The following is a 56,223-nucleotide window of genomic DNA, read 5'->3' as shown; positions in this document are numbered from 1 at the left end:
CGGCTTGCGGATCATCGCCACCAGCCGGGAGGCCCTCGGCATCGGCGGTGAAGCGGTGCTGCGGGTGACGCCGCTGTCGCACGGCGACGACGCGGTCACCCTGTTCGCCGAACGGGCGGCCGCGGCGGTGCCGGGTTTCGCAGTCACCGACGACAACAAGGCCACCATCGCCACAATCTGCGCCAAGCTCGAAGGGCTGCCGCTGGCCATCGAACTCGCCGCGGCGCGGCTGCGTGCCATGTCGCTCGATCAGGTGCTGGACCGGCTGGACGACCGGTACGCACTGCTGACGCGGGGTCCTCGCGGGGCGCCGACGCGGCAGCAGACTTTGGCGTGGAGCGTCGGGTGGAGCTACGACCTGTGCACGCCGGCCGAACAGAAGCTGTGGTCACGACTGTCGGTGTTCGCCGGCTCATTCGAACTCCAAGCGGCAGAAGACATTTGTACCGGCTACTTCGTACCGGACGACGTCCTCGATCTGCTGTCGGCACTGGTGGACAAATCCATCCTGATCCGCACGGAAACCGACGGTATGGTTCGGTTCCGCTTGCTCGAGACGTTGCGGGACTACGGGCGAGAACGCGTCGAGTCGACCGCCGAGTACACCGCGCTACGCCGCCGACACGCCGACTGGTATCGGCGTTTGGTCGACGAGGCCGCCGCCGACTGGTTCGGTCCCCGGCAGGTCACCTGGATGCGTCGTCTGCACCACGAAGGCCTCAATATCCGTGCCGCACTTGCCTTTTTCCTCGAAGACTCGCCGCCAACCGCATTGGAGATGGCGAGCATCGTGCACCCGTTCGCGATCGCCCGCGGGTTCCTCACCGAGGCGCGGCACTGGCTGGACCGTGCGTTGGCCGCGACCCCGCCCGAACCGAGCTTGCACCGGATCAGGGCCGAGTGCGCCGCGATCACCATCGCCGCGTTGCAGGGCGACGTGGCGGCGGCGACGGAACGGCAAGCCGCGGCGCAGGCTCTGGTCGAACAGATCGCCGACCCGCAGGCCCGAGGCATCGTGGACTTCACCGACGGGCTGATCGCGTTGGTCGCCGGCGATTTCGACCGCGCATTCGACCGGTTCGAGAAATCCTTGCCGGTCGTCGACGACGATTTCTTGCGGGTTGGGTCGATGCTGCTGATCGGGTGGGCGTTGGAGTTCGGCGGTGAGATCAGCCGCGCGCTGATCTGGCAGGAGAAGGCGCTCGCATACACAAAGTCACGCGGCGAGTTGGTATTTCGCGGTTATGCCTCCTACTCGTTGGGAATCGGATGGTGGCGCCATGGGCACGCCGAACGCGCCGAAGAGTTGCTTAGCGACGCACTGCGCATCACCCGCGTGGTGGACGACCCCCGGCAGGGCTCGTCGAATCTCGAGGGGCTGGCCTGGATCGCCTGGGACAACGGCGACGCTCGCCGCGCCGCGGTGCTGATGGGCGCAGCGCAGCGACTGGCCCGGTCGGTTGGGCGCGTACCGTGGTGCTGCCTCACCTGCAGGGATTCCACGACGACTGCGCCAGCCAGACACGGGAAGCGCTGGGCGCCAACGAGTTTGAGCAGGCATACGCTCAAGGTGCCGTGATGAGTTTCGATGAGGCCGTCGAATACGCGACGGGGGAGCGGGCTTAACTGCCCGGTGACTGCGCCTTGGCGACGAGGTCGGTCGCGACCTGATACAGGGGCACGTTGGAGTCCTGGGACAGCTTGCGCAGCACGCCGAACGCCTGCACGGCGTCCACGCCGTAGCGCTCCATGATCATGCCCTTGGCCTGGCCGATGACGTCGCGGCTGGCCAGCGCCTTCTTGAACTGCTCATCGCGGCGCGCGGCGTTCCACGCCACCGACGAGTGGGTGGCGAAGATCAGGCCGATCACTTTGGTTTCCTGGCCGAACGCGTGCGGCTTTTCCGAGTAGACGTTCAACGCGCCCATCGTCTCGCCGGCGATGAACAGCTGAAACGCCATGATCGAGCGAATCGGCGTTTCGGCCAGCGCATCCTCGCGGTACTTCGGGAACCGTTCATCGGTTTCCAAATCCTCGACGTGAATCGTCCGCTCGTCCCAGGCCGCCGTCAGGCACGGGCCTTCGCGGTGACGCTGCTGGATCTTGTCGAGCAGTATCGGCCACTGGTGGGTGGCGGCGGGGGTGTCGATCTGCTTGCCGTTGCGGGTGACCGTCACGCCGGCGTACTGGGCGCCAGGAATCTCCACCGCGGCGTGCTCGGCGAGCTCGGCGATGACGGTGTCGGAATCGGCATCGGGTCGGCTGTACAGCTCGTGCACGATTTCGGCGATTCGCAGATGGGTGCCTTCCACCCCGGCAGGATCGTTCACCAGCTCCATCCGATCATTGTGCTCCGGTTGCCTAAGATTACGCGCAGCAGGTCAACGCATGGGCACGGTCGGCGTCACAATCCGTGCGCCTCGTCGCCGGCGAGGAACTCGCGCATGTGCACAAAGCCGTCGCGCCGCCAGGCCTCGAACGCCCAGATGCCAGCGATGATCGGCAATGGACCGATCGCCGCCCACCAACGCGCGCCCGCCGGCAGCAGGTCGGCGATGACCTCGCCGCGCGCGTCCCGTCCACCATCGCCGGCAACCACTCGTGCAGCAGGATGGTCAGCATCCGGGTGATCTCAAAGGGTCCCACCGTGGTCGCAAGAACCCAACTGAGACAAGCGATCAGCAGCGACCACGGCCACGCCAGCAGCAGCGACTGGTCGTCGACGATGTCGGCGGCGCAGCGGATCGATTCCGCGATGAACGCGAATCCGAGCGCCGCGATGAGCACCCCGACCTGCGCGGCGAGCAGATCCTCCAGCACGGAGCCGGCCAGCTCGTCAGGCCGACGGGTGGGTAGGCCGATCGCCAGCGCGACCACCCCGGCGACCAGGGCCAACAGCATGAGGTGCGATGTGGCGTCGCTGATCCGCTCGAACGACTCGGTGAGCGTGCGGGCCACCAGCTGCGACGAAGCCCGCGGCGCCGTGCGGTACAGCCCCATCACCACCAGCCCGGAGATGACGACGGCGACCAGCCACGCCACCACGGCGGTGCAGATGATCGCCAGCGCCAGCGAACCGAGCAGCGGCACCAGCAGGTCGTCGGTCTCGGTGCCGCTGCGGATCACCACCAGTGGCACCACGCCGACGGCCAGCACACCGGCGAGCCGCGCCAGCAGCGGGAATGTGAAGCTGGTGAGGTCGGCGGCGTCTAGCTCCGGGTCGCGTCGCCGGATCGCGGTGACCTCGGCCGTGAGCACGGACCGCGCCCCCGACAGCGACAGCCGGCGCGCCATCACACAGCCTTCAGGTAGCGCTTGGTCATCACCCGCTGCACCAGTGAGGTGACGGGCGAGGCGAGCCGACTCCACCACGTCGCGTGCCGGGAGAACGCCGTCACCTCCGCATACACCTGGTCGGTGGCGGGGTCGTGGCGCACCGCGAACAGTTCTTCCCCGGATTCGGCGTGGCCCGGCAGGGTGCCGTAGGCGAAGCCGCGCCGGTTCGGTTCGTTGATGACGTAGACGACGCGGCATGGCGCGCGCACCGGACCGAGGCCGACGATCACCTCCGCTCCCACGTCGGCCACCTCGCTGCTGGCGTGCACGCGCGCGCCGGCGCCGCGCAGCATGCCCCACCGCATCACCGCCGCCGCGGCCTGCTCGAAGCGCGCGCGTCCCCGCCCGATCACGGCCGATTCCTGGACGTGGTGATAGCCGGCCGGCAGCGGCCCAGCCGTGCCGCCGACTTCGGTGTAGGTCAACGACAGCGCGGACAGGTCGGTCAATTTCACGCCAATCACCATGTCACCTTGGGCGTACGGTCGGTGTCGTGACGATGCAAACTTTCACTCTCGGCGGCGATCTGACGGTGAACCGGCTCGGTTTCGGCGCGATGCGCCTGACCGGGAAGGGCACCTGGGGCCCGCCCGCCGACCGCGACGAATGCCTGCGTGTGCTCCGCCGAGCCGTCGAACTCGGCGTCAACTTCATCGACACCGCCGACTCCTACGGCCCGTACATCTCCGAGGAGTTGATCCGTGAGGCGCTGCACCCCTATCCCGATGGTCTGGTCATCGCGACCAAGGCCGGGCTGCTGCGCACCGGACCTGACCAGTGGCCGGTGCTGGGCTTTCCCCCCTACCTGCGTCAGGAGTGCGAGATGAGCCTGCGCCGCCTCGGCGTGGACTGCATCGACCTGTTCCAGCTGCACCGCATCGACACCAAGTTCCCGCTCGAAGACCAGGTCGGCGAGCTGGCGGCGCTGCAGTCCGAAGGCAAGATCCGCCACATCGGCCTGTCCGAGGTGACCGTCGAGCAACTCGAGGCCGCGCAGCAGACGGCGACCATCGTGTCGGTGCAGAACATGTACAACCTCACCGCCCGAACCGCCGAGTCGCTGCTGGACAAGGCCACCGACGAGGGCATTGCGTTCATCCCGTGGTTCCCGCTGGCCGCGGGTCCGCTGGCCGCCCCCGACGGGCCGCTGCAGCGCATCGCCGCCGACCACGACGCCACCCCGTCGCAGCTGGCCCTCGCCTGGTTGTTGAAACGTTCGCCGGCGATGCTGCCCATCCCCGGTACCTCCCGCGTCGCCCATCTGGAGGAGAACGTCGCCGCCGCCGAGATCGAGCTGTCCGACGACGAATTCGAGACGCTCAGCAACGCCGGTTCGGCGGGGTGACCGGCCACGCAATACGGTGAGGACGTGGCCACCACCGATTCCCTAGCGGCGCACCCCGGCGGCGGATTCAATCCGCCGGTTCCCACCACGCGGGGCGGACCGGACTACGGTCGGTTCATCGACGCGGTCCGCACCCTGCAGGACCACGCCCGCGCGGCGGACGCCCCCGACGAGGTCATCACCCGGGCCGCCGACCTGATCGAGGCGGTGTCGGATTTGCTCGCGCCTTACGACGCCGACGAGTGGAATTCACCGTCCGGTAGGCGCATGGACCTGCCCAACCGAGGCAACATCCTGCAGGTGCCGATGCATCTCGCGCCTACCGACGACGGCCGCGTCGCCGGACACGCCCAGTTCCGCCGCTATCACCTCGGCCGCAACGGCGCCGTGCACGGTGGCGCCGTCGGGTTGCTGTTCGACACGGTGCTGGGCTACACCGCCTACAAACTCTCCGGCAGCCGGGCGCAGCGCACCGCGCGTCTGGAAGTGAACTTCCGCAAGATCGTGCCGATCGAATGCGAGCTGCAGGTGGACGCCGGTATCGAGCGCATTGACGGCCGCAAGATCTACGTCGCGAGCCGGTTGTCTGACGGCGACACGGTGCTGGCCGAGTCCGAGGCGCTGTTCGTCAAGCTTCTGCCGGGGCAGCCATGACGCAGGAAGAGGCGACCGAGAAGCGCTCGGTGATGCGACGCCGCTGGGCCCGCTGGCGCGACCGGCTCCGCGAGCGGCGGCGCGCCGAATTCGTCTACCGCATCGTCGTCGGCGTGATCGGGCTGGCGGTGCTGGGCGTCGGCATCCTCGCCATCCCGTATCCGGGGCCGGGCTGGGCGATCGTGTTCATCGGGCTCGGCATCCTGGCCACCGAGTTCGCCTGGGCCCGCAAGCTGTTGGCGTACGCCCGCGAGCGCTACGACAAAGCGATGGAGTGGTTCCACCGTCAGCACGCGTTCGTCCAGGTGCTGGGCGGGCTGTTCACGGCGCTGGTGGTGCTGGCGACCCTGTGGCTGCTCGGCGCGCTGGACTGGATGGCCGAGCTGTTCGGAATCGAATACGAGCTGCTGAACAGCCCCATCGGCTTGGGGTCGTAACCACCCGCACCGATAGCATGGTCGCGTCCGTAAAAACCCCCGACCACATGGAGTGTCACTGATGACCGCCGCCGCACGCACCGACCCAGCAGCCCCGATCCGGGTGCCTGCCGGGACCACCGCCGCGGCGGCGGTGCGCGAGGCCGGGCTGCCGGGCCGCGGGGCGCCCGACGCCGTTGTCGTTGTGCGCGACGCCGAGGGCCGCCTGCGGGACCTGTCGTGGACGCCGGACACCGACGTCGAGGTGACGCCCGTCGCCGCCAACACCGAAGAGGGCCGCAGCGTGATCCGGCATTCGGCGGCGCACGTGCTCGCTCAGGCCGTGCAGGATCTCTTCCCGGAGGCCAAGCTGGGCATCGGGCCGCCCATCACCGACGGTTTCTATTACGACTTCGACGTGCCGCGGGCGTTCACCCCCGAGGATCTCGAGGCGCTGGAAAAGCGTATGCGCCAGATCGTCAAGGAAGGTCAGCTGTTTTCGCGGCGGGTCTATGAGTCCAAAGACCAAGCGCGCGAAGAACTCGCCAACGAGCCGTACAAGCTGGAGCTCGTCGATGACAAGTCGGGTGACCCCGAGGTGATGGAGGTCGGCGGTGACGAACTCACCGCCTACGACAACCTCAATCCCCGTAGCCGCGAACGGGAATGGAGTGACCTGTGCCGCGGGCCGCACATCCCGACCACCAAGCACATCCCGGCGTTCAAGCTCACCCGCAGCTCGGCCGCCTATTGGCGCGGTGACCAGAACAACGCGAGCCTGCAGCGCATCTACGGCACCGCCTGGGAGTCGCAGGAGGCGCTCGAGCGGCACCTGGAGCTGATCGAGGAGGCTCAGCGCCGCGACCACCGCAAGCTCGGTGCGGAGCTGGATCTGTTCAGCTTCCCCGACGAAATCGGTTCGGGCTTGGCGGTTTTCCATCCCAAGGGCGGCATCATCCGGCGCGAGCTCGAGGACTACTCGCGACGCAAACACATCGAGGCCGGATACGAGTTCGTCAACAGTCCGCACATCACGAAGGCCCAGCTGTTCCAGATTTCGGGGCACCTCGACTGGTACGCCGACGGGATGTTCCCGCCGATGCACCTCGACGCCGAGTACAACGACGACGGCACGGTGCGCAAGCCGGGGCAGGATTACTACCTCAAGCCGATGAACTGCCCGATGCACTGCCTGATCTTCCGGTCTCGCGGGCGGTCATACCGGGAACTTCCGTTGCGGCTCTTCGAATTCGGCACGGTCTATCGCTACGAACTCTCCGGTGTGGTGCACGGCCTGACCCGGGTACGCGGACTGACGATGGACGACGCGCACATCTACTGCACCCGTGACCAGATGCGCGACGAGTTGACCTCGCTGCTGCGCTTCATCCTCGAATTGCTCGGCGACTACGGCCTGACCGAGTTCTACCTGGAGCTGTCCACCAAGGACCCGGACAAGTTCGTCGGCTCCGACGAACTCTGGGAGGAAGCCACCGACGTGCTGGCCGAGGTGGGCGCGGCGTCCGGTCTGGAGCTGGTGCCCGACCCGGGCGGCGCGGCCTTCTATGGACCGAAGATCTCGGTGCAGGTCAAAGACGCGCTGGGGCGCAGCTGGCAGATGTCGACCATCCAGTTGGACTTCAACTTTCCGGAGCGCTTCGAGCTGGAGTACACCGCCGCCGACGGCAGCCGCCAGCGGCCGGTGATGATCCACCGCGCGCTGTTCGGGTCGATCGAGCGGTTCTTCGGCATCCTCACCGAGCACTACGCGGGTGCGTTCCCGGCGTGGCTGGCGCCGGTGCAGGTGGTCGGCATTCCGGTGGCCGAAAGCCATATCGCATACCTGGATGAGCTTGCCGAGCAACTGAAGTCGCGTGGCATCCGCGCCGAGGTGGACACCAGCGATGACCGGATGGCCAAGAAGATCGTGCACCACACCAACCAGAAGGTGCCGTTCATGCTGCTGGCCGGGGACAAGGACATTGAAGCGGGAGCGGTTTCGTTCCGGTTCGGCGACCGCACGCAACTCAACGGGGTGCCTCGCGAGGAGGCCGTCAACGCCATCGCCGATTGGATCGCGGCCCGCGAAAACGCCGCTCCCACCGCCGAACTGCTCAAGGTGGGTACGTCGAAGTGACCGGCAACGACGAGACGATCGTCGATCGGGGAGTCGGGGAGCCCGACCATCTGCAGCGGTTGTGGACGCCGTATCGGATGAACTACCTGGCCGAGGCGCCGCTACGGCGTGACGCCGAGTCGTCGCAACCGTTCACCGACATCCCGACGCTTCCCGACGAGGACGGCCTGGTGGTCGCGCGCGGGAAGCTGGTATATGCGGTGCTCAACCTGTACCCGTACAACCCCGGCCATCTGATGGTGGTGCCGTATCGGCGGGTGTCCGAACTCGAAGACCTGACCGAGGCCGAGAGCGCGGAGCTGATGGCGTTCACGCAGAAGGCGATCCGCGTGATCAAGAACGTCTCACGGCCGCACGGGTTCAACGTCGGGCTCAATCTGGGTACCTCGGCGGGTGGCTCGTTGGCCGAACATCTGCACATGCATGTGGTGCCGCGGTGGGGCGGCGACGCCAACTTCATCACCATCATCGGCAACTCCAAGGTGATCCCGCAGTTGCTGCGCGACACCCGTGCGTTGCTCGCGACGGAGTGGGCCAGACAGCCGTGAGCAACTTCTACCTGATGACCCGGGCGGCCTACACCAAGCTGTCCCGGCCGGTCGCGAAAGCCGCACTGCGGGCGGGTTTTACGCCTGACAGCATCACGATCCTGGGCACCGCCGGCACCGTGGTCGCCGCGCTGACGCTGTTCCCGATCGGGCAGTTGTGGTGGGGCGCCGTCGCTGTCTGGATTTTCGTGCTCGCCGACATGCTCGACGGGGCGATGGCCCGCGAACGCGGGGGCGGCTCCCGCTTCGGGGCAGTCCTGGACGCCACCTGCGACCGGATCGCCGACGGGGCGGTGTTCGCTGGGCTGGCCTGGTGGGCGGCCTTCGGGTTGGACAACGCGCCGCTGGTGGTCGCCACGCTGATCTGTCTGGTTACCTCGCAAGTGATTTCGTACATCAAGGCCCGCGCCGAGGCCAGCGGGCTGCGCGGCGACGGCGGCTTCATCGAGCGACCGGAACGGCTGATCATCGTGCTGGTCGGGGCGGGGTTGGCCGACCTGCCGTTCTTCCCGTTGCCGTGGACGCTGCACGTGGCGATGTGGGTGCTCGCGGTGGCCAGCGTGATCACCTGCGCGCAACGATTGCACACGGTGCGCACATCACCCGGTGCGATGGAACCGCTGGAGCCCGCTCCCTCGCAGGACGTCGCCGGCCAGGCGGCTCCGGACAGCGACAAACCCGAGGCGGACGGATCATGACCGCCATCCCGTCGGTAGCAGGCCATTTCACCGACCTCGGCTACGCGGCGGGGTGGCGACTGGTCCGGGCGATGCCGGAGTTCTTGGCGCGCAACGCATTCGATGCCGGCGCACTTTACGCGTCACGCAACGGCGGGCCGGAACAACTGCGCAAGAATCTGGCCCGAGTCGTCGGCGTCGAACCAAAACAGGTGCCCGGCGCGCTCATTCGCGCGTCGCTGGCCTCCTACGCCCGGTATTGGCGCGAGGCGTTCCGGCTGCCGACCATGGACCACCAAGCGCTGGGCCGCGAACTGTCGGTGCTCGACATCGAACGCGTCTGGGCGGCGCTGGACGCCGGCCGCGGGGCGGTGCTGGCGTTGCCGCACAGCGGCAATTGGGACATGGCGGGCGTGTGGCTGGTGCAGAACCACGGCAGGTTCACCACCGTCGCCGAACGCCTCAAACCCGAGTCGCTGTACAACCGCTTCATCGCCTACCGGGAAAGCCTGGGCTTCGAGGTGATACCGCATTCCGGTGGCGAGCGGCCGCCGTTCGAGATCCTGTGTGACCGCCTGCGGGACAACGGCATCGTCTGCCTGATGGCCGAGCGTGACCTGACCCGCACCGGCGTGCAGGTCGACTTCTTCGGCGAGCCCACCCGGATGCCCGCCGGCCCGGCGAAGCTGGCACTGGAAACGGGCGCGGCGCTGTTTCCCGTGCACTGCTGGTACGAACCGCAGGGCTGGGGCATGCGGGTGTACCCGGAGCTGGACACCAGCTCCGGCGACGTCGGCGTCATCACCCAGGCTCTTGCGGACCGGTTCGCCGTCAACATCGCCGCCCACCCCGAGGATTGGCACATGCTGCAGCCGCAGTGGCTGGCCGATCTCACCGAGGAGCGCCGCGCGTCGTTGGAGGCCGGCTGATGCGCATCGGCATGGTCTGCCCGTATTCATTCGACGTGCCCGGCGGTGTGCAGTCGCACGTGTTGCAACTCGCTGAGGTGATGCGGGCCCGTGGCCACTACGTCAGCGTGCTGGCGCCGGCGTCACCGCATGTCAAGCTGCCCGACTATGTGGTGTCCGGCGGTAAGGCGGTGCCGATTCCGTACAACGGGTCGGTGGCGCGACTGCGGTTCGGCCCGGCCACCCACCGCAAGGTCAAGAAGTGGTTGTCCGACGGCGGTTTCGACGTGCTGCATTTGCACGAGCCCAATGCGCCCAGCTTGTCGATGCTGGCGTTGATGGTCGCCGAGGGGCCGATTGTGGCGACCTTTCACACGTCGACCACAAAATCGTTGACGCTCAGTGTGTTTCAGGGAATCCTGCGGCCGTGGCACGAGAAGATCGTCGGCCGGATCGCCGTGTCCGACCTGGCGCGGCGCTGGCAGATGGAAGCGCTCGGCTCCGATGCCGTCGAGATTCCCAACGGCGTTGACGTGGCGTCGTTTTCGTCGGCGCCGCGGTTGGAGGGTTATCCGCGCCCGGGTAAGTCGGTGCTGTTTTTGGGCCGCTTCGACGAACCCCGCAAGGGCATGGCCGTGTTACTCGGTGCGCTGCCGCGATTGGTGAAGCGTTTCCCGGACGTCGAGATCCTCGTGGTCGGCCGCGGCGACGAGGAGGAACTGCGCGAGGAAGCGGGCAAGCTCGCCAAGCACTTGCGCTTCCTGGGCCAGGTCGACGACGCAGTCAAGGCGTCGGCCATGCGCAGCGCCGACGTGTACTGCGCGCCCAACACCGGCGGCGAGAGCTTCGGCATCGTGCTGGTCGAGGCGATGGCGGCCGGCACGCCCGTAGTGGCCAGCAACCTGGATGCATTCCGACGGGTACTGCGTGACGGCAAGGCGGGGCGGCTGGTCCCGGTCGACGATGCGGATGCACTGGCTGCGGGTCTGATCGAGGTGCTCGAGGACGACGCCCTGCGCAAGGGATACATCGAGGCCGCCGCCGAAGCCGTGCGCCGCTACGACTGGTCGGTCGTCGCGGGCCAGATCATGCGGGTCTACGAGACGGTCGCCGGGTCGGGTACCAAGGTGCAGGTCGCGGGGACCGGCAAGGCCGTGGCGGGCAGGGGAATCAGTTGATCACGTGGGTCGTGGTCGTCGCGCTGATCGTGCTGGTCGCGGTGATCGTGCTCGTCGGTGCCTGGGCGTTTCAGACCGCGAACCGGCTGGACCGCCTGCACGTGCGCTACGACCTGTCCTGGCAGGCGCTCGACGGCGCGCTGGCCCGCCGGGCGGTGGTGGCGCGCGCGGTGGCCGTCGAAGCCTATGGCGGCGGCCCGCAGGGCAAGCGACTGGCGGCGTTGGCCGATGCCGCCGAGCGAGCGCCGCGGCAGGCACGCGAAGCCGCCGAAAACGAGCTGTCGGCGGCGCTGGCGCTGGTCGATCCGGCGTCGCTGCCGCTGGCGCTAGTCGCCGAGTTGGCCGACGCCGAGGCGCGGGTGCTGCTGGCCCGTCGCTTCCACAACGACGCCGTCCGCGACACACTTGCGCTGCGTGAGCGCCCCGCGGTGCGCCTGCTCCGTCTGGGTGGAACTGCTGCGCTGCCAAGCTATTTCGAGATCGCAGAGCGTGCGGAGACGTCGTCGAGTGTAGTCAGCAGACGGGTGTCCGCGCGCATCGTGCTGCTCGACGAGGACGGCGCGGTGCTATTGCTGTGTGGCTCCGACCCAGCGGCCGAGGACGGCAGCGGCAGCCCGGCGCCGCGGTGGTGGTTCACCGTCGGCGGCGCCGTCCAAGAGGGTGAGACGCTGGCCCAGGCCGCCGCTCGCGAGTTGGAGGAGGAAACGGGTCTGCGCGTCGAGCCGGCCGAGCTGATCGGGCCGGTGTGGCGCCGCGACGCCGTCATCGACTTCAACGCGTCGGTGATCCGCAGCGAAGAGATGTTCTTCATCCACCGCACGCGTCGGTTCGAGCCGTCGCCGTCGGGCCGCACCGGGCTGGAGCGGGCCTACATCCATGGCCACCGCTGGTGCGATGCGACAATGATCGGCGAGCTGGTCGCGGCCGGCGAAACCGTCTACCCCCTGCAGCTGAGCGAGCTGCTGGTCGAGGCCAACGCGCTGGCCGATGCGCGAGGCGGATCGCCGCAGCGGCAGCTGCAATCGATCCGGTGAAGCTGCGGATTTAACACATTTGCGGCCGCTACTAAACTGGATCAGTAGCAATGTGGAGGAGATAGCAGTGGAAACCGCGGCGGAGAACGGCGTCCCAGGGGGCAGGGGCGATGTGACTCGGGGGACGGTTGCGGCCCAGACCGGGACCGCCCGGGTCAAGCGCGGCATGGCCGAGATGCTCAAGGGCGGCGTGATCATGGACGTCGTCACCCCCGAGCAGGCCCGCATCGCCGAGGGCGCCGGTGCCGTCGCGGTGATGGCGCTAGAACGTGTCCCGGCCGACATCCGCTCGCAGGGCGGGGTCGCGCGGATGAGTGATCCTGATCTCATCGAGGGCATAATCAACGCGGTCACCATCCCGGTGATGGCCAAGGTACGCATCGGGCACTTCGTCGAGGCGCAGATCCTGCAGAGCCTCGGCGTCGACTACATCGACGAGTCCGAGGTGCTCACCCCTGCCGACTACACCCACCACATCGACAAGTGGAAGTTCACCGTGCCGTTCGTCTGCGGTGCGACCAACCTCGGCGAGGCGCTGCGCCGCATCACCGAAGGTGCCGCGATGATTCGCTCCAAGGGCGAGGCGGGCACCGGCGACGTCTCCAATGCGACCACACACATGCGCGAGATCGGCGGCGCGATCCGCCGGCTCACCTCGATGTCCGAGGACGAGTTGTATGTTGCGGCAAAGGAATTGCAGGCGCCGTACGAACTGGTCGCCGAGGTGGCGCGGGCCGGCAAGCTGCCGGTGACGCTGTTCACCGCCGGTGGCATCGCCACCCCGGCCGACGCTGCGATGATGATGCAGCTCGGCGCCGAGGGCGTGTTCGTCGGCTCCGGGATCTTCAAGTCCGGCGACCCCGCGCAGCGGGCGGCGGCGATCGTCAAGGCCACCACGTTCTACGACGACCCCGATGTACTGGCCAAGGTCTCGCGCGGGCTGGGCGAACCGATGGTCGGCATCAACGTGGAGGACATCGCGGCCCCGCACCGGCTCGCCGAACGCGGCTGGTAGACCTTCTGCATGGCGATCGAGCAGATCCTTGATCTCGAACAACTCGAGGTCAACATCTACCGCGGCGGGGTGTTCAGCCCGGAATCCGGTTTCCTGCAGCGCACGTTCGGCGGGCATGTGGCCGGCCAATCGCTGGTGTCGGCGGTGCGCACCGTCGACCCGAAGTATCAGGTGCACTCACTGCACGGCTACTTCCTGCGACCCGGCGATGCCCGCGCGCCCTCGGTCTATCTCGTCGAGCGGATCCGCGACGGCGGGTCGTTCTGCACCCGCCGCGTCAGCGCCATCCAGCACGGCGAAACGATCTTCTCCATGTCGGCGTCGTTTCAGACCGACCAGAGTGGCATCGAACACCAGGACGCGATGCCCGTCGCCCCGCCGCCCGACGACCTGCCGGGCTTCCGCTCCGGCGGAGCGTTCGACGACGCCGGATTCGCCCAGTTCGCGGAATGGGACGTACGCATCGTCCCGCGCGACATGCTGGAACGCTCGCCGGGGAAGGCGTCGCAGCAGCAAGTGTGGTTCCGCCACCACGACCCGCTGCCCGACGACCACGTGCTGCACATCTGCGCGCTGGCCTACATGAGCGACCTGACACTGCTCGGTTCCGCGCAGGTCAACTACCCCAAAGAGCGCAAGCACCTGCAGGTGGCGTCGCTGGACCACGCGATGTGGTTCATGCGGCCGTTCCGCGCCGACGAGTGGCTGCTCTATGACCAGTCGTCGCCGTCGGCGTGCGGCGGGCGGGCGTTGACGCAGGGCAAGATCTTCAACCGCTACGGCGAGATGGTGGCCGCGGTCATGCAGGAGGGCCTGACCCGCTACCCGCGCAACTTCACACCATGAGCGCGCCCCGCATCGGCGTGCTGGCGCTGCAGGGCGACACCCGCGAACACCTGGCAGCGCTGCGTGAGGCCGGCGCCTCGGCGGCGACGGTGCGCCGGCTCGACGAGCTGCAGGCCGTCGACGCGCTGGTGATTCCCGGCGGGGAGTCCACCACCATGAGTCATCTGCTGCGGGAGTTCGAGCTGCTCGAGCCGTTGCGGGCCAGGCTGGCCGAGGGCATGCCGGCCTACGGGTCATGTGCGGGAATGATTCTGCTGGCGAGTGAGATCCTGGACGCGGGTGCAGACGGACGTCAGGCGGTGCCGTTGAAGGGCATCGATATGACGGTGCGGCGCAACGCCTTTGGCCGGCAAGTGGATTCGTTCGAGGGCGACATCGCGTTCGAAGGTCTGGACTCGCCCGTGCATGCGGTGTTCATCCGGGCGCCGTGGGTGGAGCGCGTCGGCCCCGATGTGGAGGTGCTCGCGGAGGCGGCCGGTCACATCGTGGCGGTGCGGCAGGCGAAGATGCTGGCGACGGCGTTTCACCCGGAGATGACGGGCGATCGCCGCATCCACAAGCTCTTCGTCGACATGCTGTAGCGATTTCGGCGTGATTACCATCGCTGAGCGAAGGTTTTCACGCCCAAATCGCCCGCTAGCGGATGGGCAGACCCGTGATCGCGCGGCCCATCACCAGCCGCTGAATCTCGCTGGTGCCCTCGAAGATCGTGAAGATCTTGGCGTCGCGGTGCATCCGCTCGACCGGGTAGTCGCGGGTGTAGCCGTTGCCGCCGAGGATCTGGATCGCCTCGTCGGTGACGTAGACGGCGGTCTCGCTGGCCACGAGCTTGGCCATCGAACCTTCGGCGTTGTCGAACGTCCTGCCGTTGCGGGCCATCCACCCGGCGCGCCACACCAGCAGCCGCGCGGCGTCGATGCGAGCTTTCATGTCGGCCAATTTGAATGCGATGGCTTGGAATTCGGCGATCTTGCGGCCGAACTGCTCACGCTGCAGGGCGTAGTCCAACGCGTATTCGTAGGCCGCGCGGGCCACACCGACGGCCATCGCGCCGACGGTCGGCCGGGTGCGTTCGAAGGTGGTCATCGCGGCGTGGCTCTTTGACGACTTGCCCTCGCGGGCCCGCGCAACGCGCTCCTCGAACTTCTCTTTGCCGCCGATGATCAGCCGGCTCGGGATGCGCACGTCGTCCAACACCACCTCGGCGGTGTGTGACGCCCGGATGCCGTGCTTGAGGAACTTCTGCCCCTGACTGAAACCGGGCGTGTTCGGCGGGATGATGAACGACGCCTGACCGCGACTACCGAGTTCGGGATACACCGACGCGACGACGACGTGCACCTCGGCGATGCCACCGTTGGTCGCCCAGGTCTTCGTGCCGTTGAGCACCCACTCGTCGGTGGCCTCGTCGTAGCGCGCGCGGGTGCGGATCGCGCCGACGTCGGAACCTGCGCCGGGCTCCGAGGAGCAGAACGCCGCGACCTTCGGGTCGTCGACGGTGCCGAACATCTGCGGCAGCCATTCGCCCATCTGCTCGGGGGTGCCGTTGGAGGCCAGCGATGCGGCTGCCAGGCCGGTGCCGAGGATCGACAGGGCGATGCCGGCATCGCCCCAGAACATTTCCTCGAACACGACGAGCATGCCCAGACCCGACGGTTCAGCGCTTTGCTCGGCGAAGAACTCCATCGAGTAGATGCCGGCCTTCGAAGCCTCCTGGATGATCGGCCACGGCGTTTCCTCACGTTCGTCCCACTCGGAGGCGGCGGGCCGGATCACGTCTGCGGCGAACTCGTGCACCCAGTCACGGATATGGACCAGGTCAGGGGAGAGCTCCAGTGAAAAGGTCATAAGTCGCGGTCCTTTCCTATGGTGATCCGCGCTTCTTTATTGCTCGAATCCCACCTTACTTCAGAGTAAGTTCGATGCGGAAGTCGTGTGGCTTAGCTAACAACTTGGGCCTGCCACGCATGTGCGCGCGTAGTGGGTACCGCATCGGTAGCACGCAAACGTCCACGTAAACTCGGTGGTCGGACTTCTAGCAGGACTTCTAGAGAGCGAGTTCTAACGGCATGAGCGGCCATTCCAAGTGGGCCACGACCAAGCACAAGAAGGCGATCATCGATGCGCGCCGCGGCAAGAACTTTGCCAGGCTGATCAAGAACATCGAGGTCGCCGCCCGCGTCGGCGGTGGTGATCCAGCAGGTAACCCGACGCTGTATGACGCCATCCAGAAGGCCAAGAAGAACTCGGTGCCCAACGACAACATCGAGCGGGCCCGCAAGCGTGGCGCGGGCGAGGAGGCCGGCGGCGCGGACTACCAGAGCATCACCTACGAGGGTTACGGGCCCAACGGTGTCGCGGTGCTGATCGAGTGCCTGACCGACAACCGCAACCGTGCCGCCGGTGAGGTGCGCGTGGCGATGACCCGTAACGGCGGCAGCATGGCCGACCCGGGTTCGGTGGCGTACCTGTTCTCCCGCAAAGGCGTGGTGACGCTGGAGAAGAACGGGCTGACCGAGGACGACGTGTTGACGGCGGTGCTCGAAGCGGGTGCCGAGGAGATCAACGATCTCGATGACAGCTTCGAAATCATTTGTGAGCCGGGCGATTTGGTCGCAGTCCGGACGGCATTGCAGGACGCCGGCATCGATTATGAGTCGGCCGAGGCCAGCTTCCAGCCGTCGGTGACGGTGCCCGTCGATCTCGAAGGCGCCCGTAAGGTGCTCAAGCTGGTGGACGCGCTCGAGGACAGCGACGACGTGCAGGATGTCTACACCAACATGGACATCCCCGACGACGTCGCAGCCGCACTCGACGAGGAGTGATTTCGGCATATCCGATCGGGGCGGCGCCGTACGGCATCACGGCCGGCCCGGACAATGCGCTGTGGTGCACCGAAATTCATGCAGGCCGGATAGGCCGGCTGACGGTGAGCGGCGACTACAGTACCTACCCGCTTGATACGCCGTCGGGCCGTCCGTCCTTGATTACCACGGGACCGGACGGTGCGCTGTGGTTCACCGAATCACAGGCAAACCGCATCGGCCGCATCACAATTGCCGGCGAGATCACCATGTTCGATGTCCCCACGCCAGATGCATCGCCCTTCGGCATCGCGTGCGGACCGGACCGCGCGCTGTGGTTCACGGAGATGAATGCCGGCCGCATCGGCCGCCTCGATGGCGACGGCGTGGTCACCGAATTCGAGCTGCCGACGCACGGAGCCTTCCCGTCGATGATCACCGCCGGCCCCGACGACGCCCTGTGGTTCACGATGAACACAGCCAACGCCGTCGGCCGGATCACGACCGACGGAGCCGTCACAACGTACGCGGTGCCCGCCGAGGACGCCGGCCCAGTCGGCATCGCCTGCTGTGAAGGTGCTTTGTGGTTCGCCGAGATCGGCGCGGGCCAGATCGGCCGCATCACGGTCGACGGGGAGATCACCGAATTCGCGCTGCCCGACCGCACGGCTCGCCCGCACGCCGTCACCGCGGGTTCAGATGGTTGCTGCTGGTACACCGAATGGGCCAGCGGCCGCATCGGTCGCATCAGCCCGGCCGGCGCTATCGACACCTACGCGTTGCCCGATCCGTCATGCGAACCGCACGGCCTGACCGTGGGCCCGGACGGCGCTATCTGGATTGCTTTGGAGACCGGGGCGATCGCCCGCCTGGCAGTGGGTTAGCGCCCGCGTGTCCTACCACGAGCTGTCGGCCGGCCGCGCTAGGCTCTCGAACAGCTGTTCTACGAAGGGGCTGGCGTGCGGGTGATGGGAGTCGATCCCGGGTTGACGCGCTGCGGCCTGTCCGTCATCGAAAGCGGGCGCGGCCGGCAGGTGATCGCCCTGGATGTCGACGTTGTCCGCACGCCCGCCGACGAGGCCCTGCAAATCCGGCTGCTCACCATCAGCGACACTGTCGAACACTGGATGGACACCCACAAGCCCGACGTGCTGGCCATCGAGCGGGTGTTCTCGCAGCAGAATGTCTCGACGGTGATGGGCACCGCGCAGGCCGGCGGGGTCATCGCGGTCGCCGCGGCCCGGCGTGGCATCGATGTGCACTTCCACACTCCCAGCGAAGTGAAGGCCGCCGTCACCGGCAACGGAAACGCGAACAAAGCCCAAGTCACCGCCATGGTCACCAAAATCCTTGCGCTGCAAACCAAACCGACACCCGCCGACGCTGCCGATGCACTCGCGCTGGCGATCTGCCACTGCTGGCGGGCCCCGATGCTTGCGCGGATGGCCGCCGCGGAGGCGCAGGCGGCCGAGGCGCGCCGCAAGTACGCGGCCAAGGTGAAGGCGGCCCGATGATCGCGTCGGTACGCGGGGAAGTGCTCGACATCGCGTTGGATCACGTGGTGATCGAGGCGTCCGGCGTCGGCTACAAGGTGATGGCCACCCCGTCGACGCTGGCCACGCTGCGGCGGGGGAGCGAAGCGCGGCTGATCACCGCGATGATCGTGCGCGAAGACTCGATGACGCTGTACGGCTTCGCCGACGCCGATGCCCGCGATCTGTTCCTGACGCTGTTGGGTGTCTCGGGCGTGGGCCCAAAGATCGCGCTGGCCACGCTGGCGGTGTACGACGCGTCCGCGCTGCGGCAGGCCCTGGCCGACGGCGACGTCGCCGCCCTGACGCGGGTACCAGGCATCGGCAAGCGCGGGGCCGAGCGGATCGTGCTCGAACTGCGCGACAAGATCGGACCTGTGACGGCCGCCGCGGGCGCGGTGGCGTTGAACGGCCACGGCGTGCGCGGCCCGGTGGTGGAAGCGCTTGTCGGGCTTGGATTTGCGGCCAAACAAGCCGAAGAGGCCACCGACAAGGTGCTGGCCAACGAACCCGAAGCCACCACGTCGAGCGCACTGCGGGCCGCATTGTCGATGCTGGGTAAGAACTGATGGGCCGTTTCGAAGACCCGGATTTCGCGGACGTCGAGGAACGCGACGTCTCGCCGGCGCTGACCGTCGGCGAGGGCGACATCGACGCCAGCCTGCGGCCGCGTTCGCTGCGCGAGTTCATCGGCCAACCGCGAGTGCGTGAACAACTACAGCTCGTCATCGAGGGCGCGAAAAACCGTGGCGGCACACCGGATCACATTCTGTTGTCAGGCCCGCCCGGGCTGGGCAAGACCTCGCTGGCGATGATCATCGCCGCCGAGCTCGGCTCGTCGCTGCGGGTCACGTCGGGTCCGGCGCTGGAACGTGCGGGTGATCTGGCCGCGATGCTGTCCAACCTCGTCGAGCACGATGTGTTGTTCATCGATGAGATCCACCGCATCGCGCGGCCCGCCGAGGAGATGCTCTACCTGGCGATGGAGGACTTCCGCGTCGACGTTGTCGTGGGCAAAGGCCCTGGCGCGACGTCGATTCCGCTGGAGGTCGCTCCCTTCACGTTGGTTGGCGCGACCACCCGGTCCGGTGCGCTGACCGGCCCGCTGCGCGATCGATTCGGGTTCACTGCGCACATGGATTTCTATGAGCCCGCCGAGCTGGAGCGGGTGTTGGCGCGGTCGGCCGGCATCCTGGGCATCGAGGTGGGCGCCGACGCGGGCGCGGAGATCGCCCGTCGGTCCCGCGGCACCCCACGCATCGCCAACCGGCTGCTGCGCCGGGTCCGTGACTACGCCGAAGTCCGCGCCGACGGGATCATCACGCGGGATATCGCAAAGTCCGCTTTGGAGGTCTACGACGTCGACGAGCTCGGTCTCGATCGGTTGGACCGCGCGGTGTTGTCCGCGCTCACCCGCAGCTTCGGTGGCGGCCCAGTGGGCGTGTCGACACTGGCAGTGGCAGTGGGCGAGGAAGCCGCCACCGTCGAAGAGGTCTGCGAACCGTTCCTGGTGCGTGCGGGCATGATCGCCCGCACGCCGCGCGGCCGCGTCGCGACGGCGCAGGCGTGGACGCATCTGGGCCTGAGCCCGCCTCCCGGCATCGGCGGCCTGGGGCAGCCGGTCCTGTTCGACTGATCGCGCTCAGCGGACGCGTGTAGCGTCGCTGTGTGAGGCGATCACTCGCCGTCCTGCTGCTGCCGCTCGCCATGTTTTTTCGGGGGGTGCGGACAGGCTGCGGCCGCACCTGCCGGGCTGGTCGACATCGGCAATGGCCGGAAGCTGTATCTGGAATGCCAGGGCGCAGGCGCGCCGACGGTGTTCATCATTCCGGGCAAAGGAAGCTACGCTGAAGCGTGGAATGTCATTGTGCCGCAGGATGATCCGATCAGGTCGTCACCGTATGACATCATCACGCAGGCCACGTTCGTTGCCAGCCCAGACGCCGTGCAACCCACCGTGGCGCGAACCACGCAAGTGTGTGCATACGATCGGCCCAACACCCGGCCGGACGGTGACGACCGATCCACCGAGGTGCCGCAACCACATGGCATCCAACAAGACGTCGACGATGTCGTCGCGCTGATCGACGCCGCGCAATTGCCCGGACCGTTCGTGTTCGTCGGACACTCTTACGGCGGTCTCGTGCTCGACCTCTTGGCGCGCAGCCATCCGGAGCTGGTCGCCGGCATCGTCATGGTCGATGGGGTTTCGGAATTTCTGCCGGCCGTCGGGACTCCCGAGCAGAACGCCGCATTTCAGCGTGACAGTGCCACCCCGCCTGAGCCCGGAGATGAAGCCGTCCTCGTGGACGACGCATTTGCGCGTATCGGTGCGGCGCCGCCGCTGCCCGTGGTGCCGGCCATTGTGCTCAGCTCTGACAAATTCGCGCCGCCGGAGGCGCTGAGGCCGGACAACTACACACAGGCACAGATTCACCAAGCGAACAGCATGCTGGCCGCCGCTCTTGGCACCGTGAACATCGTCTCGACCGGCAGCGGCCACAACATGATGCTGTACGAGCCAAAGTTTGTCGCAGACAACATCATTGACATCGTCGAGCGGGTGCGGCGGGGCTAACGAATTGCGGGCACGGCCTTCTCGGGTGCGGCGCGGCCGGCGAGCACTTCGACGGCGGCCGTCGCGTCGGGCCACGCGATCAGGAGATCCCTTGTGGCAGTGAGCGCCTCGGCGGATGGCTCAATGCCGCCGACGGCAGCGGCGAGATCCAGCAGGTGCACCGTAGCCTCCATCAGCGCCACTTCGGCGATCACGGCCAAGGTGGTGCTGCCGACGACCGGATAGCTGACGACCGTCTCATCCGACATGGCCGTAGCCCGCAGCCGGTCCGCGCTCGCAGTGAACCGCTCGGCAGCGGCGTCGGGCGTCAGGGCCGGGGCCTCCGACACCGCGCGGTCGGCGATGTCGTCGGCCATGGTGTGTGCGGGACCGTCAGGGGCGTTGAAGCGCCGCAACATCTCGGCGGCGTCGGTGACGATGGCGTGACCGTCGATTGTCGCGTTGTCGAGCGTGTCGAACAGCTCTGGGGACGGACAAGCGTGCGCGATCAGCGCGCCGACATCCCACGGCTTGCAGCGGGTCGTTGTCGACCATTCATCGGGCGTCAGTTCGGTGCATCTGCGCGTCCACCGTTCCCAGGCATCGGCCAGCACATCGCGCGTCGTAATCGGATCGATACGCATACCGCCACCGTAAGCGCGTTACACGTCTGCCCGGGCTGGGTACCCGATCAGTTGCAAAGGAGGCATCATGAGTGACTTTGATACCCGCGGCGGCCGGTTGCACATGCCGCGCAGTCGCGGAGCGGCCAGCGGATTCTTGCTGATCCTGCTGGGCGTCTGGGGTGCGCTGATCCCGTTCGTCGGGCCGTACTTCGACTTCGCGTTCACACCCGACCAGGAGTGGACGTGGACGAGCGCTCGCGGCTGGCTCGAGGTGCTGCCCGGCGCGGTGACCGTGCTGGGTGGTTTTCTGCTGATGACATCGGCCAATCGCGCGACCGCGATGTTCGGCGGGTGGCTGACGGTGCTGGCCGGCGCATGGTTCGTCATCGGGCGGGCTCTGGCGGGGCCGCTCGGTCTCGGCAATCCGGGCACTCCGGTGGCCGCGGGTGAAACCAAGCGGGTGTGGTTGGAGCTGACGTACTTCTACGGCCTGGGCGCGCTGATCGTGTTCCTTGGTGCGTTGGCGCTGGGTCGCTTGTCGGTGCGCAGTGTGCGTGACGTCGAGTTCGCGCAGCGCCCGGTCGCAGCGGCCGCACAGCCGCAGCCTGTGGCGGAGACGGCGACGACGACTGAGGAGGCGCCGACGACCGCGACAGCTCAACCCGAGCCGCGGCATCGCAGCTGGCGCGACATGTTCGGCCGTCGCCACACGCCGGCGCACTAGACCCTGGCGAGCAGACGCAGACTCGCACGTTCGTGTAGCGAATCGTGCGAGTCTGCGTCTGCTCGTGCTCAGTGGTGGGCCACGCAGAATGACAGCAAAGCATCATCTCAATTGATGCTATGCTGTCAAGCATGCGGACGACCGTGACGCTGGACGACGACACCCTTGCTCTGGTCCAGCGACTCATGAAGGAGCGCGGCGTGTCGTTCAAGAAGGCCCTCAACGATGCGATCCGCGAAGGCGCGCGACATCGGCCGGCGCCGCCCCCGTTCGAGACCAAAAGCGCCGACCTCGGTGTCCCGACGGTGAATCTCGACCGGGCGCTGCAGGTTGCGGCTGAGTTGGAGGACGAGGAATTGATTCGCCGTCAGCGTCGCGGCGCATGAGGATCGTCGACGCGAACGTCCTGCTCTACGCCGTCAATACCGCCAGCGAACATCACAGCGCGTCCAAGCGTTGGCTCGACGGCGCACTGTCGGGTGCCGACACCGTTGGCCTTGCCTGGGTCCCGTTGCTGGCATTCATACGACTCGTCACCAAGCAGGGATTGTTCCCGGCGCCGCTCGGGGTCGGCGAGGCGATGCGCCAAGTCACTGACTGGTGTGATGCGCCGGGCTCGGTGGTCGTTGGTCCCACGCCGCGCCACGCCGACGTCCTTTCGGGACTCCTGGACCGGGTGGGTACCGGCGGCAACCTCGTCAACGACGGCCATCTGGCCGCGCTGGCGATCGAACACCGTGCGGGAATCGTCAGCTATGACAGCGATTTCAGCCGCTTTGACGGTGTTGGGTGGGACACGCCCGACGCATTGCTTGGCTGAGCCGCGCGACCCCGGCCAAGACTCCACAAATCGCGAAAAGCTAGCCCGTGTACGCCATTACGTGCTTGATGCGGGTGTAGTCCTCCAGCCCGTACATCGACAGATCCTTGCCGTGGCCGGACTGCTTGAACCCGCCGTGCGGCATCTCGGCGACCAACGGGATATGCGTGTTGATCCACACGCAGCCGAAATCGAGTGCCGCCGATACCCGTAGCGCGCGCGACACGTCGCGCGTCCACACCGAGGACGCCAGGCCGAACGGCACCCCGTTCGCCCACGCGATCGCCTCGTCCTCGTCGGAGAACGACTGCACGGTGATCACCGGACCGAAGATCTCCTCCTGGATCAGCCGATCCTCCTGCTTCACCCCGCCGATGACCGTCGGCTCGACATAGAATCCTTTGTCGCCCTGTCGTGTTCCGCCCACCGCCACCTTGGCGTGCGACGGCACGTCCTCGAAGAAGCTCAGCACGCGCTGCATCTGGTTCACGTTGTTCACCGGCGGCACCCAGGCGTCCTCATCGTCGGCCGGCCTGCCGTAGGTGGTCGCCGCCCCGCGGGCCTGCTCGGCCAGCGCGTCGGTCAGATCCGAGGCAATCCGCGACGGGGCCAGCACCCGTGTTGCCGCCGTACAGTCCTGGCCGGCGTTGAAATAGCCCGCGGTCGCAATGCCTTCCGCGGCTGACGCGATATCGCAGTCGTCGAACACGATCACCGGTGCCTTACCGCCGAGCTCCAGATGCGTGCGCTTCAAATTGCCGCCCGCGCTCACCGCGACGGCCCGGCCCGCCGCCACCGAACCCGTGATCGACACCATCTCCGGCGTGGGATGCGCCACCACCGCTGCGCCGGTAACCCGATCGCCGGTCACGACATTGAGCACACCCGGCGGGAAATGCTTGGCCGCGATCTCGGCCAGCATCACCGTGGTGACCGGCGTGGTGTCACTGGGCTTGATCACGACCGTGTTACCCGCCGCAATCGCCGGACAGAACTTCCAGATCGCCATCATCATCGGGTAGTTCCACGGCGCCACCTGCCCGATGACGCCGACGGGCTCACGGCGGATCCACGAGGTGTGGTTCTCCATGTACTCGCCGGCCGACTTGCCTTCCAAAACCCTTGCCGCACCAGCGAAGAACCGGATCTGGTCGACCATCGGCGGAATCTCTTCGGCCATGGTCACGTGGTTGGGTTTGCCGGTGTTGCGGCCCTCGGCCTCCACCAACGCCTGGGCGTTGCGCTCGACGTCGTCGGCGAAACCGAGCAATGCCTTCTGCCGGTGCGACGGCGTCGTGCGCTTCCACTCCGAAAACGCTTTGGCCGCAGCGGCATACGCGTTGTCGATGTCCTGCTCGTTGGAAACCGGCGCGGTGCCGTACTCCTCACCGGTGCTGGGATCGACCAGCGGCATCGTCGCACCGCTGACGGAGTCGACGAGCTCGCCGTTGATGAAATTGCGAACCTTCACTGCGTCAGCCATTTTCGTGCTCCTTCTTCTACAGGTCGGCGAGTAACTGGGCAAGAACGTCGAGCCCCTCCAACAGCAGTTCGTCGCTGATCGTCAGGGGCGGCAGGAATCGCAGCACGTTGCCGAAGGTGCCACAGGTCAGCACGATCACGCCCGCGGCGTGCGCGGCGGCCGCCAGTTGAGATGTCAACGCGGGGTCGGGGTCGGCGCTGCCGGAGCGCACCAGCTCGACGGCGATCATCGCGCCGCGTCCGCGCACGTCGCCGATCCGGTCGTCTTCGGCCTGCAGCCGCCCGAGCCGGTCCTTCATCACCTTCTCGATGTGCCGTGCGCGATCGATCAACCCGTCCAGCTCGATGGTCTCGATGGTGGCCAGCGCCGCCGCGCATGCCACCGGATTGCCGCCGTAGGTGCCGCCCAGCCCGCTGACATGCGGCGCGTCCATGATCTCGGCGCGGCCGGTGACCGCCGACAACGGCAACCCGTCGGCGATGCCCTTGGCGGTGACGATCAGGTCGGGCTCGATGCCCTCGTGTTCACACGCGAACCACGCCCCGGTGCGGGCGAAGCCGGTCTGCACCTCGTCGGCGATGAACACCACGTCGTTGTCGCGGCACCAGGCGACCAGCGCGGGAAGGAACCCGTCGGCGGGCACCACGAAACCGCCCTCGCCCTGCACCGGTTCGATGATCACCGCCGCGAGGTTCGCTGCGCCGACGGTCTTCTCGATCACTGTCAGGGCGCGTTCGGCGGCCAATTCGCCATCGGTGCCCAGCTCCTTGGAGATCAGCCCATCGCGGTAGGGATACGACAGCGGCGCGCGGTACACCTCTGGGGCGAACGGCCCGAAGCCGCTCTTGTAGGGCATCGATTTGGCGGTCAGCGCCATGGTCAGGTTGGTGCGGCCGTGGTAGGCGTGGTCGAACGCGACGACGGCCGTCTTGTGGGTGTAGGACCGCGCGACCTTGACCGCATTCTCGACGGCTTCGGCGCCGGAGTTGAACAGCGCGGACCGCTTCTCGCCCGAACCCGGCGTGAGCCGGTTGAGGTGCTCGGCGACTTCCACGTATCCCTCGTAGGGCGTGATCATGAAGCAGGTATGGGTGAAGTCGGCCACTTGAGCGCGCACCGCCTCGACCACGCGGGGAGCGGCGTTGCCGATGGTGGTCACCGCGATGCCTGAACCCAGGTCGATGAAGCGGTTGCCGTCGACGTCCTCGACGATGCCGCCGGCCGCGCGCGCCGCGTACACCGGCATGGTGTTGCCGACGGCGCGCGACACCGCCGCGGCCTTGCGGTCGGTGAGTGCCGCCGAGCGCGGCCCGGGAATGGCGGTGGCGATATGGCGGCTCTGCTCGAGGGCGGTCACGTCCGGCTCCTCACGACCTGGGTTCGACGGGTGATTCGAGCCTAGTCGCTACGCACCGATTCGGTCGAAAACTTCGACACCCGTGGTCGAATCGTCGCCCGTTTCCGGTTACTGCAACGGATTTCGTATACCTCGGCCGGCTGAGTGTGCCATCGGCGCGCCTGTCACCAGGTCCGCAAAGGACGGCGGGGTGGCGGGATTTCACCGCCATCACGTCGATGTCGGCGACAGCAGCCGCGCAGGCGCCGACGGGCGCGGTCGGCGCTCGGCGGCCGCAATGGCAGACTGGTCAATTACGAGGCGACTGTGACCGGCCGGTCCGGGCGCCGTGAAGACCAACACGAAAGACATCTGCTGCCATGGACCTGGTCGTCTTCCTGCCCCTACTCATCATCATGGGCGCATTTCTGTTCTTCGCGTCTCGGCGACAGAAGAAGGCGATGCAAGCCACCATCGACCTGCACAACTCGCTGACCGTCGGCGATCGGGTGCACACCACCTCCGGTCTGGAGGGCACGATCACCCGCATCGACGACGACAACGTCGACCTCGAGATCGCCCCCGGCGTCGTCACCACCTGGATGAAGCTGGCCGTGCGCGACCGCATCGGACCCGATGTCGACGACGAGAGCGACGACATCTCGGACGCCGAGTCGACCGCGACCGAGGTGACCGAGAGCCCCAATACAAAGACTGACAGCTGAGCACACAGGGTAAGCACGTACCCTTTGCGGTGCTGACGAACTGATCTCGAGGAGACCCAAGCAACGTGGCATCGTCTTCGGCGCCGGTGCAGCCTGCCCGCTACCTGTCGCTCTTTCTGGTGCTGCTTGTCGGCGTCTACCTACTGGTGTTTCTCACCGGCGACAAAAAGGCCGAGCCCAAGCTCGGCATCGATCTGCAGGGCGGCACCCGCGTCACCTTGACCGCGCGCACCCCGGACGGGTCCGCGCCAACTCGTGACGCGTTGAACCAGGCCCAGCAGATCATCAGCGCCCGCGTCGACGGTCTCGGCGTGTCGGGTTCAGAGGTGATCATCGACGGCGACAACCTGGTGATCACCGTCCCCGGTGAAGAAGGCAGCGCGGCCCGCAACCTCGGTCAGACCGCGCGGCTGTACATCCGTCCCGTCATTCACCAGATGCCGGCCCAACCCGCCGGCCAGCAGAACGGCCTGCCGCAGGGCGAAGCGCCGCCCGCTGAAGCGCCTCCAGGAACCCCACCGGGAGCACCGCCCGCCGAAGCGCCCCCGGGCGCTCCGCCTGCACCACCGCTGCCCGCTGAGGCCCCGCCCGGCGAGGCCCCGCCCGCACAGGCCCCGCAAGCCCCCGAACCGGCGCCCCAGCCGCGGCCTTACCCGCAGGAGCCGCCGCCCACGCCGGCACCGCCCCCGCCGACCCCGGCGCCCGGTCCGAGCCCCGCGCCGGCACCGCCCAGGGAAAAGGCCGACCTCGCCAAGCGCATCGCCGATGAGAAGCAGATCCGCCAGAGCACCGATCCGTCGATCCAGCTGCTCGGTCTGCAGTTCCAGGCCACCCGCTGCGGCGAGGACGACGTGCTGGCCGGCAACGACGACCCGAATCTGCCGCTGATCACCTGCTCCACCGACGGGCAGACGGTGTATCTGCTGAACAAGTCGATCATCAGCGGTGAGCAGATCAAGAACGCCACGTCAGGGCTGGATCAGCAGCGCGGCGTGTACGTCGTCGACCTGGAATTCAAGGACGACGCCGCCAAGACTTGGGCCGACTTCACCGCGGCCAATGTCGGCACCCAGACCGCGTTCACGTTGGACTCGCAGGTGGTCAGCGCGCCGGAGATCCAGGAGGCCATCCCCGGCGGCCGCACCCAGATCACCGGCCAGTTCACCGCGGACTCCGCGAAGGAACTCGCCAACGTGCTGAAGTACGGCTCGCTGCCGCTGTCGTTCGAATCGTCGGAGGCCGAAACCGTTTCGGCCACACTAGGTTTGACGTCGCTGCGGGCCGGCCTGATCGCCGGTGCGATCGGCCTGGCGCTGGTGCTGCTGTACTCGCTGATCTACTACCGGGTGCTCGGCCTGCTGGTCACCTTGTCGCTGATCGCCTCTGGCGCAATTGTTTACGCGCTCCTGGTGCTGCTGGGCAGGTACATCGGGTACACGCTCGACCTGGCCGGCATCGCCGGTCTGATCATCGGCATCGGCACCACCGCCGACTCGTTCGTGGTGTTCTTCGAACGCATCAAAGACGAGATACGCGAAGGCCGTTCGTTCCGCTCAGCCGTACCGCGAGGCTGGGCCAGGGCCCGTAAGACGATCATTTCGGGCAACGCGGTCACCCTGTTGGCCTCGGTGGTGCTCTACGTGCTGGCGGTCGGCCAGGTGAAGGGTTTCGCGTTCACGTTGGGTCTGACCACAGTGCTGGACCTTGTCGTGGTGTTCCTGGTGACGTGGCCGCTGGTGTACCTGGCGTCCAAGTCGCCGACACTGGCCAAGCCGGCGTTCAACGGGCTCGGCGCGGTGCAGCAGATCGCGCGGGAACGTCGGGCGGCTTCGTACGCGACGACGGGACGGGGATAGGCAGATGGCCGCTAAACACTCCAACGACGTCGAATCGTCGGCCGTCGAGGCGCCGAGTCTCGAATCGACGCCGACGCCGCCGCAGCACGGCTTTTTCGTCCGGCTCTACACCGGCACCGGGGCATTCGACATCATCGGGCGCCGCAAGCTGTGGTTCGCGATCAGCGGCGCGCTGCTCGCGATCGCGATCGCCAGCATCGCCATCCGCGGCTTCACCTTCGGCATCGACTTCGAAGGCGGCACCAAGGTGTCGATGCCGGTCGCGGGCGCGAACGGCACGGCGACGGTGCAGCAGGTCGAAGACGTCTTCGCCAAGACGATCGGCGAGGAGCCGCAGTCGGTGGTGACCGTCGGCAGTGGCGATTCGGCGACCGTGCAGATCCGCTCGGAGACGTTGACCAACGAGCAGACCGAGCAACTGCGCACCGCCCTGTTCGACGCCTTCCAGCCCAAGGGCATCGACGGCCAACCCAGCAAACAGGCGATCAGCGATTCGGCGGTCTCGGAGACCTGGGGCGACCAGATCACCCAGAAGGCGCTGATCGCGCTGGTGGTGTTCGTGGTGCTCGTCGCGATCTACATCGCGGTCTGGTACGAGCGGTACATGGCCATCGCAGCGCTGACGGCCATGTTCTACACCATCATCACCACCGCGGGCGTCTACTCGCTGGTCGGCTGGGAGGTCACCCCCGCCACGGTGATCGGCCTGCTGACGATTCTCGGCTTCTCGCTCTACGACACGGTCGTCGTGTTCGACAAGGTCGAAGAGAACACCCGCGGATTCGAACACACCACCCGGCGAACATATGCCGAGCAGGCCAACCTGGCGGTCAACCAGACGTTCATGCGGTCGATCAACACCAGCTTGATCTCCGTGCTGCCGATTCTGGCGCTGATGGTGATCGCGGTGTGGCTGCTGGGCGTCGGCATGCTCAAGGACCTGGCGCTGGTACAGCTGGTCGGCGTCTTCACCGGTGCGTACGCGTCGATCTTCTTCGCCACCCCGCTGCTGGTCACGCTGCGCGAGCGCACCGAACTGGTGCGCACCCACACCGCGCGGGTGATGCGACGCCGCAAACCGGCCGCCGCCAAGGCCGATACCGCCAAGGCCGATACCGGCGAGGACGACGCTGCCGAAGCCGAACCCGAGCCCCTCGCGGCCGCCTCGGTGTCCAGCACACCGCCGCCCGACAAACCGGCGCCCGGCGCGCGGCCCGTGCGGCCTACCACCAGCAAGACGGGACGGCCGTCGGGTAAGCGAAAGACCCGTTAGGCGCATGGCTGCCTCGCCTCGGCGGACCGCCGTGCTGGCTGCGACGCTGTCGTTGGCCGGATCGCTGGGGTTGTCGTCGTGCGCGGGCGGCGCGGCCGACGAAATCGATTACGCCGTCGACGGCGCGTTGGTCACCTACAACTCCAACACCGTGGCCGGCGCCGCGTCGGGCGGGCCGCAGGCCTTCGCCCGGGTGCTCACCGGCTTCAACCTGCATGGCCCCGACGGCCAGATCGTCGGAGACCACGACTTCGGCAGCATCTCGGTGGTGGGGCGCGCGCCGCTGGTTCTCGACTACCAGATCAGCGACAAGGCGGTGTACTCCGACGGTAAACCGGTGACCTGCGATGACCTGGTGTTGGCGTGGGCGTCGCAATCCGGGCGCTATCCGGTGTTCGATGCCGCCAACCGGGCGGGCTACAGCGACATCGTGGGCGTCGACTGCACGCCGGGGCAGAAGAAGGCGCGGGTTTCGTTTGCGCCGGAGCGCGCGTTCGTCGACTTCGGCCAGCTGTTCGCGGCGACGTCGATGATGCCCTCGCACGTGATCGCCGACCAGCTGGGGCTCGGCGACGGCGGCGTCACCACCGCGCTGCAGCAGGGCGACGCCGAGACCGTCGACCGCATCGCCAAGGTGTGGAACAACACCTGGAACCTGAGCCCGGATCTGGACCTGAAGAAATTCCCGTCGTCGGGGCCGTACAAGCTCGAGTCGGTGACCGACGACGGCGCGGTGGTGCTGGTCGCCAACGACAAATGGTGGGGCACCAAGCCGATCACCGACAAGGTCACGGTGTGGCCGCGCGGCGCCGACATTCAGGACCGGGTCAACGAGGGCTCGTTCGACGTCGTCGACATCGCCGCGGGGTCGTCGGGTCTGCTCAACCTGCCCGACGACTACGTCAGCACCAACACCCCGTCGGCCGGCATCGAGCAGCTGATCTTCGCGCCGCGCGGCCCGCTGGCCGCCGTCCCGGCCCGACGGGCGCTGGCGCACTGCACACCGCGGGACGTCATCGCTCGCAACGCCGAGGTGCCGATCGCCAACGTGCGGCTCAACCCGGCGACCGAGGACGCGTTCAGCGCCGCCGAGAGTGCGGTGGAGGGCGGCCAGTTCGTCGCGGCCAATCCCGGGGCGGCTCGCGCCGCGCTCAACAACCAGCCGCTGACCGTGCGCATCGGATATCAGAGCCCGAACGCCCGGGCGGCCGCGACCGTCGGGGCGATCGCCAAGGCCTGCGCGCCTGCCGGGATCACCGTGCAAGACGCCGGCTCGGAAACCACCGGCCCACTGTCGTTGCGCAACAACGAGATCGACGTCCTGCTGGCCAGCACGGGCGGGGCCGCCGGCAGCGGTTCGACGGGCTCGTCGGCCATGGACGCCTACGCGCTGCACAGCGGCAACGGCAACAATCTGTCGGGGTACGCCAACCCGCGCGTCGACGGCGTCATCGGTGCGCTGGCCGTCGTCTCCGACCCCAAAGAACAGGCCCGGCTGCTGGGGGAGGGCGCGCCGATGCTGTGGGCGGACATGCCGACGCTGCCGCTGTACCGCCAGCAGCGGACCGTGCTGACGTCGAACAAGATGTACGCGGTGAGCAGCAACCCGACCCGTTGGGGCGCGGGCTGGAACATGGACCGCTGGAGACTCGACGGATGAGTTCGTCGGAGGTCTCCGAGCTCATCGCGTCGATGATGCGCGAAGTGCCCGACTTCCCCGAGCCGGGCATCCAGTTCAAAGACCTGACGCCGCTGCTGGCCGACGCGCACGGCCTGGCGGCGGTGACCGAGGCGCTGGCGGCGACCGCCGGTGATGCCGACCTTGTCGCCGGGATCGACGCGCGAGGCTTCCTGCTGGGCGCCGCCGTCGCCACCAAGCTCGGCACCGGGGTGCTGGCCGTCCGCAAAGGCGGCAAGCTGCCGCCGCCGGTGCACTCCGAGACCTACGACCTGGAGTACGGCACCGCGACGCTGGAGATCCCCGCCGAGGGCATCGACATCGCTGGGCGCACGGTCGTCATCATCGACGACGTGCTCGCCACCGGCGGCACGGTGGGCGCGACGGTGCGGCTTCTACGCCGTTGCGGTGCGACGGTGACGGGCGCCGCGGTGGTGCTCGAATTGACCGCCCTCGGCGGCCGCGACGTGCTCAAACCGCTACCGGTCACCAGCTTGCACATCATCTGAGCGATATCCTCGAAGTCGACGACTTTGGGAGGTGACCATGGCTGACGATCCCGTGACGGGCCAGGCCGTGCAGTCGCCTCCCACTGCGCCGGACGTGACGCCACTGGACGTCGCGAAAACCAGCGCGTCGCGGCGGGTCCGCGCCCGGCTGGCGCGCCGGATGACCGCCCAGCGCAGCGCCGTCAACCCGGTGCTGGAGCCGCTGGTCGCGGTGCACCGCGAGTTCTACCCGAAGGCCGACCTGGCGTTGCTGCAGCGGGCCTACGAGGTCGCCGAACGACGCCACGCCGACCAGCTGCGCCGCTCCGGCGATCCGTACATCACCCATCCGCTCGCGGTGGCCAACATCCTGGCCGAGCTGGGCATGGACACCACCACGTTGGTGGCGGCGCTGCTGCACGACACGGTCGAGGACACCGGCTACACGATGGAGGCGCTGACCGCCGACTTCGGCACCGAGGTCGCCCATCTGGTCGACGGCGTCACCAAGCTGGACAAGGTGGCGCTGGGCACCGCCGCCGAGGGCGAAACCATCCGCAAGATGATCATCGCGATGGCCCGCGATCCGCGGGTGTTGGTGATCAAGGTCGCCGACCGGCTGCACAACATGCGCACCATGCGCTTCCTGCCGCCGGAGAAACAGGCCCGCAAAGCCCGCGAGACACTGGAAGTCATTGCGCCGCTTGCCCATCGGCTGGGCATGGCGACGGTCAAGTGGGAGCTCGAGGACCTGGCGTTCGCGATCCTGCACCCCAAGAAGTACGAGGAGATCGTGCGGCTGGTCGCCGACCGGGCGCCGTCGCGCGACACCTACCTGGCCAAGGTGCGCGCCGAAATCGTCGCGGCACTGAATGCGATGAAGATCAACGCGGTGGTGGAGGGCCGGCCCAAGCATTACTGGTCGATCTATCAGAAGATGATCGTCAAGGGCCGCGACTTCGACGACATCCACGACCTGGTCGGGGTGCGGATCCTGTGCGACGAGATCCGGGACTGCTATGCCGCTGTGGGCGTGGTGCATTCGCTGTGGCAGCCGATGGCCGGGCGGTTCAAGGACTACATCGCCCAGCCGCGCTACGGCGTCTACCAGTCGCTGCACACCACCGTCGTCGGCCCCGAAGGCAAACCGCTCGAGATCCAGATCCGTACCCGCGACATGCACCGCACCGCCGAGTACGGCATCGCCGCGCACTGGCGATATAAGGAATCCAAGGGCCGCAATGGAGTTCCGCAGCATCCGCACGCCGCCGCCGAGATCGACGACATGGCATGGATGCGCCAGCTGCTCGACTGGCAACGGGAGGCCGCCGATCCGGGCGAATTCCTGGAGTCGCTGCGCTATGACCTTGCGGTACAAGAAATTTTCGTGTTCACCCCGAAGGGTGACGTGATCACATTGCCGGCGGGCTCGACGCCCGTCGACTTCGCGTACGCGGTACACACCGAGGTCGGTCACCGATGCATCGGTGCGCGGGTCAACGGCCGGCTGGTGGCGCTGGAGCGCAAGCTCGAAAACGGCGAAGTGGTCGAGATTTTCACGTCCAAGGCGCCCAACGCCGGGCCGTCGCGGGACTGGCAGAGCTTTGTGGTGTCGCCGCGGGCCAAGGCCAAGATCCGGCAGTGGTTCGCCAAGGAGCGCCGCGAAGAGGCGCTGGAAGCGGGTAAGGACGCGATCGCCCGTGAAGTGCGACGCGTTGGACTTCCATTGCAGCGCTTGGTGAATGCCGAGTCGATGGCGACGCTGGCCCGTGAGCTGCGCTACGCCGACGTGTCTGCGCTCTACACCGCTGTCGGCGAGGGTCATGTGTCGGCGCGGCACGTCGTGCAGCGGCTGGTGGCGCAGTTCGGTGACGAAGAAGCCACCGACGAGCTCGCGGAACGGTCCACGCCGGCGACCATGCCGGTGCGCCAGCGCAGCACCGAAGACACCGGCGTCGCGGTGCCCGGTGCGCCCGGAACGCTGACCAAGCTGGCCAAGTGCTGCACACCGGTGCCGGGCGACCAGATCATGGGCTTCGTCACCCGCGGCGGGGGAGTCAGCGTGCACCGCACCGACTGCACCAACGCGGCGTCACTGCAGCAGCAGTCCGAGCGGATCATCGACGTCGAGTGGGCGCCGTCGCCGTCGTCGGTGTTCCTGGTCGCCATTCAGGTCGAGGCGCTGGACCGGCACCGGCTGCTGTCCGATGTGACGCGAGTGCTGGCCGACGAAAAGGTCAATATCCTCTCCGCGTCGGTCACCACGTCCAACGACCGGGTGGCGATCAGCCGGTTCACCTTCGAGATGGGCGACCCGAAGCACCTGGGCCACCTGCTGTCGGTGGTGCGCAACGTCGAAGGCGTCTACGACGTCTACCGCGTCACCTCCGCGGCGTAGCGTCTGCTGGCCTTAATCCAGTGCGACCGAGGTGATCTTCACCTCGGTGGCCGGCTTGCCGTCGGGGGCGCCGCCCTCGATGCCGCCCGCGGCGATCTTGTCCAGCGTGGCCAGCCCGGTCTCGTCGATGGTGCCGAACTTCGTGTAGTTCGGCGGCAGCATCGAATCCTTGTAGACCAGGAAGAACTGGCTGCCGTTGGTGTCGGGCCCCGCGTTGGCCATCGCGAGCGTGCCGCGCGGGTAGGGAATCGGCTCGCCGCGCTTTGGATCGTCCGGCGCGTACTCGGTCGCGGGGAATTCGTCGGCGAACTGGTATCCCGGGCCGCCGGATCCGGTGCCCGTCGGATCGCCGCACTGCAGCACGTTCAAGCCCTCGGTGGCCGTCAGCCGGTGACACGGGGTGTCGTTGAAGTAGCCCTGCGACGCCAGGCTGGCGAAGCTGTTGACGGTGCACGGCGCCTTGGCGTTGTCGAGCATCAGGCCGATGTTGCCCTGGTTGGTGGCCATGCTGACGCTGACCTGCGCGGGATCGGTCGGCACCTTGCCGGCGCGCGGCGGGTTGACCTTCTTGGCCGCCGGCTGCGGCGACGGCGGGTACTGGCAATCGGCCGCCGGCCCCGGCGCGGCCGAGGCGGTGGTTTCGGAGTCCTTGTTGGTGATGACGTAGGCGGTCACCCCGCCGGCGATCAGCGCGACCACGGCAATCGACAAGCCGACGATGGTGAACAGCCGCCGTCTGCGTGCTTTCGCCTCCCTGCGCTCCAGCTGTCGCTCGAGTTTGCGCTTCGCCGCTGCACGCCGTTGTTCGTTGGTCGGCACCGCCGGTGTCCTCCTCGTGGTCTCGGTCGATCGGCACCGAGTGTGCCAGGCGTTGCTGAGGGATGGGAAACTGTATCCCGTGTTGATCACCGGATTTCCGGCCGGGATGTTGGCGTGCAATTGCTACGTCCTGGCCCCGCGAGCCGGGTCGGACGCCATCATCGTCGACCCCGGCCAGCGGGCGTTCGGCCCGCTACGCCGGATCCTCGACGAGCACCGCCTCACGCCGGCGGCGGTGCTGCTCACGCACGGGCACATCGACCACATCTGGTCGGCGCAGAAAGTGGCCGACACCTACGGGTGCCCGGCCTACATCCATCCCGAGGACCGATTCATGCTGACCGATCCGATCAAGGATTTCGGGCCACGCCTGGGTCAGCTGCTGTTCGGCGCGATGTTCCGCGAACCCAAACAAGTGGTGGAGCTCGACCGCGACGGCGACAAGATCGAGCTGGGCGGCGTGAGCGTCGCCGTCGACCACACGCCGGGCCACACCCGCGGCTCGGTTGTGTTCCGGGTGAGCGACGGCCCGTCGGACATCGTGTTCACCGGTGACACGCTGTTCCGCGAGTCGGTGGGCCGCACCGACCTGCCGGGCGGCAGCGGCCGCGATCTGCTCAACTCGATCGTGACAAAGCTGTTGGTGCTCGACGACGACGCCGTGGTACTACCGGGCCACGGCGAAAAGTCCACGATCGGACACGAGCGCCGCACCAACCCATTCCTCGAAGGTCTGACGCCGTGAGCGAATTCCAGGCGCCCAAAGGGGTGCCCGATTACCTGCCGCCGGAGTCCGCGCAGTTCGTCTGCGTGCGCGACGGCCTGCTGACTGCCGCGCGGCGCGCCGGCTACGCCGACATCGAGCTGCCCATCTTCGAGGACACCGCGCTGTTCGCGCGCGGCGTGGGTGAATCCACCGACGTCGTCACCAAGGAGATGTACACGTTCTCCGACCGCGGCGACCGCTCGGTGACGCTGCGACCGGAAGGCACTGCGGGGGTGATCCGCGCGGTCATCGAGCATGGCCTCGACCGCGGCCCGCTGCCGGTGAAGCTGTGTTATTCCGGGCCGTTCTTCCGCTACGAGCGCCCGCAGGCGGGCCGCTACCGCCAGTTGCAGCAGGTCGGGGTGGAGGCGATAGGCGTCGACGATCCCGCGCTGGACGCCGAGGTGATCGCGGTGGCCGATGCCGGCTTCCGCTCGCTGGGATTAGAGGGTTTCCGATTGGAGATCACCTCGCTGGGCGACGACAGCTGCCGCCCGCAGTATCGAGAATTGTTGCAGGAGTTCCTGTTTGGGCTGGATCTCGATGACGAAACACGACGACGCGCGGAGATCAACCCGCTGCGGGTGCTCGACGACAAGCGCCCGCAGGTGCGGGAGATGACGGCTGATGCACCGGTGATGTTGGACCATCTGTCCGACGTCGCCAAGCAGCACTTCGAGACGGTGCTCGCTCACCTGGACGCGTTGGGCGTGCCGTATGTGGTCAACCCGCGGATGGTCCGCGGGCTGGACTACTACACCAAGACGACGTTCGAGTTCGTGCACGACGGGCTCGGCGCGCAGTCGGGCATCGGCGGCGGCGGCCGCTACGACGGGCTGATGCGCGAGCTCGGTGGAAAAGATTTGTCCGGCATCGGCTTCGGCCTCGGTGTCGACCGCACGCTGTTGGCGCTGAAGGCCGAGGGCAAGACGGTCGGTGAGGCCGCGCGCGTCGACGTCTTCTGCGTCCCGCTGGGCGATCAGGCCAAGGCGCAGCTGGCAGTGCTGGCGGCGGGGCTTCGGGCGGCCGGTGTGCGCGTCGACATGGCCTACGGCGACCGCGGACTCAAGGGCGCGATGCGGGCCGCTGACCGCTCGGGCGCGTCGATTGCGTTGGTGGCCGGCGACCGTGACATCGAGGCGGGCACCATCGGTGTGAAGAACTTGTCGACGGGTGAGCAGGTCGACATCGCCGCCGACGCGGTTGTCGCAGAAGTGCTTTCGCGGCTAACGGGTTGATCACTCAGGTCAGGTGAGAGCGATCAACCCGTTAGCTGCTCGCCCTGAGTGATGGCGGTCAGCACCTCGTCGATGTTGCCGACGCCACCGTCGAATGGATTGCCGCGCTTGAGAACGTGCTTACCGCCCGGGGTCAGCGCGACTAATTTCGGTGAACTCGAACCGATTTGGAGTTTGCGCGCGAAGCGCACCTGATCCAGTTGCACCAAGGCGCCGCCGCAGTAGCTGAACAAGCCGAGCTTGCGGTCGATGACGGCGACGGGGCGGCATTCGTGTAGAGGCCGGCTGCGGCGGCGGCGAAACTTGCGCACCACCAGAAATGTCAACGCCGCCAATACGAGACCCGCCGCGACGAAGATGGCGCCGAGTGCTCGTGACGGGACGCCGGCGATGAGCGCGACGAGGCCGAAGCCGCCGCCGACGACGGTCAGCACGCCGAGCACGAACGCCAGCACTGCCAGCGGGCCCGTGCCGCGGTCGAAGACAAGGACGCGACGGCCGTCATCAGTGACGACGAGGCCGCCCGTATCGGCAAGTGTTCGGGTTTCGGCGGGTGCGCTCATGCCCGCCAGCATGCCGAACCGCTGAGGCGGGCGTGCATCAAACGCTCTAGATCGCCATGGCGGCGCGGACTTCGGATTCCGACGCCGAACCACCCCTGCCGGACGACGTGACGCGGCCGGACTCGAGAATGTAATACCGCTGCGACGACTCCAGCGCGAAACCGATGTGCTGCTCGACCAGCAGCACGCCCAGGTCGCCGCGCTGAGTCAAAGAGGTGATGGCGGCTTCGATCTCGGCGACCACCGACGGCTGGATGCCCTCGGTGGGCTCGTCGAGGATCAGACACTTCGGCGAGGTGATCAGCGCACGCGCGATCGCCAGTTGCTGGCGCTGACCGCCCGACAGCAGGCCCGCCCGGCGACCCAACAACTCCTTCAACGCCGGGAACAGGTCGAGCTGCTCGTCGATCAGCGCCTTGCCGTTGCGGCACCCGTCGGCGACCACCTGCAGATTCTCCGCGGTTGTCAGCTGGCCGAACGACTGCTGGCCCTGCGGCACATAGGCCAGCCCGCGCGCCACCCTTGCGCTGGGCCGCAGCTTCGAGATGTCCTCGCCGTCGAAAAGCACTTTTCCCGACGTGCATTTCAGCAATCCGACCGCGGCGCGCAGCAGCGTCGTCTTACCTGCGCCGTTGTGGCCCATCACCGCCGCCACCCCATCGGAAGGCACCGAAAGGCTGACGCCGTGGATTACCTCGGAACGGCCGTAGCCGGTGTGCACGTCGACAAGCTCAAGCATCATGACATCCCTTCGGCGCCAGCGGCGGCAGTGCCCAGATAAACCTCTTGCACCTTCGGGTTGGCCTGCACCTCGGCGACTGTGCCCTCGGCGATCACCTGGCCGCGCGCCAGCACGGTCACTGACGTGGCGAATGCGCGCATGAAATCCATGTCGTGTTCGACGACGACGACCGTGCGCTCACCGCCGATGCGGCGCAACAGGTTTCCGGTCTCTTCGCGTTCCTCGTGGCTCATCCCGGCGACGGGTTCGTCGAGCAGGAGCACGTCGGCGTTCTGCACCAGCAGCATGCCGATCTCCAGCCACTGCTTCTGGCCGTGCGGGAGCACGCCCGCCGGCTTATCGGCCAACGCGGTCAGTCCGGTGATCTCCAGGGCTTCCTCGATCGCGGGCAGCACGCCGGAGCGGCGACGCAGCAGCGTCCACACCGAACGACCTGCGCCGGCTGCGATGTCCAGGTTCTGCAGCACCGTCAACTGCTCGAAGACGCTGGCGGTCTGGAAGGTTCGGCCCACGCCGAGCCGTGCGATCTGGTGCACCTTCTTGCCGAGCAGCTCGACACCGGACTTGTTGACCGATCCGGTCGCGGGCACCAGACCGGTGATGGCGTCGATCACCGTCTTCTTGCCTGCGCCGTTGGGCCCGATCAGAAACCGCAGATCGCCCTGAAACAGCGTGAGGTCGACGTCGCTGACCGCCTTGAAGCCGTCGAAATCGACGGTGAGGCCGCGGACTTCGAGGTATTCGCTGGCACCCATGCCGACGTTGCCGCCGGCGACGGGTTCGCGTTCGGTCACGTCGCTGCCCCCACTTTCTCGGCCTCCGCTTCCGGTTCGGGGTCGGGCCGCGGTTCCGGTGCGGGTTTGCGGCGTCGACGCAGAAGGGCACCCAGTCCCGCCAGCCCGGCGGGGAAGAACCCGACGACGACGATGAACAGCAGGCCCTGGGCGTAGGTCCACTCCGACGGAAACCGTTCGGAGAACAGCGTTTGCGCCCACGCCACGCCGATGGCGCCCAGCACGGGACCCAGCAGCGTGGTGCGCCCGCCGATCGCCACACCGATCAGGAATGCGATCGACGGCAGGATGCCGACCTGTGACGGCGCGATGAACCCGACGATCGGAGCGAACAACGCACCGGCGATGCTGGCGAACAGTGCTGCGACGGTGTAGGCGACGACCTTGATATTGGCGGGGTCGTAGCCGAGGAACCGCACGCGTTCCTCGCCGTCGCGCACCGCCACCAACAGCTCCCCGTAGCGGCTCTGCATCAGCTGACGCACCACCGCGACTACGAGCAGCAGCACGCCCGCAGCGATGAAGTAGAGCATTCGCCGGTTCGCCGGATCGTTCAGCGTGAACCCGAAGAACGTGCGAAACCTATTGAGCCCGTTGGAACCGCCGAGACTGGTCTGGCCGACCAACAGGATCGCCAGTGCCGCCGCCAACGCCTGCGACAGAATCGCAAAGTAGGCGCCCTTGACCCGGCGCTTGAAGACGCCGAATCCAAGTGCTGCGGCAATGGCCGTCGGTAGCAACACAATGGCCGCCACCGTGAAGGCGGGGGAGGCGAAAGGCTCCCAGTAGGCGGGCAATTCGCGCGCACCCGCGATTTGCATGAAGTCCGGTACGTCGTTGCCGAAAATCTGCGCGTCGGCGATCTTCAGGTGCATGCCCATCATGTAGCCGCCGAGCCCGAAGAACACACCCTGACCCAACACCAGCATGCCGCCGCGGCCCCAGGCCAATCCGATGCCGACGGCCACGATCGCGAAGCACAGGAACTTCGCCAGCAGAGACAGGCGGAAGTCGGAGAGCACCAACGGCGCCAACCCGAACAGCAGCACCGCCGCCACCCCGAAACCCGCCCAGGTTTGCCACCTGCCAAGGATTTTCATGCGAGACTCCTGGTTCGCACGGTGAACAGCCCCTGCGGGCGGACCTGCAGGAAGATCACGATGATCACGAACACGATGACCTTGGCCAGCGACGCGGTGGTGTTGTATTCGATGAACGAGTTCAGGAAGCCCAGCGCGAACGCGGCGATCACCGTGCCCTTGATCTGACCCAGCCCACCGACGACCACCACCAGGAACGCGTCGATCAGGTAGCTCTGCCCGATCGTCGGACTCGTCGACCCGATCAATGTCAGCGCCACACCGGCCACCGCGGCCAGGCCGGACCCGATGAAAAACGTTGTGATGTCTGTGGTTCGGCTGGATATGCCACTGGTTTCAGCCAGATCGCGGTTGGCCACCACCGCACGGATGCGCCTGCCCATCGGGCTCGCCTTCAGCACGGCGGCCAGTACGGCCACGCATACCACCGCCAGCACCAGGATGAAGATGCGGGTCTTGGGCACCACCGCGCCGAGGATCTCCACACCGCCCGACAGCCACGACGGGGCAACGACGTTGACCGCGGGCGCGCCGAAGATGTCACGCGCCACCTGCTGCAGGATCAGCCCCACACCGAAGGTCACCAGGAGCGTGTCCAGTGGCCGGTCGTACATCCGCTGGATCAGCGTCACCTCCAGCAGCGCACCCATCGCACCGCCCACCACAAAGCCGATGACCAGCGAAAGCAACAGGGACACACCGGCGCTGGAGACGATCTGCTGCACCACGTACGCGGTGTAGCAGCCGGCCATGATGAATTCACCGTGCGCCATGTTGATGACGCCCATCTGACCGAACGTCAGCGACAGCCCGAGCGCAGCCAACAACAGGATGGAGCCGAGGCTCAATCCCGTTGTCAGCTGCCCGATCAGAACATCCATCTCAGCTGGAGAGGCCAGCCGCCCACGGATAGGACTTCAGGTATGGGTCCGGTTCGATCGGTCCGGGCGACTCCCAGATGGTGTAGATCAGTCCGTCCTGGCGGATCTCGCCGATGCGGGCGGTCTTGGTGATGTGGTGGTTCTCGCCGTCGATGGTGACTTTGCCCTCGGGCGCATCAAATGTCACGCCGTCGGCCGCGTTCTGAATGTCGTTGACCGCGAATGAGTTCGCCTTCTCTGCTGTCAGCTTCCACAGGTAAACCGACACGTAGGCGGCCTCCATCGGATCCGAGGTCGGCTTGTTGGCCCCGTACTTGTCCTTGTATGCCTTGACGAACGCCTTGTTCACCGGGTTGTCCACAGTCTGGTAGTAGTTCCACGCGGTGAGCTGACCGGTGATGTTCTGCACGCCGATGCCGCCGACTTCTTCCTCGGCGATAGACACCGACACCACCGGCATCTGTTGCGGCGTCAGGCCCACATTGCGGTACTCGCGGAAGAAGGCCACGTTGGAATCGCCGTTGAGAGTGTTGAACACGGCGTCGGCGTCGGCGGTGCGCACCTTGTTGACGATGGTGGAGAAGTCCGTCGACCCCAGCGGCGTGTAGTCCTCACCCTTGATCTCGATGCCGTTGGCTGCGGCGTAGGCCTTGATGATGCGGTTCGCGGTCTGCGGGGAACACGTAGTCACTGCCGACCAGATACAGCGACTTCACGCCGCGGCCCTTGAGGTAGTCCAGCGCGGGCACGATCTGCTGGTTGGTGGTGGCGCCGGTGTAGAAGATGTTCTTCGACGACTCGAGGCCCTCGTACTGCACCGGGTAGTACAGCAGCGAGTTGGCGCTCTCGAACACCGGGAGCATTGCTTTGCGGCTCGAGGATGTCCAGCCACCGAAAACCGCTGCCACACAGTCACTGCTGATCAGTTTCTCCGCCTTCTCGGCGAATACGGTGGGCTCGGATGCACCGTCCTCGCCGATCAGTTCGATCTGCTTGCCCAGCACACCGCCGGACGCGTTGATCTCATCGACGGCGAGCTTGATCGCGTCGCGGACCGTCACCTCGGAGATCGCCATGGTGCCCGACAGCGAGTTCAGCGAACCCACCTTGATGGTCGGGCCCGAGGTGTCCACACAGGACTCGGCGCTGGCCGCATCGGTCTGGCTGGCCTTGCTGCCGCAGCCGGCCAACAACATGGCGGTGGTCACCACCACGCTCCCCGCAGCTAGTACCGATCTGTTCAACGAGGAGCGTCGTGGATGTCGCATCAACAGCCTTTCCCTATGTCAGAGCACAAGTTCGACACACCCTGCGGGTGTCGACTCGGGACGTTAGAGCGCGCGTGTTTCTGCGAAATGTCTGTATGTGACGAACAAATTAACCTGTAGCTCGGGCCCTGTAACGATCCGCCGTTGTGCGCCGATGTGACGGAAGTGAGAGCAGTGGCGTGCAGGCCGCGCGGCGGCCGTGATAGAGGTAGAAGGCTATGAACACAGCGAATCTGCGAATCGGTGCGGCGCTGACCGTCGTCGCCGGGTTGATGTCCACGCATGCGACGGCGAATGCGGAGCCGGCCGGTCATCAGGTCCGGTACACGCTGACTTCCCAAACCGCCGTGGGATTCGACCTCTACTATCTGACGACTCAGCCGCCGAGCAAGGAGGCCTATGACGCCGACCCGTATGCGTTCATGAAGAACGAGCGGGTGAATGTGGCGCCGGGCGCGCCGTGGGTGTTCGAAACCACCCTCGACGACCCGCAATGGGCCATCCTCACCGCGAGCACCGCCGTGCACGCCATGCAGGCCCCACCGAACCCGCACTGCGAGATCGCGATCGACGGTCAGGTATCGGTGCAGCAGGACGGCCCGTACACGGTGCAGTGCCAGCTGAAGGCCTGGTAACTCTCGCGAGATTGCGTTGCGGCAGGGCCGCACTCGAACTTCTCCTGCCGGAATGCAATTTCGCGACTTGACTTTGCATCGAACAAATGTTCGAATAAGTGTATGCGGTGGGATGGCCAGGGCGTCCGCGTCGACGACGGCGCCTTGCCCGGCCTGCAGCGCATCGGCTTTGTCCGCAGCGTCCGCACGCCGCAGTTCGACGGCATCACGTTCCACGAGGTGCTGTGTAAATCGGCCCTGAACAAAGTGGCTGCCGCGTCCATGCTGCCGTTTCGCTACACCGTCAACGGCTACCGCGGCTGCTCGCATGCCTGCCGGTACTGCTTCGCGCGGCCCACACATGAGTACCTGGATCTGGACTGCGGCAACGACTTCGACACTCAAGTGGTGGTGAAGACCAATGTCGCCGACGTGCTCTGGCGCGAGGTGCACCGTCCGTCGTGGATGCGGGAGACCGTCGCACTGGGCACCAACACCGACCCGTACCAGCGGGCGGAAGGACGCTACGCGTTGATGCCGGGGATCCTGCGCGCACTCGCCGATTCGGGCACACCGTTTTCGATCCTCACCAAGGGCACGCTGTTGCGCAGGGACCTTCCACTGATTGCCGAGGCTGCCGGCCACGTCGACGTCAGCGTGGCGGTGTCGCTGGCGGTCGGTGACCCCGAATTGCATCGCGACGTCGAGCCGGGGACGCCGTCGCCGCAGGCCCGGCTCGCGTTGATCACGGCAATCCGCGACGCCGGCCTGGATTGCCACGTCATGGTCGCGCCGGTGCTGCCGCACCTGACGGACTCGGTGGAGCACCTCGACGCGCTGCTGGCGCAGATCGCCGCGGCCGGCGCCACCGGTGTGACGGTGTTCGGGCTGCACCTGCGCGGCTCGACACGTGGCTGGTTCATGGCGTGGTTGGCGCGGTCGCATCCAGAGCTGGTGGGACAGTATCGCGAGTTGTACCGCCGTGGCGCCTATTTGCCGTCGGAGTATCGACAGACGTTGCACGACAGGGTGACACCGTTGGTGGCCAAGTTCGGCCTCGCGCCGGACCGCCGGTCGTTCAGAGCGCCCCCGCCGGTTGCCGCTGGTCCCGTTCAGCCGACGCTGTTTTGACGGCTCAGGTCTTGCCGCGCTTGACGTCCTTGAACGGGACGCCGCGGTCGGCGGCGTACTCGCGGGGGAAGCCCAGCACCCGCTCGCCGATGATGTTGCGGGCGATCTCGGTGGTGCCGCCGCCCAGCGACGCCGTCTGCCGCGACAGGTACCGTTCGCCGTAGCGGATCAGATCGTCGTCGCCCTCGACCACACCGGTGCTGCCGGTGAGGGCCAACGCGGTGTCCATCTCCATCTGATGGGTTTCGGCGTGTGTGATGCGGATGATCGATCCCGCGGCGGGGGGCAGCGAGCCGTCGAGGACGCCGTGATAGACGTGGTCGATCAGCTGCTTCTGTACCTCCCGGTGCACGATCGCGCGGCCAGCCATCTCGCGGGCACGCTCGTTGTCGGATTGTCCTGTCGAAGCCAATAATTCGACGAAGTCGACGGGTACGTCCGTCTTGCCTTCGGCGCCGATGCCGCTGGCGAACTCCGAGCCGCCGCCGACCGCGCGTCGCTCGTGGTACAGCTGCCGCGACGCCACCTGCCAGCCGTCGTTGACCTCGCCGACCACGGCCTCGTCGCCGAGTTCGACGTTGTCGAAGAACTCCTCGCAGAACTCCACCGAGCCGTTGACCTGTTTGATGCGCCGCAGCGTGATGCCGGGGCTGTTGATCGGCACCAAGAACATCGTCAGGCCTTCGTGCTTGGGCACAGTCCAGTCGGTGCGTGCCAGCAGTAGGCCGTAGTCGGCGGCGAATGCGCTGGTGCTCCATGTCTTTGCGCCGTTGATCACCCACTTGTCGCCCTTGCGGTCGGCGCGGGTGATGACGCCGGCCAGATCCGATCCGCCGCTGGGTTCACTCAGCAGCTGCACCAGCACCTCCTCGCCGCGCAGCGCGGCCGAGATGTGCTGACGTTTCTGCTCCTCGCTGCCGGTGTCCAGGATGGTCGCTGCGCAGATCGTGAAGGTCGGCGTGTTGAGAATGATCGGCATTTCATATCCGCGGGACTCGATGTCGAACGCCCGCTGATACTCGATAGGCAGACCCAGCCCGCCGTACTCTCGCGGGAAGCAGATACCGGCGAAACCGCCCTCATAGAGCTTCTTTTGGAGTTCCCGCGCCCGCAGCCATGGCCCCTGCTCGCCACGGTCCACTTCGGGCGGGTTGGCCGGATCGATGCGAGGCATATTCTCGGCCAGCCATGCCCGGGCCCGCGCCGCGAAGTCCTCGACGGATTCGGTGGTTTCGGTCGACAAGGCCGTCGTCTCGGTCATCAGGCTGACTTCCGTTGTTCGGTCAGCGCATACACGCGCAGGTTGTGGTCCTCGGGTGTGCCGAACATCGAGCGGTACAGCGTGACTCGGCGCAAATACAGATGCAGATCGTGTTCCCAAGTGACGCCGATACCGCCGTGCAGTTGAATGCAGTCCTGCAACATGCCCGGAGCACGTTCTCCCACATACGATTTGGCCACGCTGACCGCCATGTCGGCACTAGGGGAGCGCTTGGAAACCTCGGTCACCGCAGCGCGGGTGGTAGCGCGGCACGCCTCGAACCAGATCTTCAGGTCCGCGTAGCGGTGTTTGAGTGCCTGGTACGACGCCAGCGGACGCCCGAACGAGTGCCGGTCGAAGGCCCACTGAATGGTGAAGCCCAGCACCGTGTCGAGGATGCCGACGACCTCGGCACACTGGAGCATCACCGCGATCTGGCTCTGCCGATCGACCAGCGCTGCGGTCTGCGCCGCGGTTCCTACGGCGGCAGATTCGTCGACCTCCACATCGTCCAAACGCACGGTGGCATAACGCTTCACCAGGTCGATCGACCGGCGCGCCTGGACCTCGACGCCGTGCGCATCGGCCGGCACCAGGAACTGTCGCACCGCACCGTCGCATCGCGCGACGACGAGGAACACGGAACACTGATCGCCGGCCTCGACCCGGTCCTTCACCCCGTCGAGGCGGTAGCCCGTCGCGGTTGGGGTTGCGGTCACACCCGGATCGAGCGGCGACCACGGCTTGCCCGGCTCGTAGACCGCCCACGACGCCACCGATTCGCCGGACACCAGCGATTCGATTGTCGCCTCGTGGTTTTCGGGCGCCTCGACCAGTCCGGCGAGAACGGTGCTCACCGGATGCAATGGGCCCGGTGCGACCGTCTTGCCGGCCTGCTCGGCGACCAGCGCGAGATCGGCCACGCCGTCACCGGACACGCTGCCGCCGCCGAGCGCTTCGGGCACCAGCAGGCTGGCCCAGCCCAATTCGGCGGCGCGCCGCCACCAGTCGGGCTCGAACGAGATGCCTTGCTCGTGCAGTTCACGTACCCGGCTCAGCGGCGCTTCCTTCTCCAGAAACGCCTGCGCCGTGGAGGCGAACAACATTTGTTCGGGATTGGCGGCGTCGGTCATGAGATCAGTTCAGCCTCTTGTTGTTTGGGCTCCACCCGCCGCGAGCACACCCGACTGCCCGGCGCACTCGCAGCGGCGGAATTGGTCAGGCCGGGATGACGAGCGGTGGCACGTCCGGCTTGTGGACGATCTTGTCCTCCACATTGAACAAGTCAATCATGTTCTTGCCCATCACCTTCCGCACGCCCTCGTCGTCCAGGCCATGGGCTTGTAGATCGTCGGCCAGCTTGATCGGATCTGCCAGACCCTCCGGATGCGGCCAGTCGGAGCCGAAGATGACGCGGTCGATGCCGACCAGATCTGCCATCTCCTTGAAGTTGTCCTCCCAGAACGGCGCGACGTACACGTTGCGCTTGAACGCCTGGATCGGGTCCTCGGGAAACTCATTCGGCATCTTCGCGTAGGTGCTCTTGAACTGCTTGAACAGGTAGGGCACCCAGTCGGCGCCGTTCTCGACGGACAGGATGCGCAGATCAGGATTGCGCGTCAGCGCGCCGTGGCAGACCAGTGCGGCCATGGTGTCCTCGATCGGGCGCTTACCCATCGCGACCATCCGGAATGCGGTGGGCTTGAACGGCAGGAACTCGTCGGCGGGCTCCCAGTCGTTGAGGTACTGGGCGTATCCACTGTCCGACGCATGCATCGCCACCGGGATGCCGGCCTTGACGCAGGCCTCCCAGAACGGGTCGAACTCGGGCAACCCGAACGAGCGGGTGCCGCGGTAGCCGGGCACCGGCGCGGGCCGGACCAAAACAGTCTTGGCGCCGCGTTCCAGACACCACTGAAGCTCTTCGAGCGCCCGATCGACGATGGGCAGCGTGATGACCGGGGTGGAGAAGATGCGGTCCTCGTAGTTGAACTGCCACGTCTCGTACATCCACTGGTTGAGCGCGTGGATGATGTCGTGGATCAGTTCCGGATCGTCTTTCAACCGCTCCTCGACCAGCGAGGCCAGGGTTGGGAACATCAAGGTGTAGTCCAGGCCGAGCCCGTCCATCACCTCGAGGCGCGCCGCCGGATCGCGGAACGCGGGGATGGCCTTCATGGGCTTGCCCAGCACCTCGCGGTAGCTCTTTCCGCCGCTGCCGTGCCGGAAGTACTCCTCCTGCGCGCCAGGGCGAGCGACCACCTCGAAGGTCGGGTTGGGGATGTAGTCGCTGATGTGGTTGCGAACCATGATCTTGGTCCGCCCGTGCACGTCGATGTAGTCGATGACGCCCTTGCGGTTGTCGGGCAAGAACTTCGTCAGGGCTTCTTTGGGCTCATAGAAGTGGTTGTCGGCGTCGAACACGGGATACGACAGCTGTCGAGATGGCATGTTCGCCTCCTTGGAGAGTCTCGTTGTCGAAAGTGGTAATGACGTTACCACGCCGCGAGCAGGGTAAACAACGGGGTCACCCGGCGCTGGTCAGGCCGTGTACGCAGAAGTCGTAGATGTGGTCGGCGTCGACAGGGACGCCGTTCAACTCGGCGCCCAGGACGTGCAGGCGCATGGCCCCGAGCGCCGACTGCATGATCAGTGCGGCGGTGGCGTCGACGTCGAGGCCGGCCCGGAAGGTGCCGTCGGCGATCCCCCGGTTGATGATGTCTTTGATCAGTCCATGCAGCGGGGACAGCACGCGGGCGTACTCGCGGGGCAGCGTCTCGGCGAGGCGGTCGTTGTAGGACGTCAGGCCGCGGTTGACCCTGTCCTGGGTGCTGGTTTCCGCGGGTGTGCAGATCCGGTCGATCAACAGGCGCAGCGCGGCGAGGCTGTCCAGGTCCTCGGTTTCCTCCCGCCACCGGCGGGTCGACTCGGCCATGATCTTGTCGATGAGCGCGAGCAGCAACTCGTCCTTGGTCGAGAAGTGCTGGTAAAAGGACCGCAGTGACGTCTTCGACCGCTCCACCACTTCCAGCACGGTGAAGTCTGTGCGGCCCGTTTCGCCCAGGATCGCCAGCGCGGACCGCATGAAGCGAGTCGCGCGCGATTCGGTGTCGATCGCCCCGGGCTCTGGTTGTCGTCCGCTGGGCTTAGCCATGAGAACGACGTTACCGCTTTCGTAGAAGCTCGGTTACTGTGTTGCACCGATGGCCGAATGGTTCCTCTTCCTGCCACAGGTGCGGTTGGAAATCGCCGAGATCGTCGAGCGTGCGCGCGTCGCCGAAGCCAGCGGCTTCGACGGCATCGCGTTCATCGACCATCTCGAGTCGCCTGGCGCCGCGCACCAAAGCATTTGGGAGGCAATGACCGTCGCCGATTGGGTGGCCGCCCGCACCGAAAAGCTGCGCATCGGGCATCTGGTGCTGTGCAGCGCGTTTCGGCATCCAGCGGTGCTCGCGAAGCAGGCGGTGACCCTGTCCGCGGCATCCGGCGGCAGATTCGACCTCGGCCTCGGCTCAGGTTCGTGGCCGGCCGAGTTCACCAGATTCGACATCGAAGGCGCCGACGACGTCGGGTCGCGCGTGCGGCGCCTCGAGCGCGACCTCGAGCTGATCCGCCAGTATTGGGGCGATTCCGACGTGGCGCAGCAACCCCGGCCGCCGCACCGAATTCCGTTGGTGCTCGGGGGAACGGGCAAGAAGACGATGGCACTGGTCCGCCGGTACGCCGACTGGTGGAACATTCCCGCGCCCGAAATCGGCAAGCTGGCGCAGCTGCGGCCTGATGCCGGCGCTGCGCGGGTGTCGATTCAGCAGATGGTGGGATTCGTCGGCGCCGGCGCCGACCGGGATTCGGTCATCGAGGTGAGCAACCGGCGATTCGGCCATCTCGGCGACGGTCTGGTGTGCGGCGACGCGGCAGAACTCGGCAACCATTTCGCCGGCCTGGCGGCCCAAGGTGTCGAACGCTTCTACGTGTGGTTCGCCGATTTCGCCCAGCCCGAAACGCTTTCCGAGTTTGCCGACACGGTGATGAGAGAGGACGCGACATGACAACGGAATCCGACCAGGCGCAATGGACGGTCGAGGGCCTGCTCGAACTCTTCGATGCGCAACCGTCAGGCGAGGGCCGGTTCACGGCCCCGACCGGTCCGGCGGGCGAGGATGACCGGCAGGTCGTGGAGGGCACCCAGGTGCTGGCCCAGGCGATTGTCGCGGTGGCCAAACGGTTTCCGGAGAAGTCGGTGCGCTCGGCGCACGCGGTGTTCGCGCGCGCCGTGATGGTCGGGCCGCCAGTGGAATTCGATATCGACGTCATCAGTGAAGGGCGCTCCACCGCGACCGCGGTCGTGTCGGCGTCGCAGAACGGCAAGCGCTGCATCACCGCGACGGTGTTCACCGATGTGCCGTCGGACGACGTCATCCGCCACCACCTGCCGCGGCCCGACGTCGCCGGCCCCGCCGACGCGAACGTGGCGCAGATGCCGATGGCCGGGCGCCAGGTGCGACTGGTCGACGTCGTCGACGTCAACAGTCCCGACGAGGTCGGACCGCCGGAGCTGTACGCCTGGCTGCACTACGACCCGATCCCGACCCGTGACGATCTGGCCAAGGCGCTGCTCGCGTATTTCACCGGCCATTTGGGGATTTCGACGACGATGCGGGCGCATGAAGGCATCGGTACCGCCCAGGCACATCTGACGGTATCGACCGCCCCAATGACGGTGACGGTGAGCTTCCACGAGCCGGTGCGCTGGGACGGCTGGCTGCTGTACAGCCACGAGAGCACTCAGGTGGGGTCGGGTATGTCGTACGTCCGCGGCACGGTGCACACCGAATCCGGCGAGATGCTCGCCTCGTTCAGCCAGGACGCGCTGATCCGCCCGCTGCGTACCACCGACACGGCGATCAAGGAACAGTCGCGCCTGTAGCCCGTACTTCGACGGACGTCAGATCTTCAGATAACCCTTGTCCGCGGGGATTTGGGCGGCGGTCACCAACGACGACGCGTCGCTGGCCAGCCAGACGACGATGTCGGAAATCAAGTCCGGCGCGGCCAGCGAGTCGGTGGGCAGCGCGCCGGGCGAGAAGCTGTGGATGTAATTCGGGTGGTCCTGGAAGATCTTGTACATCGACACGTCGTTGCCCATCGGCGTGTCGGTGCCGTACGGGTGCACTGAATTCACCCGGATTCCGAACTCGCCCAGTTCAACTGCCAGTGAGTTGGTCAGCCCGACGACGCCGAACTTGCTGGCGCAGTAATGGCCGCAGCCCGGCACGGCCTTGATGCCGGCGGCTGAGCTGATGGTGATGATCGAACCGCCGTTGCCGGCGCCGATCATGGGCGGCACCACGGCTTTGATGGTGTTCCACACACCGGTCAGGTTGACGTCGAGGACGTCCTGCCACTGCTCGGCCGAAATCTCCCACAGCCGACCCCAATTCATCACTCCTGCGTTGGCGACGACGATGTCGAGACGGCCGAACTGCTCGACCGCGTCGGCGACGACACGCTGCTGTCCGGCGGCGTCGCGCACGTCGACCTCGGCCGCCAGGATCTTGCGGCCCTCACCCTCTACGAGGCTGACCGTTTCGGCGAGGTCCTCGGGGCGGGCGGGCTCGTAGCCGTTGTGCTGGGCCACCGGACCACAGGCGTCGATGGCGACGATGTCGGCGCCGGCCCGCGCCAGCCGCACGCAGTGCGAGCGACCCTGTCCGCGTGCCGCCCCCGTCACATAGGCGACCTTGCCCGCCAGCGGTGTGTCCGTCATGCCGTTTTCTCCTTGACTGGTGTGTAGGCCGGCCGTTGGGAGAACTGGTAGTCCGACAGCGGTGAGCGCCGACTGAAACGCCTTGCCCCGGTGATGGTTTGCGGCCGGTAGTACACAACCTCGCCGTGTGAGTTGACGAAGTAGCTGTTCAGGCCGCGATTGCAGTCGACGATGTAGACCTGCACCGCCTTACCCTGCCGGCGCATCCGCTCATTCCAGCGGTTGAACGCGTCCTGGCTGACCTCGACGACGTGGGCGCCGCGCCGGCGGGTCTCCTCGATCATGCGGACCGCGTGCTCGGCCATCGTCTCGTCGTAGTCCATCCACGCGAAGCCGACGAAGCCGGTGGGGCCGACGATCTCCCATCGGTTGGGCAGCCGTGGATGCGCAGTACCCGCATAGCTGCGCAACCCGTGCGCCCGGTAGTACTCGGCAAGATCAAATCCGTTGGCGCCCAGGATAGTACCCGGTCGATACGTCTCCGGATCGGTCCACAGCTCGTAGCCGGTGGCCGCCACGATCAGATCGGCGGCGCGTTCGGTGCCGTCGGTGGTGCGCACGCCGGTGTGGGTGATTCTCTGGATGGGAGTGGTGATCAACGACGTGTTGGGTCTGTTGAGCGCCTTGAAGAACGTGCTGGAGATGACCGGGCGTTTGGCGAGGATGCCGATGCGGGGCAGCAGGGCTTTGCGGTAGGCGGGGTCGTCGACCGTCGCGCGCAGCAGTATGCGGTACAGCAGTCGGCACCACTTGTCGTAGAGCGGAAGGACGCGGACGAGCACTTTGTCGGGCAGCCGCGACAGCAGGTGCACGATGGGCGCCACCATGAATGCGTCCATCACGACTCGGCCCGCCAGATTGACGGCGGCGATCAAACCGGGCAGGCTCAAAGCTTTTCGCATCCATGGCGTGAACTCGAAGTCGATCTTGGGCAGTATCCAGCCGGGTGTGCGCTGGTAGACGTCCAGACTGCGGGCTTGTGCGGCCAGCGCCGACGCGATCTGCACGCCACTGGATCCAGTGCCGATCACGGCGATGCGCTTTCCGCGAGTGTCATAGCCATCATCCCAGGCGTTGGGCCGCAGAATCGTGCCCTCGAAATCGTCTACGCCGTCGATGTCGATGGTGTTCTTGGCGTTGACGTAGCCGCCGACCGAGCTGATCACGAATCGGGCGGTGACGGTCGGCCGGTTCTTGATGCGCAGACGCCACATGCCCGCATGGTCGTCCCACTGCTGCTGTGTCACTTCAGAATTGGCCTGCAGATACTGATACAACCCCAGCGTGCGGGCGGTGTCCTGAAGGTACCGCTGGATCTCGGGGCCTGGTGCGAACAACCGGGACCAGTTGGGGTTGGGCGCAAACGGCAGCTGGTACCACAGCGACGGAATGTCGACGGCCAGCCCGGGGTAGTGGTTGTCGCGCCAGGTGCCGCCGAAATCGCTTGCCCGTTCCAGGATCACGAAGTTTGTGATGCCCTTCTTGAGCAGCATGTGGCCGGCCGTTATGCCGCCGGGGCCCGCGCCGATGATGGCGGCCTCGTACGTCGGCGCAGTCACCGGAGCCCTGCCACGATGTGCTCGGACACGAACCCGCGGACTGCGCGCGGGCTGTCCAGGTTCACGCCGATGGGCGGTAACAGCTCGAAACTCAACAGCATTCGCACAATCCATTCACTCGCTCGTGCCGGATCAACGCCGGCCCTGACCTCTCCACGGTCTTGCGCCGCGCGCACCAGCGGCTTCCACAGTTCGACCGATCGCTTCATCAGGTCGTCGCCGATGTTGCGCAGCAGCAGCACCAGGATGCTCTCGTTGATGCCGCGTGGCGCTATCGAATCCGAGCGCTGCCGATGCGCGCAGATCACCACCGCCGCGGCGGCCACCTGGTCGGCCAGCATGGTCTGCTTGTCGACCTCGGCCGCCATCGATTCGACAAAGACCGACGCCAGATGGTCCAGCGCGGCCTTGATCGCACGATCGCGACTGCCCAGGGCGTTGTGGACGGTGCCGCGGGAAACGCCGGCGGCGTCGGCGACCGCGGTCAAACTGAACTGGCGCGGACCGAGTCGACGCAGCGTCTCCGCCGTCGCGGCCAGCAGCGCGGGGGATACTCGCTTGTCCGGCGCGGCCCGCATTTGAACACATTAGCGGGATGTGTTCAATGTGGTCAATGGACCACGGGCGCCCGCCCTCAACCCAGCAGCGCGGACTTCAGCACATCCAGCGGCAGTCCGCCCAGATCCAGCGCACGCCTGTGAAACTCCCGTAGTGACAGGCCACGGCCCAGCATCTCGTCGCGCAGCTGCTGCCAGATTCGTTGTCCGATCGCATACGACGGCGCCTGCCCGGGCCAGCCCAGGTACCGGTCCAACTCGAAGCGCAGATTTGCTTCGGCCATCGCGCTGTGCGTGGTCAGAAACACCCACGCTTTCTCGGCGTCCCACACGCCACCGTCGGGTGCCGTCATCCCGCAGTGCACACCGATGTCGATAACCACCCGTGCGGCGCGGAAACGCTGGGCGTCCAGCATGCCCATGCGATTGCCTGCGTCGTCGAGCCAGCCCAGCTCGGCCATCAACCGCTCGGCGTACAACGCCCAGCCCTCACCGTGACCGGATACCCAGCAGCCCAGTCTGCGCCAGCGGTTGAGTTGGTCGGCCAGAATCACCGACCGGCCGATCTGCAGATGATGACCGGGCACGCCCTCATGGAAGACGGTCGTCGTCTCCTGCCACGTGTGAAACGTGTCGACGCCACGCGGTACGGACCACCACATGCGGCCCGGCCGGGACAGGTCTTCCGACGGGCCGGTGTAGTAGATGCCGCCGGTGTGTGTCGGCGCTATGCAGCATTCCAGCCGGCGCAGCGGCCCGGCGATCTCGAAGTGGGTGTCGGCCAAGGATTCCACCGCACGGTCGGACAGGTCCTGCATCCAGGCCTGCAGCGCGTCGGTGCCGCGCACGATGTAGCGCGGTTCCTCGTCGAGCCGGCTCAGTGCTTCGCTGACCGACGCGCCCGGGTAGAGCCGGTCGGCGATCGATTCCTGTTCGGCGACAATGCTTTGCAGCAACCGCAAGCCCCAGTCGTAAGTCTCGTCGAGGTCGACTTCGGCGCCCAGAAACGCCCGCGACAGCAGCCGGTAGGTATCACGGCCGCATGCGTCGTCGGAGCGGGCGTGCGGGGCGATGTCCTGACGCAGAATGGTCGCCAGCCCCGCGTACGCGTTTGCGGCGGCGGCGGCGTGCTGCTGCAATTCGTTGTTTAGCAACGGGTTTTCCGGCGCGGCAGACGCCACCATGTCGACGAACAACTGCTGGATCTGCCCGGCCTGCTCGACGCCGCGGCTGACCTGTCGTGCGGCGGGCGCGTGGCCTTGAGCCACCGCGGAGCGCAACGCGGCGGCGTAACCCGCGACGCGGTCGGGAATCTTCGACAGCCTCGTCCCGATCAACCGCCAATCATCCTCGGTGTCGGTGGCCATCAGGTCGAATACGTCGCGCATATTCTGCAGCGGCGAGGCGATCACGTTGAGCTCGCCGAGATCCAGCCCCGCCTCGTGCAATTCCACGAGGACACCGAGCCGTTCGCGCATCGCGGCGACCGTCACCACGTCGACGTCGTCCACAGGCGCCACGCCGTCCAACTCGCGCAGCGCCGAACGAGCCAACTCGGCCCGCGCCGCTACGCCGTCGGGGGAGTAGTCGGTGATGTCGTCATCGTGGCCCGTGATGCCCAGTTCGGTTGCCGCACAGGGGTCGAGCGCGGCAAACGCCTCGAGATAACGCTCGGCTACGGCATCAACCTGAGTAGGCCGCCTACCCAAGGTCGTTCGTCGCGAAGGTATCGCACTTGTTGGGATCGCCGGTCTGGTACCCGATGGTGAACCACTTCTGACGTTGCTCGGCGGAGCCGTGCGTCCAGGCCTCGGGATTGACCCGCCCGGTGGCGGCCGCTTGGATGCGGTCGTCGCCGACGGCCGACGCCGCCGAGAGCGCATCGGCAATATCCTTGTCGCTCAACGGCTGTAGGTACGGCACACCGGTGCTTTCCTGCTTGGTGATGGCCGCGTAATGAGCCCACACACCGGCGTAGCAGTCGGCCATCAATTCGGTGCGCACACCACCGCCGGTCGCGCCGGTCGGATCCTGCTGGGCACGGCCGAGGATGCCCTGCAGATTTTGCAGGTGATGCCCGAACTCGTGGGCGACGACGTACTCCTGCGCCAACGGCCCGCCGCTGGAACCGAACTGGTCGACGAGCACCTGGAAGAAGTCGGTGTCGAAATACGCGGTCTGGTCCACCGGACAGTAGAACGGGCCGACGTCACTGGTGGCCATGCCGCAGCCGGTGTTGACCTGGCCCTTGAAGAGCCGCACGTGCGGACGCTTATAGCCGGGCGCCAGCTGTTGCCACACACCGTCAACCGAGTTACCTGTCGCCACCACGCGGCATTCGGTGATTTCGTTCGCGTCGGCGCCGGTCTTGCACTGGCTCAGGTCGAAACCTTCCGCGGAGACATCCTCGGTGCTGATCTGCTGTTGCGTCGGCATAACCGTGCCGGGGTCGATGCCGAGCAGCAGCGCTGCGATCAAAACCACCAGGCCGCCAAGGCCCCCGCCGATCGCCATACCCCGCCCAGGGCCACGGCCGCCACCGCTCGTCGAGGTGGTGGACGTGTCGATCTGCATGCCCTCGCTGAAGGTCATCGCACTGCTCCATCGCTCGCCGTTGGTCTGGATACCAGCCGCGTTCAGCTTGCCACACTACGATTCAGCCGTGTCCGTCGTCGCAGAAGTTTCGACCATCGCGCACACCTCGCTGGGGCGTTTGCGGGGCACCACCGAAGGCGGCGTTGCGGTCTGGCGAGGCGTCGCATATGCCCA

At 66.8% G+C, this 56,223-nt stretch carries 57 protein-coding genes and 1 pseudogene (2 of these 58 cut by a window edge); 35 read left to right on the top strand and 23 right to left on the bottom strand.

Annotation, left to right across the window (positions count from 1 at the left end):
• Positions 1-1,579, top strand: partial view of a protein kinase domain-containing protein gene (locus CWS39_RS01620; RefSeq protein WP_233213315.1) — the 3' portion only. It extends 1,289 nt beyond the left edge of the window; 1,579 of the gene's 2,868 nt are visible here — the last part of the coding sequence; its start codon lies off the left edge, out of view; the stop codon is at positions 1,577-1,579.
• Between the two features lie 43 nt (positions 1,580-1,622).
• On the opposite strand, the gene CWS39_RS01615 is transcribed toward CWS39_RS01620, so the two are convergent.
• From CWS39_RS01615 to CWS39_RS01605, 3 genes are read right to left on the bottom strand one after another with little or no spacing between them, the layout of a single operon-like run.
• On the bottom strand, positions 1,623-2,339 hold the full coding sequence (locus tag CWS39_RS01615; protein ID WP_102141136.1) for a GAF and ANTAR domain-containing protein: 717 nt from the start codon (positions 2,337-2,339) through the stop codon (positions 1,623-1,625).
• A gap of 28 nt (positions 2,340-2,367) precedes the next feature.
• Positions 2,368-3,294 (bottom strand): hypothetical protein, encoded by a 927-nt coding sequence (locus tag CWS39_RS01610; RefSeq protein ID WP_233213314.1) that lies wholly within the window; start codon positions 3,292-3,294, stop codon positions 2,368-2,370.
• Positions 3,294-3,791 carry a DUF1990 domain-containing protein gene (locus tag CWS39_RS01605; RefSeq protein ID WP_102141182.1) on the bottom strand — a complete coding sequence of 166 codons (498 nt, stop codon included), beginning with the start codon at positions 3,789-3,791 and terminating at the stop codon, positions 3,294-3,296. Before CWS39_RS01605 ends, CWS39_RS01610 begins: the two co-directional genes overlap by 1 nt.
• 44 nt (positions 3,792-3,835) lie before the next feature.
• On the opposite strand from CWS39_RS01605, the gene CWS39_RS01600 reads away from it, so the two are divergent.
• The 12 genes from CWS39_RS01600 (at position 3,836) to pdxT (ending at position 14,675) form a co-directional block, all read left to right on the top strand.
• Positions 3,836-4,681: an aldo/keto reductase gene (locus tag CWS39_RS01600; RefSeq protein WP_102141181.1), complete on the top strand. Its 846-nt coding sequence runs from the start codon at positions 3,836-3,838 to the stop codon at positions 4,679-4,681.
• Positions 4,682-4,705: 24 nt separating this feature from the next.
• A complete protein-coding gene (locus tag CWS39_RS01595) occupies positions 4,706-5,335 on the top strand; it encodes a PaaI family thioesterase (protein WP_102141135.1) in 630 nt (209 codons plus the stop codon).
• Positions 5,332-5,772, top strand: a complete 441-nt coding sequence (locus CWS39_RS01590; protein WP_102141134.1) for a TIGR02611 family protein — start codon at positions 5,332-5,334, stop codon at positions 5,770-5,772. Before CWS39_RS01595 ends, CWS39_RS01590 begins: the two co-directional genes overlap by 4 nt.
• A 61-nt stretch (positions 5,773-5,833) precedes the next feature.
• Positions 5,834-7,888, top strand: a complete 2,055-nt coding sequence (gene thrS / locus CWS39_RS01585) for a threonine--tRNA ligase (protein WP_102141133.1) — start codon at positions 5,834-5,836, stop codon at positions 7,886-7,888.
• The gene (locus CWS39_RS01580) at positions 7,885-8,436 is read left to right on the top strand and encodes an ATP adenylyltransferase (RefSeq protein WP_102141132.1); all 552 of its coding nucleotides are present in this window, start codon (positions 7,885-7,887) and stop codon (positions 8,434-8,436) included. Before thrS ends, CWS39_RS01580 begins: the two co-directional genes overlap by 4 nt.
• Before the next feature lie 14 nt (positions 8,437-8,450).
• Positions 8,451-9,134 carry a phosphatidylinositol phosphate synthase gene (gene pgsA, locus CWS39_RS01575; RefSeq protein ID WP_199177915.1) on the top strand — a complete coding sequence of 228 codons (684 nt, stop codon included), beginning with the start codon at positions 8,451-8,453 and terminating at the stop codon, positions 9,132-9,134.
• Positions 9,131-10,042 (top strand): phosphatidylinositol mannoside acyltransferase, encoded by a 912-nt coding sequence (locus CWS39_RS01570; RefSeq protein ID WP_102141131.1) that lies wholly within the window; start codon positions 9,131-9,133, stop codon positions 10,040-10,042. The genes pgsA and CWS39_RS01570 overlap by 4 nt, the downstream gene beginning before the upstream one ends.
• Positions 10,042-11,199, top strand: a complete 1,158-nt coding sequence (locus tag CWS39_RS01565) for a glycosyltransferase family 4 protein (protein ID WP_102141130.1) — start codon at positions 10,042-10,044, stop codon at positions 11,197-11,199. Before CWS39_RS01570 ends, CWS39_RS01565 begins: the two co-directional genes overlap by 1 nt.
• The gene (locus CWS39_RS01560; protein WP_102141129.1) at positions 11,196-12,233 is read left to right on the top strand and encodes an NUDIX hydrolase; all 1,038 of its coding nucleotides are present in this window, start codon (positions 11,196-11,198) and stop codon (positions 12,231-12,233) included. The genes CWS39_RS01565 and CWS39_RS01560 overlap by 4 nt, the downstream gene beginning before the upstream one ends.
• Before the next feature lie 112 nt (positions 12,234-12,345).
• Positions 12,346-13,248: a pyridoxal 5'-phosphate synthase lyase subunit PdxS gene (gene pdxS, locus CWS39_RS01555; protein ID WP_102141128.1), complete on the top strand. Its 903-nt coding sequence runs from the start codon at positions 12,346-12,348 to the stop codon at positions 13,246-13,248.
• 9 nt (positions 13,249-13,257) lie between these two features.
• On the top strand, positions 13,258-14,094 hold the full coding sequence (tesB, locus tag CWS39_RS01550; protein WP_102141127.1) for an acyl-CoA thioesterase II: 837 nt from the start codon (positions 13,258-13,260) through the stop codon (positions 14,092-14,094).
• On the top strand, positions 14,091-14,675 hold the full coding sequence (gene pdxT / locus CWS39_RS01545; protein ID WP_102141126.1) for a pyridoxal 5'-phosphate synthase glutaminase subunit PdxT: 585 nt from the start codon (positions 14,091-14,093) through the stop codon (positions 14,673-14,675). The genes tesB and pdxT overlap by 4 nt, the downstream gene beginning before the upstream one ends.
• A 55-nt stretch (positions 14,676-14,730) precedes the next feature.
• On the opposite strand, the gene CWS39_RS01540 is transcribed toward pdxT, so the two are convergent.
• Positions 14,731-15,942: an acyl-CoA dehydrogenase family protein gene (locus CWS39_RS01540; protein WP_102141125.1), complete on the bottom strand. Its 1,212-nt coding sequence runs from the start codon at positions 15,940-15,942 to the stop codon at positions 14,731-14,733.
• 221 nt (positions 15,943-16,163) lie between these two features.
• Between CWS39_RS01540 and CWS39_RS01535 the strand changes: the two genes are divergently transcribed.
• The 6 genes from CWS39_RS01535 (at position 16,164) to CWS39_RS01510 (ending at position 21,008) form a co-directional block, all read left to right on the top strand.
• Complete coding sequence (locus tag CWS39_RS01535; protein WP_102141124.1) at positions 16,164-16,919, top strand: YebC/PmpR family DNA-binding transcriptional regulator; 756 nt, start codon at positions 16,164-16,166, stop codon at positions 16,917-16,919.
• On the top strand, positions 16,916-17,782 hold the full coding sequence (locus tag CWS39_RS01530; RefSeq protein WP_102141123.1) for a Vgb family protein: 867 nt from the start codon (positions 16,916-16,918) through the stop codon (positions 17,780-17,782). Before CWS39_RS01535 ends, CWS39_RS01530 begins: the two co-directional genes overlap by 4 nt.
• Before the next feature lie 75 nt (positions 17,783-17,857).
• Complete coding sequence (ruvC, locus tag CWS39_RS01525; RefSeq protein WP_102141122.1) at positions 17,858-18,412, top strand: crossover junction endodeoxyribonuclease RuvC; 555 nt, start codon at positions 17,858-17,860, stop codon at positions 18,410-18,412.
• Positions 18,409-18,999, top strand: a complete 591-nt coding sequence (ruvA, locus tag CWS39_RS01520; RefSeq protein WP_102141121.1) for a Holliday junction branch migration protein RuvA — start codon at positions 18,409-18,411, stop codon at positions 18,997-18,999. Before ruvC ends, ruvA begins: the two co-directional genes overlap by 4 nt.
• Positions 18,999-20,066, top strand: a complete 1,068-nt coding sequence (gene ruvB / locus CWS39_RS01515; RefSeq protein ID WP_102141120.1) for a Holliday junction branch migration DNA helicase RuvB — start codon at positions 18,999-19,001, stop codon at positions 20,064-20,066. Before ruvA ends, ruvB begins: the two co-directional genes overlap by 1 nt.
• 180 nt (positions 20,067-20,246) lie before the next feature.
• A complete protein-coding gene (locus CWS39_RS01510) occupies positions 20,247-21,008 on the top strand; it encodes an alpha/beta fold hydrolase (protein WP_431306066.1) in 762 nt (253 codons plus the stop codon).
• On the opposite strand, the gene CWS39_RS01505 is transcribed toward CWS39_RS01510, so the two are convergent.
• Complete coding sequence (locus tag CWS39_RS01505; protein ID WP_102141118.1) at positions 21,005-21,631, bottom strand: maleylpyruvate isomerase N-terminal domain-containing protein; 627 nt, start codon at positions 21,629-21,631, stop codon at positions 21,005-21,007. The genes CWS39_RS01510 and CWS39_RS01505 overlap by 4 nt on opposite strands.
• A gap of 67 nt (positions 21,632-21,698) precedes the next feature.
• Here CWS39_RS01505 and CWS39_RS01500 point away from each other — a divergent pair, with 67 nt between their 5' ends.
• The 3 genes from CWS39_RS01500 (at position 21,699) to CWS39_RS01490 (ending at position 23,157) form a co-directional block, all read left to right on the top strand.
• A complete protein-coding gene (locus CWS39_RS01500) occupies positions 21,699-22,337 on the top strand; it encodes a hypothetical protein (protein ID WP_102141117.1) in 639 nt (212 codons plus the stop codon).
• A 131-nt stretch (positions 22,338-22,468) separates the two neighbouring features.
• Positions 22,469-22,723: a ribbon-helix-helix protein, CopG family gene (locus CWS39_RS01495; RefSeq protein WP_102141179.1), complete on the top strand. Its 255-nt coding sequence runs from the start codon at positions 22,469-22,471 to the stop codon at positions 22,721-22,723.
• Positions 22,720-23,157, top strand: coding sequence for a type II toxin-antitoxin system VapC family toxin (locus tag CWS39_RS01490; protein ID WP_102141116.1), 438 nt, complete (start codon positions 22,720-22,722; stop codon positions 23,155-23,157). The genes CWS39_RS01495 and CWS39_RS01490 overlap by 4 nt, the downstream gene beginning before the upstream one ends.
• 40 nt (positions 23,158-23,197) lie before the next feature.
• Here CWS39_RS01490 and CWS39_RS01485 read toward each other — a convergent pair whose 3' ends face one another.
• The gene (locus tag CWS39_RS01485; protein ID WP_102141115.1) at positions 23,198-24,640 is read right to left on the bottom strand and encodes a gamma-aminobutyraldehyde dehydrogenase; all 1,443 of its coding nucleotides are present in this window, start codon (positions 24,638-24,640) and stop codon (positions 23,198-23,200) included.
• A 16-nt stretch (positions 24,641-24,656) separates the two neighbouring features.
• Positions 24,657-25,997, bottom strand: coding sequence for a 4-aminobutyrate--2-oxoglutarate transaminase (gene gabT / locus CWS39_RS01480; RefSeq protein WP_102141114.1), 1,341 nt, complete (start codon positions 25,995-25,997; stop codon positions 24,657-24,659).
• Positions 25,998-26,356: 359 nt separating this feature from the next.
• On the opposite strand from gabT, the gene yajC reads away from it, so the two are divergent.
• From yajC to CWS39_RS01450, 6 genes are all read left to right on the top strand, one after another.
• On the top strand, positions 26,357-26,701 hold the full coding sequence (gene yajC / locus CWS39_RS01475; protein WP_102141113.1) for a preprotein translocase subunit YajC: 345 nt from the start codon (positions 26,357-26,359) through the stop codon (positions 26,699-26,701).
• Between the two features lie 65 nt (positions 26,702-26,766).
• Positions 26,767-28,557 carry a protein translocase subunit SecD gene (secD, locus tag CWS39_RS01470; RefSeq protein ID WP_102141112.1) on the top strand — a complete coding sequence of 597 codons (1,791 nt, stop codon included), beginning with the start codon at positions 26,767-26,769 and terminating at the stop codon, positions 28,555-28,557.
• Between the two features lie 4 nt (positions 28,558-28,561).
• Positions 28,562-29,830, top strand: a complete 1,269-nt coding sequence (secF, locus tag CWS39_RS01465) for a protein translocase subunit SecF (RefSeq protein ID WP_102141111.1) — start codon at positions 28,562-28,564, stop codon at positions 29,828-29,830.
• A gap of 4 nt (positions 29,831-29,834) precedes the next feature.
• Entirely contained in the window at positions 29,835-31,490 is a 1,656-nt protein-coding gene (locus tag CWS39_RS01460) for an ABC transporter substrate-binding protein (RefSeq protein ID WP_102141110.1), read from the top strand.
• Entirely contained in the window at positions 31,487-32,017 is a 531-nt protein-coding gene (locus tag CWS39_RS01455; protein WP_102141109.1) for an adenine phosphoribosyltransferase, read from the top strand. The genes CWS39_RS01460 and CWS39_RS01455 overlap by 4 nt, the downstream gene beginning before the upstream one ends.
• A gap of 37 nt (positions 32,018-32,054) precedes the next feature.
• A complete protein-coding gene (locus CWS39_RS01450; RefSeq protein WP_102141108.1) occupies positions 32,055-34,394 on the top strand; it encodes a RelA/SpoT family protein in 2,340 nt (779 codons plus the stop codon).
• Between the two features lie 12 nt (positions 34,395-34,406).
• Here CWS39_RS01450 and CWS39_RS01445 read toward each other — a convergent pair whose 3' ends face one another.
• Positions 34,407-35,213, bottom strand: coding sequence for a peptidylprolyl isomerase (locus CWS39_RS01445; RefSeq protein ID WP_102141107.1), 807 nt, complete (start codon positions 35,211-35,213; stop codon positions 34,407-34,409).
• 79 nt (positions 35,214-35,292) lie between these two features.
• On the opposite strand from CWS39_RS01445, the gene CWS39_RS01440 reads away from it, so the two are divergent.
• Positions 35,293-35,958, top strand: a complete 666-nt coding sequence (locus tag CWS39_RS01440; RefSeq protein ID WP_102141178.1) for an MBL fold metallo-hydrolase — start codon at positions 35,293-35,295, stop codon at positions 35,956-35,958.
• Positions 35,955-37,217, top strand: coding sequence for a histidine--tRNA ligase (gene hisS / locus CWS39_RS01435; protein WP_102141106.1), 1,263 nt, complete (start codon positions 35,955-35,957; stop codon positions 37,215-37,217). Before CWS39_RS01440 ends, hisS begins: the two co-directional genes overlap by 4 nt.
• Before the next feature lie 23 nt (positions 37,218-37,240).
• Here the strand turns inward: hisS and CWS39_RS29105 are convergent, their stop codons facing one another.
• From CWS39_RS29105 to urtA, 6 genes and pseudogenes are all read right to left on the bottom strand, one after another.
• Positions 37,241-37,780: a hypothetical protein gene (locus CWS39_RS29105; RefSeq protein WP_199177903.1), complete on the bottom strand. Its 540-nt coding sequence runs from the start codon at positions 37,778-37,780 to the stop codon at positions 37,241-37,243.
• Between the two features lie 46 nt (positions 37,781-37,826).
• Positions 37,827-38,519, bottom strand: a complete 693-nt coding sequence (urtE, locus tag CWS39_RS01425) for an urea ABC transporter ATP-binding subunit UrtE (protein ID WP_102141176.1) — start codon at positions 38,517-38,519, stop codon at positions 37,827-37,829.
• Positions 38,519-39,277 carry an urea ABC transporter ATP-binding protein UrtD gene (urtD, locus tag CWS39_RS01420; RefSeq protein WP_102141175.1) on the bottom strand — a complete coding sequence of 253 codons (759 nt, stop codon included), beginning with the start codon at positions 39,275-39,277 and terminating at the stop codon, positions 38,519-38,521. Before urtD ends, urtE begins: the two co-directional genes overlap by 1 nt.
• A gap of 35 nt (positions 39,278-39,312) precedes the next feature.
• Positions 39,313-40,416, bottom strand: coding sequence for an urea ABC transporter permease subunit UrtC (urtC, locus tag CWS39_RS01415; protein ID WP_102141105.1), 1,104 nt, complete (start codon positions 40,414-40,416; stop codon positions 39,313-39,315).
• Complete coding sequence (gene urtB, locus CWS39_RS01410; protein WP_102141104.1) at positions 40,413-41,297, bottom strand: urea ABC transporter permease subunit UrtB; 885 nt, start codon at positions 41,295-41,297, stop codon at positions 40,413-40,415. The genes urtC and urtB overlap by 4 nt, the downstream gene beginning before the upstream one ends.
• Position 41,298: 1 nt before the next feature.
• Positions 41,299-42,565: pseudogene (urtA, locus tag CWS39_RS01405) on the bottom strand (urea ABC transporter substrate-binding protein).
• Between the two features lie 218 nt (positions 42,566-42,783).
• On the opposite strand from urtA, the gene CWS39_RS01400 reads away from it, so the two are divergent.
• Both CWS39_RS01400 and CWS39_RS01395 read left to right on the top strand, forming a co-directional pair.
• The gene (locus tag CWS39_RS01400) at positions 42,784-43,200 is read left to right on the top strand and encodes a hypothetical protein (protein ID WP_102141103.1); all 417 of its coding nucleotides are present in this window, start codon (positions 42,784-42,786) and stop codon (positions 43,198-43,200) included.
• Between the two features lie 102 nt (positions 43,201-43,302).
• Entirely contained in the window at positions 43,303-44,310 is a 1,008-nt protein-coding gene (locus CWS39_RS01395) for an Rv2578c family radical SAM protein (protein WP_102141102.1), read from the top strand.
• A gap of 4 nt (positions 44,311-44,314) precedes the next feature.
• Here the strand turns inward: CWS39_RS01395 and CWS39_RS01390 are convergent, their stop codons facing one another.
• The 4 genes from CWS39_RS01390 to CWS39_RS01375 all read right to left on the bottom strand — a co-directional run bounded on the left by CWS39_RS01390 (position 44,315) and on the right by CWS39_RS01375 (position 48,725).
• Positions 44,315-45,571 (bottom strand): acyl-CoA dehydrogenase family protein, encoded by a 1,257-nt coding sequence (locus CWS39_RS01390; protein ID WP_102141101.1) that lies wholly within the window; start codon positions 45,569-45,571, stop codon positions 44,315-44,317.
• On the bottom strand, positions 45,571-46,704 hold the full coding sequence (locus CWS39_RS01385) for an acyl-CoA dehydrogenase family protein (protein ID WP_102141100.1): 1,134 nt from the start codon (positions 46,702-46,704) through the stop codon (positions 45,571-45,573). The genes CWS39_RS01390 and CWS39_RS01385 overlap by 1 nt, the downstream gene beginning before the upstream one ends.
• An 85-nt stretch (positions 46,705-46,789) precedes the next feature.
• Positions 46,790-48,022 (bottom strand): amidohydrolase family protein, encoded by a 1,233-nt coding sequence (locus CWS39_RS01380; protein ID WP_102141099.1) that lies wholly within the window; start codon positions 48,020-48,022, stop codon positions 46,790-46,792.
• Between the two features lie 76 nt (positions 48,023-48,098).
• The gene (locus tag CWS39_RS01375) at positions 48,099-48,725 is read right to left on the bottom strand and encodes a TetR/AcrR family transcriptional regulator (RefSeq protein WP_102141098.1); all 627 of its coding nucleotides are present in this window, start codon (positions 48,723-48,725) and stop codon (positions 48,099-48,101) included.
• Between the two features lie 49 nt (positions 48,726-48,774).
• Here CWS39_RS01375 and CWS39_RS01370 point away from each other — a divergent pair, with 49 nt between their 5' ends.
• Positions 48,775-49,620 (top strand): LLM class flavin-dependent oxidoreductase, encoded by an 846-nt coding sequence (locus tag CWS39_RS01370; protein WP_102141097.1) that lies wholly within the window; start codon positions 48,775-48,777, stop codon positions 49,618-49,620.
• On the top strand, positions 49,617-50,498 hold the full coding sequence (locus CWS39_RS01365) for an acyl-CoA thioesterase (protein WP_102141096.1): 882 nt from the start codon (positions 49,617-49,619) through the stop codon (positions 50,496-50,498). The genes CWS39_RS01370 and CWS39_RS01365 overlap by 4 nt, the downstream gene beginning before the upstream one ends.
• Positions 50,499-50,516: 18 nt before the next feature.
• On the opposite strand, the gene CWS39_RS01360 is transcribed toward CWS39_RS01365, so the two are convergent.
• From CWS39_RS01360 to ypfJ, 5 genes are read right to left on the bottom strand one after another with little or no spacing between them, the layout of a single operon-like run.
• Positions 50,517-51,338, bottom strand: a complete 822-nt coding sequence (locus CWS39_RS01360) for a mycofactocin-coupled SDR family oxidoreductase (RefSeq protein WP_102141095.1) — start codon at positions 51,336-51,338, stop codon at positions 50,517-50,519.
• The gene (locus tag CWS39_RS01355; RefSeq protein ID WP_102141094.1) at positions 51,335-52,897 is read right to left on the bottom strand and encodes a flavin-containing monooxygenase; all 1,563 of its coding nucleotides are present in this window, start codon (positions 52,895-52,897) and stop codon (positions 51,335-51,337) included. Before CWS39_RS01355 ends, CWS39_RS01360 begins: the two co-directional genes overlap by 4 nt.
• Positions 52,894-53,475, bottom strand: a complete 582-nt coding sequence (locus CWS39_RS01350; RefSeq protein ID WP_102141093.1) for a TetR/AcrR family transcriptional regulator — start codon at positions 53,473-53,475, stop codon at positions 52,894-52,896. The genes CWS39_RS01355 and CWS39_RS01350 overlap by 4 nt, the downstream gene beginning before the upstream one ends.
• 56 nt (positions 53,476-53,531) lie before the next feature.
• A complete protein-coding gene (locus CWS39_RS01345; protein ID WP_102141092.1) occupies positions 53,532-55,163 on the bottom strand; it encodes a DUF885 domain-containing protein in 1,632 nt (543 codons plus the stop codon).
• Complete coding sequence (gene ypfJ, locus CWS39_RS01340; RefSeq protein ID WP_102141091.1) at positions 55,156-56,046, bottom strand: KPN_02809 family neutral zinc metallopeptidase; 891 nt, start codon at positions 56,044-56,046, stop codon at positions 55,156-55,158. The genes CWS39_RS01345 and ypfJ overlap by 8 nt, the downstream gene beginning before the upstream one ends.
• On the opposite strand from ypfJ, the gene CWS39_RS01335 reads away from it, so the two are divergent.
• Positions 55,961-56,223 carry the beginning of a carboxylesterase/lipase family protein gene (locus CWS39_RS01335; protein WP_431306070.1) on the top strand. It continues 1,372 nt past the right edge of the window, so the window shows 263 of its 1,635 coding nt (coding positions 1-263); its start codon is at positions 55,961-55,963; its stop codon lies beyond the right edge, outside the window. The genes ypfJ and CWS39_RS01335 overlap by 86 nt on opposite strands.

Source organism: Mycobacterium hubeiense (assembly GCF_002838065.1).
GTDB lineage: Bacteria > Actinomycetota > Actinomycetes > Mycobacteriales > Mycobacteriaceae > Mycobacterium > Mycobacterium hubeiense.
This window is presented reverse-complemented; position numbering and strand designations above follow the sequence as displayed.

Coding starts and splice junctions, on each gene's coding strand:
- CWS39_RS01615 (WP_102141136.1), bottom strand. CDS start 2,339: ATGGAGCTGGTGAACGATCCTGCCGGGGTGGAAGGCACCCATCTGCGA.
- CWS39_RS01610 (WP_233213314.1), bottom strand. CDS start 3,294: ATGGCGCGCCGGCTGTCGCTGTCGGGGGCGCGGTCCGTGCTCACGGCC.
- CWS39_RS01600 (WP_102141181.1), top strand. CDS start 3,836: ATGCAAACTTTCACTCTCGGCGGCGATCTGACGGTGAACCGGCTCGGT.
- CWS39_RS01590 (WP_102141134.1), top strand. CDS start 5,332: ATGACGCAGGAAGAGGCGACCGAGAAGCGCTCGGTGATGCGACGCCGC.
- thrS (WP_102141133.1), top strand. CDS start 5,834: ATGACCGCCGCCGCACGCACCGACCCAGCAGCCCCGATCCGGGTGCCT.
- pgsA (WP_199177915.1), top strand. CDS start 8,451: ATGACCCGGGCGGCCTACACCAAGCTGTCCCGGCCGGTCGCGAAAGCC.
- CWS39_RS01570 (WP_102141131.1), top strand. CDS start 9,131: ATGACCGCCATCCCGTCGGTAGCAGGCCATTTCACCGACCTCGGCTAC.
- CWS39_RS01565 (WP_102141130.1), top strand. CDS start 10,042: ATGCGCATCGGCATGGTCTGCCCGTATTCATTCGACGTGCCCGGCGGT.
- tesB (WP_102141127.1), top strand. CDS start 13,258: ATGGCGATCGAGCAGATCCTTGATCTCGAACAACTCGAGGTCAACATC.
- pdxT (WP_102141126.1), top strand. CDS start 14,091: ATGAGCGCGCCCCGCATCGGCGTGCTGGCGCTGCAGGGCGACACCCGC.
- CWS39_RS01540 (WP_102141125.1), bottom strand. CDS start 15,942: ATGACCTTTTCACTGGAGCTCTCCCCTGACCTGGTCCATATCCGTGAC.
- CWS39_RS01535 (WP_102141124.1), top strand. CDS start 16,164: ATGAGCGGCCATTCCAAGTGGGCCACGACCAAGCACAAGAAGGCGATC.
- ruvA (WP_102141121.1), top strand. CDS start 18,409: ATGATCGCGTCGGTACGCGGGGAAGTGCTCGACATCGCGTTGGATCAC.
- ruvB (WP_102141120.1), top strand. CDS start 18,999: ATGGGCCGTTTCGAAGACCCGGATTTCGCGGACGTCGAGGAACGCGAC.
- CWS39_RS01505 (WP_102141118.1), bottom strand. CDS start 21,631: ATGCGTATCGATCCGATTACGACGCGCGATGTGCTGGCCGATGCCTGG.
- CWS39_RS01500 (WP_102141117.1), top strand. CDS start 21,699: ATGAGTGACTTTGATACCCGCGGCGGCCGGTTGCACATGCCGCGCAGT.
- CWS39_RS01495 (WP_102141179.1), top strand. CDS start 22,469: ATGCGGACGACCGTGACGCTGGACGACGACACCCTTGCTCTGGTCCAG.
- CWS39_RS01490 (WP_102141116.1), top strand. CDS start 22,720: ATGAGGATCGTCGACGCGAACGTCCTGCTCTACGCCGTCAATACCGCC.
- CWS39_RS01485 (WP_102141115.1), bottom strand. CDS start 24,640: ATGGCTGACGCAGTGAAGGTTCGCAATTTCATCAACGGCGAGCTCGTC.
- yajC (WP_102141113.1), top strand. CDS start 26,357: ATGGACCTGGTCGTCTTCCTGCCCCTACTCATCATCATGGGCGCATTT.
- secF (WP_102141111.1), top strand. CDS start 28,562: ATGGCCGCTAAACACTCCAACGACGTCGAATCGTCGGCCGTCGAGGCG.
- CWS39_RS01460 (WP_102141110.1), top strand. CDS start 29,835: ATGGCTGCCTCGCCTCGGCGGACCGCCGTGCTGGCTGCGACGCTGTCG.
- CWS39_RS01455 (WP_102141109.1), top strand. CDS start 31,487: ATGAGTTCGTCGGAGGTCTCCGAGCTCATCGCGTCGATGATGCGCGAA.
- CWS39_RS01450 (WP_102141108.1), top strand. CDS start 32,055: ATGGCTGACGATCCCGTGACGGGCCAGGCCGTGCAGTCGCCTCCCACT.
- CWS39_RS29105 (WP_199177903.1), bottom strand. CDS start 37,780: ATGAGCGCACCCGCCGAAACCCGAACACTTGCCGATACGGGCGGCCTC.
- urtE (WP_102141176.1), bottom strand. CDS start 38,519: ATGCTTGAGCTTGTCGACGTGCACACCGGCTACGGCCGTTCCGAGGTA.
- urtD (WP_102141175.1), bottom strand. CDS start 39,277: ATGGGTGCCAGCGAATACCTCGAAGTCCGCGGCCTCACCGTCGATTTC.
- urtC (WP_102141105.1), bottom strand. CDS start 40,416: ATGAAAATCCTTGGCAGGTGGCAAACCTGGGCGGGTTTCGGGGTGGCG.
- urtB (WP_102141104.1), bottom strand. CDS start 41,297: ATGGATGTTCTGATCGGGCAGCTGACAACGGGATTGAGCCTCGGCTCC.
- CWS39_RS01400 (WP_102141103.1), top strand. CDS start 42,784: ATGAACACAGCGAATCTGCGAATCGGTGCGGCGCTGACCGTCGTCGCC.
- CWS39_RS01395 (WP_102141102.1), top strand. CDS start 43,303: ATGCGGTGGGATGGCCAGGGCGTCCGCGTCGACGACGGCGCCTTGCCC.
- CWS39_RS01390 (WP_102141101.1), bottom strand. CDS start 45,571: ATGACCGAGACGACGGCCTTGTCGACCGAAACCACCGAATCCGTCGAG.
- CWS39_RS01385 (WP_102141100.1), bottom strand. CDS start 46,704: ATGACCGACGCCGCCAATCCCGAACAAATGTTGTTCGCCTCCACGGCG.
- CWS39_RS01380 (WP_102141099.1), bottom strand. CDS start 48,022: ATGCCATCTCGACAGCTGTCGTATCCCGTGTTCGACGCCGACAACCAC.
- CWS39_RS01375 (WP_102141098.1), bottom strand. CDS start 48,725: ATGGCTAAGCCCAGCGGACGACAACCAGAGCCCGGGGCGATCGACACC.
- CWS39_RS01370 (WP_102141097.1), top strand. CDS start 48,775: ATGGCCGAATGGTTCCTCTTCCTGCCACAGGTGCGGTTGGAAATCGCC.
- CWS39_RS01365 (WP_102141096.1), top strand. CDS start 49,617: ATGACAACGGAATCCGACCAGGCGCAATGGACGGTCGAGGGCCTGCTC.
- CWS39_RS01360 (WP_102141095.1), bottom strand. CDS start 51,338: ATGACGGACACACCGCTGGCGGGCAAGGTCGCCTATGTGACGGGGGCG.
- CWS39_RS01350 (WP_102141093.1), bottom strand. CDS start 53,475: ATGCGGGCCGCGCCGGACAAGCGAGTATCCCCCGCGCTGCTGGCCGCG.
- ypfJ (WP_102141091.1), bottom strand. CDS start 56,046: ATGACCTTCAGCGAGGGCATGCAGATCGACACGTCCACCACCTCGACG.